The following is a 56,936-nucleotide window of genomic DNA, read 5'->3' as shown; positions in this document are numbered from 1 at the left end:
ACCAGGTGCGCTGCTTCTGCACGACCAGCGTGGTCAGCAGCAGGAAGACCACCAGGAATCCGCCGAGCACCACGGCGTCCTCGAGCAGGTGCTGGACCTCGCCGCCGGAGATCGTCACCCGCAGCCCGTCGACCAGGTAGCTCATCGGCAGGAACGGGTGCACCGCCTGGAACGGCGCCGGAGCGGTCTCCATCGGGTACAGCCCGCCGGAGGCGGTGAGCTGGATGATCAGCAGCACCAGCGACAGCAGGTCGCCGACCGCACCCAGCGCGGTGCGCAGGAAGTGGTCTATCGCCACGAACGCGAGCGCGGCCAGCGAGACCAGCCCGAGCGTCCACCACAGGTGCACCGGGTCCAGGCCCAGCCCGAAGTCGACCACCGCGTACAGCACCAGCCCGCCGAGCACGCCCAGCGCCGCGGCGGGCAGGAACCCGGCCAGCGCGATCGTCCACGCGTTGACCCGGTCCGCCATCGCCCGCTGGTTCACCGGCTTGAGCAGCAGGTACGCGAACAGGCCGAACACCCACAGCGCGATGGCGAAGAAGAACGGTGCCAGCCCGCGCCCGTAGACGTGCGCCGGGTTGATGTTCTCCACGTGGATCTCGGTCGGCGAGCCCAGCACGTCGGCGGCCTGCGCGACCTCGGTCGGGTTCGTCGGCGGGATCTTGCCCAGCGTGTCGTCGACCAGCCCCTGCAGGGACCTGGCGCCGTCGTTGAGCTGCCCGGCGCCGGTGTGCAGCACGCCGCTGCTCGCGGCCAGCGTGTTCAGCCCGTTGGTGATGCCGAGACCACCACCGGCCAGCTCCGCCGTGCCCGCGCGCAGCGTGTCGGCCGGTGCGGTGATCGCGCGGACCTGGTTCTGCAGCGGGCCGAGGTTGTTCTGCAGCGCGAGCGCTTGGCGGTTGGCGTCCTGCGCGGTGGCCAGCGCTTTCTGCGCATCGCCGTCGGCCGTGGCCGACGAGTCGGCGAGCTTGCGGGAGATGTCCAGCGCGCGCTGGTAGACGGAGTCCTGCGCGATGTCGGGGTGCTTCTCGCCGAGCTCCTCGACGGCCGCGCGGCCCTCGGCGGCCCGCTGGTTGAGGAACCCGGTGGTGGTCTTGATCGCGCTCAGGCTGTTGACCGCGACGTTGCTCGCGTTGACCAGCGCGTTCACCGCTCCGGGCAGCCGTTCGGCGGTGAAGTCGGTGATGGCCCTCAGCTGCTGGTCGAGCTGGGCGCTCGCGTCGGCGATGCTCTGCACGCCTCGGGTGATCTCGCCGGTGCCGTCGCGCACGCCGTTGAGCCCGGTGGTGAGCGCGGCGGTGCCCTGCTTGCTCAGCTCGGTGCCCTCGACCAGCTGCTTGGACGCCTCCGACGCCAGCTGCAACTTCTGCCGCGCCTGGTCCAGCTCGCCGTAGAGCGCGCGGGCGTAGGTGGCGTGCGCGGCCGCGTTGATCTGGTTCTGCAGCTCGGTCTTCACCGTGTCGGCCATGATCCCGACGATGAAGCCGTTGGCGTCGTTCTTGACGATGTGCAGCGCCGCCCGCTCCGGGTTGCGATCCGCCGCCGTGGCCAGCCGCGCGCTGAAGTCCGACGGCACCTCGATGGTGAAGTAGTAGGTGCCCTCGGCCAGCCCGCGCCGCGCGTCGGCGGCGTCCACGAAGTGCCAGTCGAAGGTGTCGGTCGCCTTGATCTGCTGGACGAACTGCTCACCGGCGTTGATGTGCTCGCCGCGGCTGTCCACCGGCAGGTCGGAGTTCACCACCGCGACCGGGACCTGGCCCAACTTGCCGTAGGGATCCCAGTTCGACCACAGGTACAGCGAGCCGTACAGCAGCGGGACCAGCACCAGCACCAGCGGCACGAGGCGGCGCAGCGGTCCGCGGAAGCGCCGCAGCTCCAGCCAGGCCAGGGTGAACGCTTTCACGGCGTGTCCTCCTCCAGCAGGTCGAGCACATCGGTGGGCCAGTCCTGCTCGCGCGCGGGGAGGTGGATCACCTCGACGTCTCCCGACGGCGCGTCGGCGGCGCTGGCCAGCACCGTCATCCCGGTCCGGGTCACCTCGTGCAGCGCCGCCCACACCCGCGCCCGCGACGGCAGCGGCAGGCCGACGTCGACGTCGTCGACCAGGATCCCGGCGGGCGAGGGCGCGATCGCCAGCGCCACCGCGAGCAGCAGCCGGTCGGCCGGGTGCAGCTCGTCGATCAGCGCGGACCGGTCGGGGGCCAGGCCGAGGAGGTCGAGCGCGGCGTCGATGGAGCGATCGGAAGCGCCGCTGATCAGGCGGCGCTCGAGGATCGCCTCCCGCACCCGGTGCTTCTCCTCCAGCTCGTAACCCGGCCGCAGCCGAGCCGGGCGGATCAGCTGCCGCACCGCCTTCGCCTGGGCGGGCAGCACGTGCCCGGAGACGTCCAGGTAGCCCGTGATCAGCGGCAACCGGCCGGACAGCGCGAGCAGCAGCGAGGTGCGCCCGGTCCCGGAAGGACCGGCGATCACGGCGAGCGCCCCGGCGGAGACCTGCAGGTCGAGGTTGGCGAACACGACGCCCTCCGGTCCCTTGGCCGCGATCCCGCGGCCGAGGATGCTCACGCCGTCGACGTCCATGCGTCCTCCTACCGGGTGCGAGGTGCTGATCCAAAGTGGCCCGTCACCAGCAACTCGGCAACTCGTGATCGAGAAGAAAGTCCACTAAGGACCAAATGCCCGACCCACCCGATCCCTCCCGACCCACCCGTGCCCCCTCCCGACCCGACCGTGCCCTCCCGACCCGACCGTGCCCTCCCGACCCGACCGAGCCCACCCGGACCCTCCCGACCCGACCGAGCCACCCGGGCCCTCCCGACCCGACCGGCCCCCGCGGCGCCTCCGCCACTCCGCCGACCACGACCCCGCAATTTCAATGGAAATCACATCGTCGATTTCAATGGAAATTGCGGTCCGACGGCGTGTCGGGACCCAACGCGCCGTCGGCGTGTCGGTGGTTGTGCAATTTCAATTGAAATTAGACGTCCAATTTCAATTGAAATTGCGTGGTCGCCGGGCGCTCAGCGGGGCAGGACGGTCTCGGATTCCCCGGTTCGGGTGTCGACGATCGCGACTTCGCTGATCGCGGCGCGGACGGCGGTCGGCGGCTGGAGCGCGCGGAAACCCGTTGCGAGCTGGTCGTCGGTGATGCCCTGGGCCAGGGTGCAGTGCGGGATCCAGGCACCCGGGAAGTAGTAGGCCGACGGGTTCTGCACCCGGCCCGCCAGCGCGTCGTGCACCGCGGAGTGCACCGCCAGCAGCTCGGCGTCCACCACCGCTCCCAGCAGCAGCTTCCGCTCCTCGCCGGGGAACGTGCCGAGCGTGTGCAGCCAGAGGTCCGGGACGGACAGCAGCTCCAGCTCGGCGCGCACCGCCTTGCGGGCGGCGGGCGGGATGCTCCCCGCCGCTGCCAAGGTCACGTGCGGTCGGTGCTTGCCCGCCGGGCTCGGCACGCCCGCGTCGTCCAGCCGCTGCCACAGGCCGCGGATCTCCGACTCGGTGCGGTCGTCGAAGAAGAACACCAGCGCGTGCGCCATCAGTGCTCTCCGGGCAGCGCGAAGCGGCCGTCGTCGGTCTGCTCGACGAGCCCGTCGACCAGCAGCGAGTCCAGGCAGCGGTCGCGCTGCCCGGCGTCGGACCACACCGCGTCCAGCTGCTCGCGCAGCACCGGGCCGGTCGAGCCACGCAGCACGTCGAGCAGCTTGCCGCGCACCTGGCGGTCGGTGCCCGCGAACTTCTGCACCTTCTTCGGCGGGCCCGCGTAGGCCGGTCGCCCGGCGTGCTGCCAGGCGCAGTCGTGCGCGATCGGGCACGACTCGCACAGCGGCGAGCGCACCGTGCACACGACCTGCCCGAGCTCCATCAGCGCGGCGGAGAGCTTCGCCGCGGAGGCGTCGTCGTCCGGCAGCAGGACGTCGACGTCGTTGAGATCCCGCTTCGTCGACGGCGGCCCGGCATCGCCCGCGCCGTGCACGGCTCGCGCCACCACGCGCCGCACGTTCGTGTCGACCACGGGAGCGCGCTTGCCGTAGGCGAAGGCGGCCACCGCGCGGGCGGTGTAGGCGCCGACGCCCGGCAGGGCGAGCAGGGTGTCCACGTCCGACGGGACGACGTCGCCGTGCTCGGCCGCGATGGTCGCGGCGGCCTCGTGCAGGCGCAGCGCGCGGCGCGGGTAGCCGAGCTTGCCCCACGCGCGCAGCACCTCGCCCTGGGACTCCGCGGCCAGGTCGGAGGGCAGCGGCCAGCGCCGCATCCACTCCTCCCAGATCGGCTGGACCCGGTTGACCGGGGTCTGCTGCAACATCGTCTCGCTGACCAGCACGCCCCAGCCCGTGACGCCGGGTGCGCGCCACGGCAGCGGGCGGGCGGTGGCGGCGAACCAGTCGATCAGCTCGACCGGGTTCAGCGGTGGGACGACGGGATTCGCGGCGGAGGTCTTCATGGCACTGCCGATCCTGCCAGGCCCCCGGATCCAGCGAAGAACCACGCCCGAACCGACACGCGCAGTAATCCTCCAGCCACCACGACCTCGAACGAACACAGCCTTGACCACCAGCGCGAACACCGCCACGACGGCGAGGAGGTGCCAATTTCGCACGAAATTGACCATCACCCGGGTGAGCGTCGATTTCGCGAGAAACTGACGCGGCTCGCTCGGCCGGGTGGTTGCGGTGCGGTGGGGGTGGATTCGCTGATTTGCACCCGATCAGGTGATCATCGGCAGCGCCGTTCGGAGTAGTCGCCGCGTTACTGTCGATCCGTGCTAGATCCGAACGGGCCGTTGCCGCCAGCCGTGTACTGGCGTCGCCGCGTGGTGGCGATCGCCGCGGTCCTGCTCGCGGTCGCACTGGTCGCCTGGGGCGCGGTGCTGCTCGTGAGCGGATCGACGCCGCAGCCGCAGGCCGCGCCGCCGGCCGCGCCGGTCGCGATCGCGGCCGACGAGCCGCCGCCGCAGTGCCCGGACGAGGCGGTCCGGGTGGTCGCGGAGGTCGCCCGACCCGAGTTCCGGGCCGGCGACAAGGTTCCGATGAGCATCGTGATCACCAACGCGGGCGACCGCCCCTGCGTGCGCGACACCAACCGCATGCTGCGCGAGCTGACCGTGACCTCGCAGGCGGGCAAGCACGTGTGGTCCAGCAACGACTGCTACGCGGAGTCGACCAACGAGCAGCCGCTGCTGCAGCCCGGCCAGTCGGTCCGCAACGACGTCGAGTGGTCCGGCCTGACGTCCACTCCGGACTGCGGCCCCGACCAGGCCAAGGCCACCGAGGGCCTGTACCGGCTGGTGGCCAGGCTCGCGTCGCTCAACAGCGCCCCGGTCGAGTTCCGCCTGACGCCCTGATCCGCTCGCAGGGCTTGTTCGTGGTCGCTTGGCGGAACCTGAGCGCTTCCCCGGGCTCTCCTGATGTACGAACGCGCGGCGGGCCGTCCTCGCCAGCCCCAGGTGGTCGATCGCGGACGGCCACGCCGACAGCGCTTTCAGGCGAACGGGTCCACGATGGACGATTCGGCCAGCCGGGACAGGCCTTCGCGGACCAGCCGGGCCTTGGCGTCGCCGAGCCCCTCCACCTCGCCCAGCTCGTCCACCGACGCCGCCAGCAGCCGCTGCAGCGACCCGAAGTGCTCCACCAGCCGCCGCCGAGCGATCGCCGGAAGCCGCGGCACCCGGGCCAGCAGGCGGTAGCCGCGCGGGCTCAGGTGCTGGTCCAGGGCTTCCGGCGAGTCCGGGTAGCCGAAGGCGGCGGCGATCGCGGTCAGGTCCAGCAGCTCGGTCGCGTCGAGCTTGTGCAGGGCCGCTTCCACCTGCTCCGACGTCGGCATCGCGCCGCTGGTGGGCAGGTACTCCTGCACGATCAGCTCGCGATCCAGGTCGGTGCCGTCGCGCTCGGCGCGGGTGCCGCGCAGCGGGCCGACCAGCTCGTCGAGCTGCAGCTCGATCAGCCTGCCGTCCACGCCGAGCTCGACCACGTCGCCCTCGATCTCGTCGGCGATCCGCCGCACCATCTCCATCCGCTGCACGACCGTCATCGCGTCGCGCAGCGTCACGTAGTCCTCGATCTCCAGCGCCGACAGCGCCTGCGCGACCTCGGCCAGCCGCGCGGTGTAGCGCTCCAGCGTGGCCAGCGCCTGGTTCGCGCGGGAGAGGATCTCCGGCGAGCCGATCAGCACGTGCCGGTGGCCCTGCGTGTAGACGCTGATGATGCTCATCGACTGGCTCACCGACACCACCGGGTAGCCGGTCTGGATCGCGGTGCGCTCCGCCGTGCGGTGCCGCGTGCCGGACTCCTCGGTGGGCGTGCTCGCGTCGGGCACCAGGTGCACGTTGGCCCGCATGATCCGCCGGGCGTCGGTGGACAGCACCACCGCGCCGTCCATCTTCGACAGCTCGCGCAGCCGGGTGGCGCTGAACTCGATGTCCAGCCGGAAGCCGCCGTCGCAGAGCGCCTCCACGGCCGGGTCGTAGCCGAGCACGATCAGCCCGCCCGTGCGGCCGCGCAGGATGCGCTCCAGGCCGTCGCGCAGGGCGGTACCGGGTGCCAGGCGGGCCAGCGTGGCGCGCAGCGCCTCGTGGCTCATCGTCACCTCACGATCTTGAGCGCGTCGCCGATGTTGGACACCACCGTGGCACGCACGCCCTTGGGCAGCGGACCCGAGTCCGGCGGCACCAGCGCCCGGTCGAAGCCCAGCCGCGCGGCCTCCGCCAGCCGCCGCCCGACCCCGTTGACCCGGCGGATCTCGCCCGCCAGGCCCACCTCGCCGATCACCACCAGGTTCGGCGGCAGCGGCTTGCTCTTGCGCGAGGAGGCGATGGCCATCGCCACCGCGAGGTCCGCGGCGGGCTCGCTGACGCGCTGGCCGCCGACCGTCGCGGCGAACACGTCGTGATCGCCGGTGGGGATCTTGCCGTGCTTGCCCAGCACGGCCAGCGTCATCGACACCCGCGCCGAGTCCAGGCCGCTGACCGACCGGCGCGGCATCGCCATCTGGGTGTGCATCAGCAGCGCCTGCACCTCGACCAGCAGCGGCCGCTTGCCCTCGACCATGACGGTCACCGCGGTGCCGTCGACGACCGATTCCTGCCGGTTGATGAACAGGCCGGAGGGGTCGGGCACTTCGGCGATGCCGTCGTCGCGCTGCTCGAAGCAGCCGACCTCGTCGGCGGGGCCGAACCGGTTCTTCACGCCGCGCAGCATCCGCAGCGCCGAGTGCCGGTCGCCCTCGAAGTGCAGCACCACGTCCACCAGGTGCTCCAGCACGCGCGGACCGGCGACCGCGCCGTCCTTCGTGACGTGCCCGACCAGCACCACCGGCAGCCCGCGCTCCTTGGCCAGCGCGACCAGCGCGGTGGTGACCGCGCGGACCTGGGTGACGCCGCCGGGGCTGCCCTCGGCGTCGGGCGACTGCACGGTCTGCACCGAGTCGACGATCAGCAGGCCGGGGCGCACCGCGTCGACGTGCCCGAGCACGGCGGAGAGGTCGCTCTCCGCGCCGAGGTAGAGCTGCGGGTGCACCGAATCCGTCCGCTCCGCCCGCAACCGAACCTGACCTGCGGATTCCTCGCCGGTGATGTACAGCGACGGACCGCGCGCGGAGCTGGTGGCCCAGCGGTGGGCGACCTCCAGCAGCAGTGTGGACTTGCCCACACCGGGCTCGCCGGCCAGCAGCACGACCGCACCGGGCACGATGCCGCCGCCGAGCACCCGGTCCAGCTCGTCGATGCCGGTGGACACCGCGCGGGCCGAGTCCAGGTCGACCTCGGCGATCGGCCGCGCCGGGGTGGCCGGGGCGCCTGCGCTGACCTTGGCCAGCGCGGGCCGGGCCGGTGCGGCCTCCTCGACGGTGCCCCACGCCTGGCAGCCCGGACAGCGCCCGACCCACTTGGCGACCTCGTGGCCGCAGTCGGCGCAGCGGTAGGCGGGACGGGCGGCTCGGGCGTTCTTGGGCGGCACCCGGCGAGGCTATCCGCCCGCGACGACACCTCGCCCCACGACGTCCGCCTCGGCCGTGTTCCCGCAGGTCAGAACCCGTGAGCGTATTGGGGTGCCATAGCGCCCCAAACCACTCACGGGTCACCACCAGCGGAAACGCAGATCGGGCCGCCCGCGCGGTGCGGACGGCCCGATCCGGGAAGCTGGGAGGTCAGTGACCGCCGCCGCCGTGCTCCTCGGGGCGCGGCGAGTGGTCGATGCCGATCGGCACCTGGACGGTGACCGGGCCGGCCTTCTCGAAGACGAAGGTCACCGGGATGGTCACGCCGGGGGTGATGTCCTGCTTGAAGCCGTTCAGCGTGATCTGCACCTGGCGGTTCCCGACGGCCTCGGCCTGCGCCTTCAGCTCGGCGGAGGCGCCGGTGGCGTGCAGGGCGGTGCGGCTGGGCAGGTCGGTGACGCCGCCGATGGTGGCCGGCGCGGTGGTGTAGCTGCTGGTGACCTCGACGAGCTTGTCGTTGACGCCCTCGTTGGCCAGCACGGCCTCCAGCGGCGCCGAGGACCCGGCCGGGTAGACCGTGCCGGTGCTCGGGAAGGTGAACATGGCGTTGCGGACGGCGATCTTCTGCACATCGCCGTTCCCGCCGTTCACGGCGGCGACCTGGGTGTCGGTCTCGGTCACCTGACCGGCACTGCACCCGGCGAGGGCAACGACGGCGCCGAGCCCGAGTGCGGCCGGGATCAACCGCAGGCGGACGGCCTTGTGGTGCTGAGGGCGGCTCACGGTTGCAGCGTCCTTCCTGATTGCCGGACAACCAGGTGGAGCTTAATGCCCCGCCCGCGCGGGGGTGCCCCAGGGTCTTGCCGAGCTACGCATGGAGCGCCCGCCGATCCGGCCGACAACGGTGTCCACAGTGGACGATTTCAGTGGGCCGAAAGGTCGCGCCTTGCACGTTCGGGTGCCCTTTGTCAACCCCAGTCCATGGCTTGACCTGCGAATACGGGCGATGGGGCTTCGAGGGCGAGTTGCCCGGCGTGGTAAAGTGGGCATAGCGAAAGGGGCAGAGGACACATGGTTTTCAAGGTCGGAGAGACCGTCGTCTACCCGCATCACGGTGCCGCACTCATCGAAGCAATCGAGACTCGTGTGATCAAGGGCGAGGAGAAGCAGTACCTCGTCCTCAAGGTCGCGCAGGGCGACCTGACCGTGCGCGTTCCCGCGGACAACGCCGAGATCGTCGGCGTCCGGGACGTGGTCGGCCAGGAGGGTCTCGATCGGGTCTTCGACGTGCTGCGGGCCCCGCACACCGAAGAGCCAACGAACTGGTCTCGACGGTACAAGGCCAACCTGGAGAAGCTCGCCTCCGGCGATGTGAACAAGGTGGCCGAAGTGGTGCGCGACCTCTGGCGACGCGAGAAGGATCGTGGCCTGTCCGCAGGCGAGAAGCGGATGCTGGCGAAAGCCCGTCAGATCCTGGTGAGCGAGTTGGCGCTGGCCGAGGGGACTGACGAGGGCAAGGCGGAAACCCTGCTGGACGAAGTCCTCGCCACTGCGGTTTGATCATCGGGAACGAGCGAGCGTGAGCGTAGTCGCGCTGGTCCCCGCGGCAGGCCGCGGGGTGCGCTTGGGGTTGGGGATGCCCAAGGCGCTGGTTCCGGTGAACGGTGAATCGTTGTTGTTGCGCGCGGTCCGCGGCCTGCTGGCCGCGGGCTGCGTGCAGCACGTCGTCGTGGCGGCCCCGCCCGACCAGGTCGAGCTGGTGGCCGCTGAGCTGGCCGAGCTCCCGGCCGCGCACGTGGTGCCCGGGGGATCGGAGCGAACTGATTCGGTGCGCTTGGCGCTCGACGTCGTCGGGCGGATCGCACCGGACGCGCGGGTCGTGCTGGTGCACGACGCCGCGCGTGCTTTCACCCCGGCCTCGGTGATCCGGGACGTCGTGCGGGCGGTCGAGCAGGGCGCGCCCGCGGTGATCCCGGTGCTGCCGGTGTCGGACACGATCAAGCGGGTGGACGAGTCCGGCGACGTCGTCGCGACCGTGGACCGCGCCGAGCTCCGGGCGGTCCAGACCCCGCAGGGCTTCGCCATCGACGTGCTGCGCGAGGCGTACGCGGCGGCCGGTGACATCGCCACCGACGACGCCGGTCTCGTGGAGCGGATCGGCGGCAAGGTGCACACCGTCGCGGGCCACCCGGACGCGCTGAAGATCACCACCGCGTTCGACCTGGCCGTCGCCGAGTCGGTGCTGGCCGCGGGCGCCCCGCAGAACACTGGAGAGCTCGCGTGACCGAACTGCTTCCCCGCGTCGGCCAGGGCGTCGACGTGCACCCGGTCGAGCCCGGCCGCGACTGCTGGGTCGCGGGCCTGCTCTGGCCGGACGTCGACGGCTGCGCCGGCCACTCCGACGGCGACGTCGCCTCGCACGCGCTGTGCGACGCACTGCTGTCGGCGGCCGGGCTGGGCGATCTCGGCGCGGTGTTCGGCACCGACGACGACCGCTGGGCGGGCGCGCACGGCGTGGACTTCCTGGCCGAGGTGCGCGAGCGCGTCGCAGCGGCCGGTTTCCGCATCGGCAACGCGACGGTGCAGGTGATCGGCAACGCGCCGCGCATCGGCAAGCGCCGCGAAGAGGCCCAGCAGGTGCTCTCCGAAGCGATCGGAGCGCCGGTGTCGGTCTCCGGCACCACTTCTGACGGCCTGGGCCTCACCGGCCGCGGCGAAGGCATCGCCGCAGTCGCCACCGCCCTGGTCTTCCCCACCGCCTGAGCCCCGTCGCTGCTCTCCGCCCCGGGTGAACGTCGATCGGCATCCGTCCGGCCGAGGGCGCAGCGAGCAAGGAGCCGCCGAGTAACGGGTTGGTAGCCCGGCGTGACGGGTTGGCGGAGTCAGGGAAAACTCAGGGGCCGCGATCTGGAATGCCGGGGTCGGTGCGCGCCATGCTCGACGCATGGTGATCGAGCGGAACCGGTGGGTGCGTCGGCTGCTCGTAGTGCAGCCGATCGTGGTGTGGCCAGTGTCGTTCGTGCTGTGGTCCGGAGGCGGTGGTCTCGGGCTGGCGCTGGCGGTGGTCCTGTTGTGGGTGAGCGCGGCGATCTCCGTCGCGGGGATCGTGGTCCCGATGCGCGGTGTCGATCGCTGCCGCGATTCCCGGAGGGCGGCGTGATCCCGGTTCCGGGGCCGGGCGCGGGGAAAATCCGGTAATTCAACGCAGGTGAGCTTGACCGCATGTCGGTGCCGGGTCGCTCCGGCACCTCTACCTTGGGCGTCGTGACTCTGCGCGCGGTGCTCTTCGACTTCTCCGGCACGCTGTTCCGCCTCGAGGAAGATCCGTCCTGGTACGCCGATCTCACCGATGCCGACGGCGCCCCGTTCGACCTGGCCGCCCAGGCCGAGATCATGCGGCGGATGACCGCTCCCACCGGGCAGATCGTCCAGCTCGATGCCGAGTACCAGCACGCCTGGGACAACCGCGACCTCGATCCCGAGCTGCACCGCAAGGTCTACGTCGAGGTGCTGCGCAGCTCCGGCGTCCAGGACGGCGAGGCCGACGGGCTCTACGAGCGCCTGATCGACCCCGACTACTGGACCGAGTACCCGGACACGGCCGAGGTGCTGCGCAGGCTGCACACCTCCGGCGTGAAGGTCGGCGTGATCAGCAACATCGCCTTCGACATCCGTCCCGCTTTCGAGCGGATCGGTGTCACCCAGTACGTGGACGAGTTCCTGCTGTCCTACCTCGAGGGCGTCATCAAGCCGGACCCGAAGATCTTCCTGCGCGCCTGCGAGCGGCTGGGCGTGGAGCCGTCGGAGGCCCTGATGGTCGGCGACAGCGAAGAGGCCGATGGCGGGGCCGCCGCGGTGGGTTGCCAGGTGGCGATCGTGGAACCGACGCCCACCGCGCAGCGCCGCGACGCCCTGCTGACCGCCGCGGGCGACTTGCTGCGCTGACCGTCACTGCGGTCTTGACGTGACCGCCCCTGTCGTGATTCGGCGCGGACCGGCCCCCGTACCATCGGGGTTGTGAGCCTGCACCTGCATGACACCGCGACCCGCACGACGCGCGAATTCCACCCGCGCTGCGCCGGAGTGGCGTCGATCTACGTCTGTGGTGCCACGGTGCAGGGCGTCCCACACGTCGGCCACGTCCGCAGCGGCCTGAACTTCGACGTGCTCCGCCGCTGGTTGCAGCACCACGGCTACGACACGCGCCTGGTCCGCAACGTGACCGACATCGAGGACAAGATCCTCACCAAGGCCGCCGAGGCGGGGCGGCCCTGGTGGGAGTGGGCCGCCACGCACGAGCGCGCTTTCGAGCGCGCCTACGACCAGCTCGGCTGCCTGCCGCCGTCGGCGCTGCCCCGCGCGACCGGGCACGTCACGCAGATGATCGACCTCATCCAGCGCCTGATCGACAAGGGCCACGCCTACGCGGCGGGCGGCGACGTCTACTTCTCGGTCGCCTCCTACGCCGACCACTACGGCAAGCTGTCCGGGCAGCGCCTCGACGAGGTGCAGCAGGGCGAGACGCTGGCCAGCGGCAAGCAGGACCCGCGCGACTTCACGCTGTGGAAGGGCGCCAAGCCGGGCGAACCGAGCTGGCCGACGCCGTGGGGCAACGGCCGGCCGGGCTGGCACCTGGAGTGCTCGGCGATGGCCACCTACTACCTGGGCAGCGAGTTCGACATCCACGGCGGCGGGCTCGACCTGGTCTTCCCGCACCACGAGAACGAGATGGCGCAGGCCAACGCGGCAGGCGACGGGTTCGCCCGGTACTGGATGCACAACGCCTGGGTGACGATGAGCGGCGAGAAGATGTCGAAGTCGCTCGGCAACGTGCTGTCCATCCCGGAGGTGCTCAAGCGGGCCCGCGCGGCCGAGCTGCGGTACTACCTGGTCACCCCGCACTACCGGTCCAACCTCGAGTTCTCCGAGGCGGGCCTGTCCGAGGCGGTGGCCACCTACCGCCGCATCGAGTCGTTCGTGCGGCGGGTGGGGCAGCGCGCCGGGGCCGTCGAGCCCGGCGAGGTGACCGCCGAGTTCGCCGCGGCGATGGACGACGACCTGTCGACGCCGCAGGCGATCGCGGCGGTGCACAACGTGGTCCGCGAGGGCAACGCGGCGCTGGACCGGGGCGACGACGAGTCGGCCCGCGGCGCGGCGGCGTCCGTGCGGGCGATGACCGGCGTGCTCGGGCTGGACCCGCTGTCCGAGCAGTGGGCCGAGGACTCGGGCGCGGACGACGCCGCGCAGCGCGCGCTCGGCGACCTGGTCGACGCCATGCTGGAGCAGCGCAAGCAGGCCCGCGCGGAGCGCGATTTCGCCACCGCCGATCTGCTGCGCGACCGGCTGCTGGCCAGCGGGATTGCCGTCGAGGACACCCCCGACGGTCCGATGTGGACATTGAAAGACGGGTAACACGTGGCTGGCAACGACAAGCGCCGCGGCGGCATGCGCAAGACCAACAAGAAGGGCATGGTCGTCGGCTCCGGCGGTCAGCGGCGCAGGGGGCTGAAGGGCAAGGGCCCGACGCCGAAGGCGGAGGACCGCGTCAGCCACCCCGCGAAGCGGCGCGCGGACGCGCGCTCGAAGGCCGAGCAGCAGCGCGCGAAGCGCCAGGCTGCGGCGGAGACGCAGCCGGAGCTGGTGGCCGGGCGCAACCCGGTGGTGGAGTGCATCCGCGCGGGTGTGCCCGCGAGCGGGCTGTACGTCGCGCAGGGCATCGACATCGACGACCGGGTCACCGAAGCGGTCCGGGAGGCGAAGGCGCGCGGCATCTCGGTCGTCGACGTCCCGCGCGTCGAGCTGGACCGGATGACCAACAACGCGATGCACCAGGGCCTCGCGCTCCAGGTGCCGCCGTTCAAGTACGCGCACCCGGAGGACGTGCTCCAGGCGGCCTACGACTCCGGTCTGCCGCCGCTGATCGTGGCCCTCGACGGCGTCACCGACCCGCGCAACCTCGGCGCGGTGATCCGCTCGGCGGCGGCCTTCGGCGCGCACGGCGTGATCGTCCCGCAGCGCCGCAGCGCCGGGATCACGGCCGTGGCCTGGCGGACGAGCGCGGGCACGGCGGCGCAGCTCCCGGTGGCCAAGGCGGTGAACCTGACCCGCACGCTGAAGGACCTCAAGAACGAGGGCCTGATGGTGATCGGGCTCGACGCGGACGCCGACGTGACCTCGGACGAGCTGGAGCTGGCGACCGGGCCGCTGGTGGTGGTCGTGGGTTCGGAGGGCCGGGGCCTGTCCCGCCTGGTCCGCGAGACCTGCGACCAGACGGTCTCGATCCCGATGGCAGCGGGCATCGAGTCCCTCAACGCCTCGGTGGCGGCCGGCGTGGTCCTCTCCGAGGTGGCGCGTCGCCGCCGCATCAGCTGAGTCGTCCTTGGTGCCGTGAGTGTTTTGTGGGGCTATAGCACCCCAAAACACTCACGGCCCAACCCACCACCAAACCTTCCCCACCACCGAGCTCGGGCCGCTACTGCTGCTGGCTGGCGATGGTGTCGAAGGTGAGGGCCGAGGCCAGGACCATGCTCAGGAGCGGGTCCTGGAGCGGGCGGTGGATCTGCAGGACGTAGTTGTCCGCCGTGGTGAAGGCGGCCTTCGCCAGGCCCTGCCAGGTCTTGGTGATCTGGCCGATCTGCTGGTCCGCGTGGTCGACGATCTTGATGTCCCACGCGCGCAGGTTCTCGGCCCGCATGCCGCCGATGCGCTGGCCGCCGATCTCGAAGTCGAAACGGGGCTTGCCCCAGACGTTCGCCAGCTTGATCTCGCCGACCGGTGACTGGTCCGGGCGCTGCACCTGGACCTTGCCCTTCCACACGGTGGCCGGGCGGGTCAGCAGCAGCACCGGGCGACCGGTGACGTCCCGGATCTCCAGCTTGACCGTCATCAGCGAGTCGAGCTTGGTCAGCACCCGCAAGGCCTTCTGCGCGCCGCTCTGGCCGGTCTGCACGACCGAGCCGAGCTGCCGTCCGTGCTGGTCGTAGATGGCGTACTGGTTCGACATCTCGATCAGCTTCGCCTGCTGGTTGATCACCAGCACCGGCTCGGTGAACAGGGTGCCCCCGCCGCCCGCGACCGGCCCGCCGACCCCGGCGCGCTGCTGCACCTGCTGCTGGATGGACGCGGCGTCGCCGGTCCCGCCCACGGAGAGCTCCAGCTCGGAGCCGTCGCCCTGCGGCGGTGCCGGTGCCCGCGCCGGCTGCACGTGCGGGGTCCACTGGTGGCCGTCCCACCAGCGGACGTAGCGCTGATCTGCCTGGTCTGGGTACCAGCCCGGCGGGGGAGCGTTCATGAGTCCCAGGCTAGGTGATCCGCGCGGCGGCCGTCCCCGGTTCGCCGGTGCGCCCGCGAACTCGTTTCGCCTGGTCAGGACAAAGCGGATCAAAGCCCGGTTTTGACCCGTTCCGTTTCGGCACGGTGACGTTCCGGGCTCGGCTAGAGTCCGATTCAGCAATCCTGAAGTGCTCCAAGGGGAGGCGAGGGCCTCCCGTACTCCGAGGCCCCGATGTCGTTCGCAAGCCCCCTGTTCCTCTGGTACTTCCTGCCCGCTGTGCTGGCGGCAGTGCTGATCGCGCCGCGCGCCGGGCGCAACGCCGTGGTCGCGGTGGCCAGCCTGCTGTTCTACGCCAGCGGCGCGGGCGGCACCACGCTGCTGCTGCTGGCGTGCATCGTGGTGAACTACTTCGCCGGTCTGCGGCTGGAACCGGTCGAGTGGGGCTTCGAGCGGAACCGGCGCCGATGGGTGCTGATCGGCGCGGTGTCGTTCAACCTGGCGATCCTGGCGGTGTGGAAGTACGCCGGGTTCGCCACCGAGCAGCTGGCGGTGCTCAGCAGCTGGTTCGGCGGCGACTTCCCGGTGCTGGAGCTGGCGCTGCCGATCGGCATCTCCTTCTACACGTTCCACCACATCTCCTACGTGGTGGACATCTACCGCGGCGAGCGGCCCGCGCTGCGCAACCCGGTCTCGTTCATCACCTACATCGCGATGTTCCCGCAGCTGGTGGCGGGTCCGATCGTGCGCTACCGGGAGATAGCCGACCAGCTGCCGCAGGAGCGCACGCACCGGCTCGACGACATCGCGGCCGGGTTCCCGCGCTTCGCGTGGGGGCTGACGAAGAAGGTCGTGATCGCCGACACGCTGGCGCCGATGGTGGACGCCTGCTTCGCGACGCCGGACGAGGACATGACGTTCGCGATCGCCTGGCTCGGCGCGATCGGCTACGCGATGCAGCTGTACTTCGACTTCTCCGGCTATTCGGACATGGCCATCGGGCTGGGCCGGATGCTGGGTTTCCGGCTGCCGGAGAACTTCGCCCGGCCGTACTCCTCGGTGACGGTCACCGAGTTCTGGCGCCGCTGGCACATGTCGCTGTCGCGCTGGTTCCGCGACTACGTCTACATCCCGCTCGGCGGCAACCGGGGCGGCCCGGCCCGCACCTACCGCAACCTGGCGATCATCTTCGTGCTGACCGGCTTCTGGCACGGTGCGGCCTGGACGTACCTGGTGTGGGGCCTGTTCCACGGCCTGCTGCTGGTCGTCGAGCGGCGGTTCGGCTGGGCCCACGCCCCGTCCGACTCCCGGGCCCGCATCGCCCGCCGTGCGCTGACGATGCTGCTGGTGGTGATCGGCTGGGTCTTCTTCCGCTCGCCTGACCTGACCAGCGCGTTCGTCATGCTGGGGCACATGCTGGTCCCGGACTTCGCGGGCCTGACCGACATCGTGGCGGCGGCGGTGACCAACCAGCGCCTGGTGTTCCTGCTGCTGGCGCTGGTGGTGGTCTTCCTCCCGGCGAACGCGGGCACCGGCCCGTTCCTGGAGTCGGTCCGGACCCGCCGGGCCAAGGCCCTCCGCATCGGCGTCCTGACCCTGGGCCTGGGCTACTCCGGCCTCCTCGTCGCCACCGGCTCCTTCAGCCCCTTCCTCTACTACCAGTTCTGAGGTGTTTGACTCTTCTTCGTGGGACGGGGCGGGGGCCGGTGTGATCTGCGGACTCGGATTGCGAGATCGTGCGAACCTCAGCGGGCGGTGGCCGTCTTCCGATCGAGCAGTTCGACCGGTCAACCCAACGGAGGGGATCCGAAGTGAGCAGCACGCTTGTCGCCGGGGCGGCGACGCACCAGGGCGGACGCAGGAACAACCAGGACGCGGTGGTCGTCGGTGACGGGCTGTTCGGGCTCGCGGACGGGGTGGGCGGGTTGTCGAGCGGGGAGGTCGCCAGCAGGCTCGCGCTGGACGCGCTGAACGCGGACTTCGCCACCGATCGCAGCTCCGCCGGGCTGCTGCACGCCTGCCAGCAGGCCAACCGGGCGGTGCTCAGACGCGCGGACCGCGAAGCGGTGACCATGGGCACCACGCTGGTCGCCGTGGCGATGACGACCGACGCCGGCGTCGTGGCCGCGCACGTGGGCGACTCGCGGCTGTACCGGCTCCGCAACGGCAACCTCGAACTGCTGACCCGCGATCACACCGTCATCGCGGAGCTGCTGCGCGCGGGGGCGGTCAGCGAGGACGCGGCCGACGAGCACCCGCACCGGAACGTGCTCACCCGGGCGATCGGCGTCGGCCCGGAGGTCGAGGTCGACCGCATCGAGCTGTCCTGCCTGCCGGGGGACCGGCTGCTGATCTGCTCGGACGGCCTGTTCAAGACGCTGTCCACCGAGGAGATCGAGGAGATCCTGAGCTCGGAGCCGAACCCGCAGGACGCCGCCGAGCAGCTCGTCGCGGCCGCCGTGGAGCAGCACTCCGACGACAACGTCAGCGCGGTCGTGGTCAACGTCGAGTAGCTCCGAGGTGGACCGAGTTGCCGTCGGGGTCGGCGACGGTGGCCACCCGCTCGCCCCACGGCATGTCCTGCGGCTCCCGGCGGACCGGTGCGCCTGCCGCGCGCAGCTCGGCCACGGCCCGGTCGACGTCGTCGGTGTAGAGCCACAGCGCGAAGTGCTCGCCGATCTCAGCCTTCGCGTCTCGTGCGAGACCGAGCTTGAGATCGCCGGAGCGGAGCGTCACGAACTCCGCGTCGCCCTCGGCGGGGAACCGGTACTCCGGCCGGAAGCCGAGCAGGTCGCGGTAGAAGCGCATCGCCCGGTCGAGATCCGGGCTGGACAGGATCGGGAACGCGTCGCGGTACATGCGCGGACGCTACCGCGATGCGCGACCGAGCGCCGGTGAGTTCAGCCGGACTCCGGGCGCGGGGGCACTTGCAGGCCGTCCATCTGCTTGACCCAGTTCTGGATGACCTCGTCGCCGTCGACCATGAGCGTCAGGCCTTTGCGCAGCTCGCGGAGAACGGGGCGCAGATTGCGCGATTCCCGCTCGACGGGCTCGATCGTCGACACCAACTCCTTCAACGCCCCCAGGCCCTCCGCGGAACCGGACGCCATCTGCCGGACCAGGTCGAAGAAGTCGTGGACGTCCTCGGCGCTGGTCGAGTTCTGCCTGAGTTCGCCGGGTATGCGCGCGAGGACCGCCTGCATGCCCAGGTCCACCGTGTGGAGCTGGGCGGCGAATTCGTTGCCCAGTCTCGCGATCTGCTCCGCCGGAGGCTTCAGCTCCTGGGCGAACTGGTTGAAGATCGCGTTCCTGGTGGCCGACCCCTGCCCTCGGGCATCACTGGCCTGGATCGCCTCTCCCGCGGTGGTGGCGAGCTCCTCGATGCGGAGGATCTCCGCCGTGATCCGGCGAACCGTTTCCGTCCACGCGGGCATGACTTCCTCGGCCTCGGCCACCACGTCGACGAATCCCGGCGCGGACGGGACCGACTCCCGGCTGGTCGCGGCGTCGCCGCCATCCACGGCCTCAGCGGCGGTCGCGGCCTCCGCGAGCCGTTGTGCCAGCTGCGCCACTGCTTTCCGGTATTCCGGGGAGGTGGTGGCCGCGAACCGGAGATCGGTCCAGTCGACCCACTGGAAGGCGCGGGTGCGCGCGATCAGCTCGTCGGTCGGCGGCTCCTCGCGGAGTTCGGCGAAGTCGATGTAGAGGATCGGCAGGATCAGCTCGGCGAGGCCGAGCGCTCGGGCCTTCTTGATGAAGAAGTCCAGCTCGCGGCGGCATTCCTGGCTCCGGAAGTAGCGCCGCGTGAGCACCGGGATGAAGAAGGCCACGTCAGCGAGGGTGCCGTCGATCTTGGAGCGCCAGTCCTCGCCCCAGGAGATCTCGTCGCGGTCCAGGAACAGGTCGATCTGCTCACCGGTGATCATCTCGTACTGCGCCACCACGTCCCGGGCGAGCTGCGCGATCCTGCCGGATTCCGCGGCGTCGTCCGCGTGGACGTAGGACAAGAACCCCTTGGCGCTCGACATGTTCCCGCTTCCCTGGTTGATTCCGCGCAGAGGTCTGGATCGTCTCAGCGGTGCCCTGGGCGCTGCGGCCCCGGATCTGCGCTTCACCCGAACAGATCAGCCGACGCGGCGGCGGGTGGTGCCGCGGATCTGCGAGTTTTCGAACGGTCGCGGTGAGTGGCCGGTTAACGTTGGGGTGTGTCGCGGCAGAAGAAGCTCCCCCCGGTCCACGAGGCGTGGTTGCCGCGGGAGCACCCGCTGCACCGGCCGCGGCACGGCAGGCGGCAGCTCGCGGCGCTGGTGTGCGCCGTCCTGTTCTTCACCGCGCCCCTGGTGAGCTGGGTCTTCGGGGCTCGGCCCGGGCAGCTGGAGAACCGGCCGCTGGCGGCCTTCCCGAGCGTCACCGAGGGGTGGGGCTTCTTCACCGGGATGAACGCCTGGGCCACCGATCACCTGCCGTTCCGGCGGCAGGCCGTGCAGTCGGTGGACGCGCTCAGCCGCGGCGTCTTCGGCGAGCCCGCTCGGCTGGACGGCGGTTCGCACACCTCGCCGGTGGGTGCCGGGCAGGTCGACGAGAAGCCGCAGATCGACGAGAACGTGTTCCCCGCGGTCATCGAGGGCAAGGGCGGCTGGCTGTTCCTGGGGCACGACGTGTCCTACCGCTGCGTGCCGAAGCGCTCGCTGGACGAGGTGATCGCCGGGCTGCGCCGCTGGCGCGCCGTGGTGGAGGCGTCCGGGCGGAAGTTCCAGCTCGTCGTCGCCCCCGACAAGTCCACTGTGTACCCGGAGAACCTGCCGGACGCCTACGCGGGCGAGGACTGCTCGACGAAGGCCCGCGAGGAGTTCTGGAAGCGCGTTCCGCGCGAGACCGGCGCGCTGGACATGCGCAACCAGCTGCGCGAGGTCGCCGCGCGCAACCAGCGGCCGATCTACCACGACATCGACACGCACTGGACGCACGAGGGCGGCATCACCATGGCCTACCAGCTCGCCGAACGCCTGGAACCGGGCGCGACGCGCGACTGGAAGGTCCGGCCGTCGCGGCAGTACCCGCACAGCGCGGACATCCCGGACCTGCTGGGCCAGGACCGCACCGTGCCGATCCAGGCGTACTCGCTGGCGCCGGACGGCAGCGACGTGGACAACACCCAGTTCGAGCCCAGCGACTTCCACGAGCCGCTGCACCTGGAATCGCCGCCGAAGCCGGGCATGGTCACCCGGCCGATGCGGATGGTGGGCGACTCGTTCACCCAGTTCGCCAGCCCGTACCTGGCGGCGACCTTCACCGACCTGACGATCGTGCACCCGGACCAGGTCGCGGTGGACCCGGAAGCGGCCGGCCGGCTCCTCGCCGAAGGCGAGATCGTGACCTTCGAGCTCTCCGAGCGCTTCGTCGCAGGAGGCCGCTACCCGATGCTCGACGCAGCCGTCGCCGACAAGGCAGGCGCAATCCTGGCAGCCCACCCCATCCGCTGACCCGCGGGCCGTGAGCGCTTTGGGGCGCCATAGCACCCCAAAGCGCTCACGGATCCGGTCAGCGGGTGAGCGGGGTGTGGTCCTGGGACGCGATGAAGCGCGGGCGCGGGATCTGCGCCGCGAACGGGCGTTCCAGGGTGTTCTCCACGCTGTTGAACACGATGAAGATGTTCGAGCGCGGGAACGGCGTGATGTTGTTTCCGGAGGCGTGCATGCAGTTCGAGTCGAACCACAGGGCCGAGCCCGCCGGACCGGTGAACTGCTCGATGCCGTGCTCGTAGGCCATCCGCGTGATGGCTTCCTCGCTGGGCACCCCGACGCGCTGCTCCTTGAGCGAGGACTTGTAGTTGTCCTCGGGCGTTTCGCCTGCGCAGGGCACGAACGTCCGGTGCGAGCCCGGCATGATCATCAGACCGCCGTTGAACGCGTAGTTGTCGGTGAGGGCGATCGAGATGCTGACCGCCCGCATCGCGGGCATGCCGTCCTCGGCGTGCCAGGTCTCGAAGTCCGAGTGCCAGTAGAAGCCGGTGCCCCGGTAGCCGGGCATGTAGTTGATCCGGCTCTGGTGCACGTACACGTCCGAGCCGAGGATCTGCCGGGCCCGGTCCAGTACCCGCGGGTCGCGGGCCAGCTCGGCGATCAGTTCGCTGGTGCGGTGCACCTCGAAGATCGAGCGGACCTCGTCCGACGACCGCTCGACGATGGTGCGCTCGTCGGCGCGCACCGCCGGATCGCTGGTGAGCCGTTCCAGCTCCTGCCAGTACGTCTGCACCTCAGCCGGGGACAGCAGACCCTCCACGACGTGGAAGCCCTTGACCTCGTGCGAGCGGAGCTCCGCCGCGCTGGCCGGGCCCGCGTCCACACCGGGCCAGACGGTGGGATCGTCCCGGTCGATCGGGGACGGTTCGGCGCCCACCCGGGTCGGGTAGCGGTCCTGGGTGCTGAGTTCAGCGACGGTCATGGGTTGCGCCTCCTTCGCGAATTCCCGCCGGAGCGGTCGGTGCCGTCGGCACCGCCGCCATTTCTCGGTTCCTCGGTTAGAAGCGGCACGCACTCGGCGCGCCCGCAATCCCCCCGAGCAGGGGGAGACCAGTTGTGCGCGTGGCGGGTAACCAGCCTTGGTTACCCGCCACGGGCGGTGGACAAGCGCACGGGGCTCAGTTGGCCGCCGCCGCCTCGTCCTCCTCGACGATCAGGGGGTACACGCCGTCCTCGTCGTGCACCTCGCGCCCGGTCACGGGCGGGTTGAACACGCAGACGGTCTTCATCTCGGTGCGCGGCCGGACCTGGTGCTTGTCGGCGTTGTTGAGCACGTAGATCGAACCCGGCTTGAGCTGGTGCACCTCGCCGGTCGCCTTGTTCTCGACCTCGCCCTCACCGGAAGTGATGAACACGGCCTCGATGTGGTTGGCGTACCAGAAGTCGTTCACCGTGCCCGCGTAGAGCGTGGTCTCGTGCACCGAGAAGCCGAGCTTGTCCTTGGCCAGGACGATCCGCTTGCTGCGCCAGTTCTCCGTCTTGATGTCGGCGTCGGTGTCCTCGATTTCCGACAGGTGCCGGACGATCACGTTTCCTCCAGGGGGTCTCAGTACTAGTTCGCGCTATCGCGCACTGCCGCAGATTCTCAGAGGTGCCCTCGCGGGAGTAGTCCCGGCACGCGGATTCGATCGTCCGGGTGCCGGGATTTCCCGGGAGCCGCAGGTCAGGCCAGCACTTCGCGGACCGACTCGCGGATGATCTGCAGGCCCTTCTCCAGCTCGTCGTCCGAGACGGTCAGCGGCGGCATGATCTTCAGGACCTCGCTGGACGGGCCGGAGGTCTCCACCAGCAGTTTGCGGTCGAACGCCGCCTTGGAGACCTTGCCCGCCACGTTGAGGTCGTCGAATCCGATGCCGCGCGCCAGGCCGCGGCCCTTCGAGATGGCCCCGCCGTGCTCGGTGGCGATCTCCTCCAGCACCGCGCCGACCCGCTCGCCCTTGGCGACGGTCGCCTTCTCCAGCGAGTCGTCGGCCCAGTACTGCTTGATGGCCTCGGTCGCGGTGACGAACGCCGGGCTGTTGCCGCGGAAGGTGCCGTTGTGCTCGCCCGGCTCCCACACGTCGTGCTCCGGCTTGATCAGCGTCAGCGCCATCGGCAGGCCGTAGCCGCCGATGGACTTCGACAGGCAGACGATGTCGGGCTGGATGCCGGCCTCTTCGAAGCTGAAGAACGGGCCGGTGCGGCCGCAGCCCATCTGCACGTCGTCGACGATCATCAGCATGCCGTGCTTCTGGCACAGGTCGTAGAGCCCGCGCAGCCACTCCGGCCGGGACGAGTTGATGCCGCCCTCGCCCTGCAGCGTCTCGACGATGACCGCGGCCGGCTCGTTGAGCCCGCTACCGCTGTCCTCGAGCATCTTCTCGAAGTACAGGAAGTCCGGGACCTGGCCGTCGAAGTAGTCGTCGTAGGGCATCGGCGTGGCGTGCACCAGCGGGATGCCCGCGCCGCCGCGCTTCATCGAGTTGCCGGTCACCGACAGCGACCCCAGCGTCATGCCGTGGAAGGCGTTGGTGAAGCTGATGATGGACTCGCGGCCGGTGATCTTGCGGACCAGCTTCAGCGCCGACTCGACCGAGTTGGTGCCGGTCGGGCCGGGGAACTGGACCTTGTAGTTCAGCCCGCGCGGTTCGAGCACGTTCTGCTGGAAGGCCTGCAGGAACTCGCCCTTGGCGACGGTGGACTGGTCCAGGGCGTGGGTGACGCCGTCCCGCTCCAGGTACTCGAGGAGCTTGCGTTTGAGCGCCGGGTTGTTGTGCCCGTAGTTGAGCGCCCCGGCACCGGCGAAGAAGTCCAGGTAGGCGGTGCCGTCCTGGTCGTACAGGTAGCTGCCGGAGGCGCGGTCGAACACCGTCGGCCAGGTGCGGCAGTAGCTGCGGACTTCGGATTCCAGGGTTGCGAAGATGTCGTTCACGGATCCTCCGTTCGTGCCGGGCGGCGCACTGCGGGCGCGCCTCGGCAGCAGGCAAGGCTTCGTGCGTCAGCGGCCGGTTGCGGCTGCGACAGCGGGGGCCGCGGTGAACGGCCCGATGCGGTACAGGTCTTCTCCCAGGTGCGCGTCCGGGAACAGGTCGGCGGTGAACAGCTCGCTGCGCTGCAGTTCCGCCGAGCGGCTGCGCGCCAGCGCGGTGAACAGCTTGATCGAAGCGGCGTTGTCCGGGGTGATCGTCGTCTCCAGGTACCGGATCCCGCGCGGCTGCACGCGGTCCACCAGGTGCCCCAGCAGCCGACTGGCCACGCCACCACCGCGCTGGGAGGCATCGACGGCGATCTGCCACACCACCAGGGTGTCGGGGGCGTCGGGCCGGATGTACCCGGTCACGAAGCCCACCACCGCTCCGTCGATGCGCGCCACCGCTGAGGTCTGCGCGAAGTCCCGGCACCACAACAGATAGGCGTAGGACGAGTTCACGTCGAGCACCGCCGAATCACGAGTGATCCGGTAGAGCTCGGGGCCGTCCGCGACGACCGGAGTATCGATCTCCAACCGCCCGGCTGAACCGCTCTCGCCAATTCGTTCGTCGATGTTATGGCTCGGTTTGTCGCCGGTCATGCTTCGCCAACTTAACAGAACATCCGTAACGCGTCAGGTTCGCGGAGCGATAACCACTCGTCTACCAGGCGAGACGCGATTTTGCACGTGAGAAGCACTACAGAAACGTTGATTTGTGATCTGACGCGGTGCTACCCGCGCGCCGCGCGTATTATTGATCAATTCTTCCGCATGCGCTCTGACCTGCAGAAATGCCGAATTCCCGCGCTGTTCGCGCGGGTGTGTCGGAGATGATTTTCGATAGCCGAAAAAACTGCTCCCGAAGATGAAATCCAAACGCGAACGGTCCGCCCGGGTGCCGGCACGCACCCGAGCGGACCGCCGACCGCGTGGGATCTACACGCCCGCCACGGACTGGATCCAGTCGCGGTATTGGGTGATGTTGGTGTAGGCCGTGGTGGTCTGCCGGTCGCTGGTGGAGGCCACGCCGACCTGCACGTTCCCGGAGAACATCGGGCCGCCGGAGTCACCGCCGGCCGGGATGCCGTCGCCGCGGCGCGCGCACACCGCGGTGCCGCCGCGGTAGTCGCTGCACGCGATGTTGGTCACCTGCACGTCGGCGACCTTCAGGCGCTGCGACTGGCACTGGATCTCGGGGAGGTTGGTGCAGGTGGCGCCCCAGCCGTAGGTCTGCACGGTCTGGCCGACCTGGACGTCGCCGACCGAGCCCAGCGGCGCGTACTCGGCCTGCACGGCGCGGTCGATGTTGACCAGGGCGAGGTCGGCGCGCGGGTGGGTCGTGACGCCGCCGGGCTTGGCGTTGGCCTTCTCGCCCTGCGTCTGGTCGAGGCTGCCGATGTTGAAGCTCAGCTGCCCACCGCCTGCGACGCAGTGCTGCGCGGTGAGGATCCACTCGGGCGCGATGATGGTGGCCGAGCAGTTCTCCCGGCCGTCGGCGAACAGCCGGGCGGCCCACGGCGCGTTCTCCGCGTACCGGCCGTCGATGATGTAGGGCTGGACGTCCGAGGACGGGGCTTGCTCGGCGGCCTGGGCCGGAGCGACGAACGCCGCGGCGGCCAGGACGGCCCCGACGACGCCGGCGAGGTTTCGGGCGAGGGACACGCTGATCTCCTTCGGTTCGCGAGGAACGCAGCTGGTTCGAACCGAAATGCACTCTTCACTCGATCGAGTGAAGATGTCCATTTGTTGGACACAACTCGCCAAATTAACGGCGAACCCGCGGAAATTGATCAAGGTGTTGACCCGGGAAAACCCGAGGAATTACCGGATTTACCGCGCGTCCGGCGATCGGGTGAGCGCGGGGCCTCCGGACACGCCGAGATCGATGCGCCTGCGCAGTCCACAGAGGACTCTTAGGCTCCGCGTGTGATCAGAGCGACCCATTCGATCCTCGCCGCGGTAGCAGCGGTGGCCGTGGCCGCCGCGGGGCCGACCGCGGCCGCCCAGCAGACCGTCGCCGAGAGCTCGCTGCTGCAGCTGGACGTCACCGCCGTTCCGCAGGCCGGCGTCGGCGGCTTCAGCGGCGAGCTCGGTGCGGTTTCCGCCGGTCCGGGCAACAGCACCGCCTCGTGGGACCAGAGCGACCCGGAGGGCGTGCGCGGCCACGTCAACGGCTGGCACGGCGGCCCGACGCCGCCCGGCACCTCGACCGTGCAGGTCACCGACAGCGCCGGATCGCGCGAGGCCAGCGCCGCCTGGAGCGGTTTCGGCATCTCCGCGACCGAAGGCGGGCCGAACCTGCTCAGCTTCGGGGCGCTGCACACCTGGGCGCGCTGCACCCAGGCGCCGCTGGCCAGCAGCGAGGAGGCGTACGCGGCGACCGACTCGAACTCGATCTACCTGTTCGACGACACGACCCGCCCGCTGCCCGCCGGGAGCTCCACGGCGGAGACCACCGGCGCGCGGATGGGGCTGTCCGGGATCGGCGACGTGACGCTGACGATCGACGTGGCGAGGATCCAGGAGACCTACGCCCACGGTGCGCACGCGGCGATCCGGATCCAGGTGCACGCGGTCATGCGCGACACCTCGGGCGAGATCGTCTTCGACGGCGGGCTGATGGACGTGACGGCAGGCGAGGTCAGCGTCGAGTGCGAGTCCGCCCCGTCGACGTCCGAGCCCCCGACCTCGGAACCTCCGACGTCCGAACCGCCGACCTCCGAGCCCCCGACGTCCTCGACGGAGACTTCGGAGCCGCCGACGTCCACGGACACCTCGGAGCCGCCGACGTCCACGACCTCGCCCTGCCCGCCGCCTCCGAGCTGCGACCAGGAGCCGTGCCCGCAACCGCCTCCGACCTGCACCGAACCGCCGGACTGTGCGGAGAATCCCGGGGCGCCGGGCTGCGGTGGACCGCCCTCCGGCGGTGGTGATCTGCCCGGTGGCGGGCAGCCCGGCGACGGCTCTGACGGCTCCTCGCCGGGCGTCGATCACCTGGCGCAGACCGGTGTGCCGACCGGCGCGCTGAGCATCGCAGGCGCTGCGTTGCTGGCCGCTGGTGCACTGCTGCTCGTGGTGCTGCGCAGGAAGGCCTGACCGCTCGATCCGGCTCCACCCGTCGCCCGACGCGCTCCGGTGTGTCGGGCGACGGTCTTCTCCCGGGCGGCCGCCGGTCGCGAATTTCCGGCAAAACTGGCATATTTCGCAGTGTTGGGGTCACGTTCGCCGGTGGCGCAGTTCCAGGTACTCCTTGACGACCAGGACGATGATCGCCACGTCGAGCGCGGCGAGCAGCGGCAGCACGATCGAGCCGGTCCGCGCCGCGCGGAGCACCTCGAAGACGACGAACAGGCCCAGCGCCGCGACCGCGACCGGGTACATCGGCAGGATCTCGCGGATCAGCGCGATCACCAGCACCAGCTTGATCGCGCCGTGCAGGAGCAGGTAGGCGATCACGAACGTCCGGTCGCCGCCTGCGAAGTGCCGCACCGCCTCCTCGAAGTGCCCGGCCAGCGCCCCCTCGGGCGGCCCGACCAGGTCGCGGGTGACGACCGCGTGCGCGAGCCGGGTGATGGTGTCCGGTGGCAGGAAGACGAGCACGATGCCGCCGATCAGCTGCACCGCGCCGTCCAGCCCCTTGATCAGGACGGCGGCCAGGAAGAGCTTGTCGGTCAACGTGGTCCGCCCGCGCACCGCCCCATCATGCGTGCGTCGATCGAGCTCGGCAGCTCACCTGCGCGTGTAGGTGTGGATCGCCGCGCCGCTGCCGAGGACGTGGGATCCGGTGAGGGCGAGGTGCGTCGGCGCCACCTCGCCGTCGAACACGCCGATGCCGGTGCCGAGGACGAACGGGTAGATCTTCAGCACCAGCTCGTCGATCTCCGGCAGCAGCGCGGCGGCGAGCTTGCCGCCGCCGGCCAGCCAGATCCCGCCGCCCGGTCGGTTCTTGAGCTCCTTCACCGCGGTGACCGGGTCACCGGCGATGACGTTGATCGCCGGGTCCGCGCTGGTGAGGCCCGACGAGACCACGTGCTGCTCCAGGTGGGAGTAAGGGCTGGTGACGCCCTGCGCCACGCCCGGCTCGTAGGTGCCGCGGCCCATCACGACCGCGTCGAAGCGGTCGCCCAGGTCGGTGACGCCCATGGCTTCGTGCAGGTGCGTCGGCAGCGTCTGCGGGTACTCCGCGACGATGTGTTCGACCAGCCCGTCCGGCAGCGGGAAGAAGGCGTCGAGCGAGCCGTCGGTCGCGGCGATGCGGCCGTCGACGCTGCATCCGATGAAGTAGGTCAGCTTTCGCATCGAGTTCTCCTGTGCGGTCGGTCGGGGCTGCTGCGGGGTGCGCGGGTCAGCGGTGACCACCGTGCTTGGGCAGCGGGCGCCGGACCGGGAACGAGCGGGGGGCGTGCGGCCGCGGGCCGTGCCGCTTGCCGCCGTGCGGCGCCGGGAAGCCGGACTGGGCGTTGAAGGGCTTTCGCATGTGACAACCACTCTCGTTTCGAAGCACTGCGCTTGAAGTACTTCAAACGTAGTACTCCGATTGTAGTGGTGTCAACGGTGAATTCGAGCGGGGCCGCCTGGCGGTCAGAGACGCTTGGTCATGAAGACGCTGTTGGGGTCCGGGCGGTAGTCGGCGAAGGGCTCGCACCGCGTGAAGCCGTGCTTGGCGTAGAGGCGGCGGGCGGGTTCGAAGAAGTCGAACGACCCGGTTTCCAGGCTCACCCGGGAGAATCCGCGCTGCCGCGCGATGGCGGTGATGTGCTCCAGCAGGCGGGATGCCAGGCCGCGGTTCTGGTGCGTCGGGGCGACTCGCATCGACTTGAGCTCCGCGTGCTCGGCGTCCAGCGCCTTGAGTGCTCCGCAGGCGACCACGGCCTCGCCGTCGCGCAACGACCAGAAGGTGATCTCGGGGCGGCGCAGCGCGTCGAGGTCGAGCGTGTGGGTGCTCTCCGGTGGGGAGATCGCTCGCAGCTCCGCGACGTGGGCGGTGAGGAATTCGGCGATCTCCGGCCCGGTCAGGTCGTCGACGATGATCTGCACGCGCTGCTCCGTTCGGCTCGGTCCCGGCTGATCGTCCGGGGGTCGGGTTTCGGTGGAGAAACGGCGGTGTGACGGTCGCGTTTCCGCTGGTCGGGCTCCGTGAGCGTTTTGGGGTGTCATAGCGCCCCAAAACGCTCACGGCAGTCCACCTGCGAAAACCTGGCCTAAATTGGTAAATACCACTTCGTCGGGAGTCTTGTTTCCGACCTTCCTGCTTGGCATAAAGGATTCCACTGGAATTCATCGAATGAATTCGATTCAGGACCAATTCCGGAACTGGTCCGGTCGAGAGGGGAGCGGCACATGGCCGGTCGGATGAAACGCCTGCTCGGAGCCGGTCTGGTGGTGGCCTTCACCGCCGTCCTGCCGGTGTTCCCGGCCGCGGCGGACACGTCGGGCCCCGCGCCCGAGGCGGCGGCCAGCTGCCCGGTGAAGTCGAAACCGGAAGGCAAGGTGCTGCACGGCTACTGGGAAAACTGGGACGGTGCGGCCAACGGCGTGCACCCGCCGTTCGGCTGGACGCCGATCACCAACCCGGAGATCCGCCAGCACGGCTACAACGTGATCAACGCGGCCTTCCCGGTCATCCGCTCCGACGGCACGGTGCTGTGGGAGGACGGCATGGACAGCACCGTCAAGGTGGCCACGCCGGAGGAGATGTGCCAGGCGAAGGCGGACGGCCTCACCATCCTGATGTCGATCGGCGGCGCGACCGCGGGCATCGACCTGTCCTCCAGCGCGGTCGCCGACCGGTTCGTCGAAACCGTGGTGCCGATCCTCAAGAAGTACAACTTCGACGGCATCGACATCGACATCGAGACCGGCCTGACCGGCAGCGGGAACATCAACCAGCTGTCACCGTCGCAGGCCAACCTGATCCGCATCATCGACGGCGTGCTGGCCCAGATGCCGGCCAACTTCGGCCTCACGATGGCCCCGGAGACGGCCTACGTGACCGGCGGCAGCGTGACCTACGGCTCGATCTGGGGCGCCTACCTGCCGATCGTGAAGAAGTACGCCGACAACGGCCGCCTCTGGTGGCTGAACATGCAGTACTACAACGGCAGCATGTACGGCTGCTCCGGCGACTCGTACCAGGCGGGCACCGTCGAGGGCTTCACGAAGCAGACGGACTGCCTGAACAACGGCCTGGTCGTCCAGGGCACGACGATCAAGGTGCCCTACGACAAGCAGGTCCCGGGCCTGCCCGCCCAGCCGGGCGCGGGCGGCGGCTACATGTCCCCGAACCTGGTGGCCCAGGCCTGGAACAACTACAACGGCAACCTGAAGGGCCTGATGACCTGGTCCCTCAACTGGGACGGCTCGAAGAACTGGACCTTCGGCAACAACGTCAAGTCCCTCCAGGGCCGCTGACCGGCGAAAACCGCTGCCCCGCCCGGATTCCCGAGCGGGGCGCTTCGCTGCGCGGGGTCATTCGCGGGGGATTGCCGCGTAGCGGTGGGCGAGCTTTCGGCAGGCGTTGATGAGTTCGGGCGGGTGCAGGTCGGTCAGGTGGGCGTCGAAGGTGGCCAGGATTCCGGCGATTCCGGCCCAGGACCAGGCACCGAGGGTGAGGCGGCAGTGATCGGCGTCGAGGTGCTCGACGACGGAGCCGCCGGGAGCCCAGCGGGCCACGACGTGGGCGGGCAGGCGCAGCCGCGCGCTTCCGGTGCAGGGCCAGGCGGCGAGGACGTCGCCGCGGTCGTGGCTGCTCATGACGAAGTGGGCGAGGTCGCCGCCGGGCACGTCGCGGTGGCCGAAGCGCGAGGTCGTGTGGCGCGGGTGCAGCCGGTCCACGCGGTGCACGCGCCACTGCCTGCGGTCGAGGTCGTAGGCGACGAGGTACCACCGGGCCGCCCACACCACGAGGTGGTGCGGTTCGAGGCCGGCGGTCGTGAAGTCGTCGTCCTCGGGGGCGGGCCGCGTTCCGTCGGGACGCAGGAGTTCGGCGACCAGCACGCGGCGGTGCCGCACGGCGCTGCCGACGGCGCTCAGCGCGGCGGGGTCGATCGGTGGTGCGGGGAACTCCCAGTAGTTCTGCAGCTGGGTCAGGCGCAGGGATTCCATTGCGGCGCGCAGTGTTTCGGGCATGGCCTGCTGCACGGCGGCCAGTGCCCGGGCGGTGTCGTCCTGCAGGCCGAACACGGTGCTGGGCGCGGTTTGCAGCGCCACGGCGACCGCCAGCGCCTGGTCGTGGTCGAACAGCAGCGGCAAGGTGTGCCCGGTGCCGAGCCGGTAGCCGCCGTCCGGGCCGCGAACCGTCGTGATCGGGTAGCCGAGCTCCCGCAGGGTGTCCAGGTCGCGGCGGACCGTGCGCTCGCTGACCTCCAGCCGGGCCGCGAGGTCGCGGCGTGACCACTGGCGGCGCGATCCCAGCAGGGACAGCAGCCGCAACGCTCGGTGCGAGGTGCTCGCCATCGATCCATCGTGACACCGGTACTGGCCGTTCGGCGTCCACTACCGGTGTCACCGTCGAGGACAAGTGATCACTCGGCAGTGGAGGTTGGATGAGCATGCGCGTCGCCGTGGTCGGGGGCGGGATCGGCGGGCTCGCGCTGGGCGCCGGGCTGCGCCGCAGCGGGTACGAGGTGGCGGTGTACGACCGCGACACCGACGTCGCCGCGACCGGCGGCTACCACATCACGCTCGACCAGCGTGCGCAGTCGGCGCTGGCGCGGTTGGTGTCGCCGGAGATCGTGCGGCGGCTGCTGGCATCGGGATCCGCGCTGCGGCTGCGGGAGCGGGACGCGTTCTGGGACCGGCGCGGCCGCCTGCTCGGGCACGGCCCGGATCTGTCCGGCAGCGCGAGCATCGACGTCGACCGCATCACGCTGCGCACGCTGCTGGCCGAAGCCGTCGGCGAGGACCTGCACCTCGGGCGGGCCGTGTCGGGTGTGGACCAGCAGGGTCAGCCGCGGGTGACGTTCGCGGACGGCACGTCGGTCACCGCGGACCTGGTGGTCGGGGCCGACGGCGCGCACTCGCTCGTCGCCCGCCACCTGGCCTCCGGACCGACCAACCGCCCGGCGGGCATCATCGGGTTCTCCGGGCGAACCCGGCGCGCCGACCTCGACCCCGTCGAGCAGCAGCGCCTCGGCCTCCGCTCGTCGACGGCGGTCGGCCCGCGCGGTGCCGCGCTCTACATCGGATTCCTGGACCCGGTCGGCAATGCCGCTCTCGACGCCCCCGAGCTGCGGATGTCGGTCACCACCGGCCCGACCTACATCTGGGGCGCGATGTTCCCGGAATCCGCCGGGACGGATTCCCTGCGCGAGCTGAGCGGCACCCGGTTGCAGAACGCGCTGCTGGACGGCTTCCGCGTCAGAGGATGGGCCGAGCACACGCTGGAGGTCATCGCCCGTGCCGATCCGGCCGGCGTGGCGGCGTTCCGCTTCAACGCCGCCTCGACCAGGGCCGGCGACCTCGCGCCGTGGGAGGCGGGCCGCATCACGGCCCTCGGCGACGCCGTCCACGCCACCCCGCCCACGGCGGGCATGGGCGCCGGTGCGGCGATCCGCGACGCGGCCGACCTGCTCGACCACCTCGGCACGGCCACCGACGACACCACGCTCACCGGCGCGATCGCCCGCTTCGAAACCGGAATGCGCCGGCGCGGTGCCGAAGTGCTCACCATGGCGATGAGAACGGTGCGCCTGATCCTGGCCACCGACACCGCCCTCGGCGCCGCGGCCACGACGGTGGCCGCCCCGGTCCTCGCCGCAGCCACCCGCCTCCGCCGCTAGGTGGCATTTTCGCGCGAGATCGGCGTTCGCCGGGCGTGGAAGATGCCGACTCCGCGCGGAATCGCGGACGACTGATCGCCGAAACGGCGGCGCCCCGCTCGACGTGATCGGGCGGGGCGTTGTGTGCTGGAGCTGACAGGCCGTGCGGGATTCGTCAAAAGACCTGGTCAGGTACCTTTGGAGCCGCTGAGGGGACTCGAACCCCTGACCGTCCGCTTACAAGGCGGGCGCTCTACCAACTGAGCTACAGCGGCGCGCACGTCGTGTGGTGCGGGGACATCGTAAGCATCCGCTCGCTCGGGTGGGGAAGCGGCTTGGCCACATCTGGCGGACCATCGCTTCGGTCGCTGGTGACGGGCGCGGCCGGACAGTGATGGACGCCACGGAATTCAGGTGCAACGGTCAGGTCATGACAGGCGATGCCCGAGGGGAAGATCAGCCACGGCGATCCGCCCGCAAGGCTGGGCGGCAGGAGGGAAGAGCAGCATTGGGAATCACGCAGCGCGCCCGGGGTGTGCTGCGGCGGCGCGACCCGGAGGCCACCATCCCGCCCGGGGTTCGCAACGTCGTCTACGGGCCGGCGCTTCCCGACGAGTCCACCGTCCACCTCGTGCTCGACCTCGGCCTGCGCATCGGTGAGGTGCAGATGGCCAGCGGCGCCGGCGCCTCCGACGTGACCGCGACGATCATCGCCGTCGTCAACGCCTACGGTCTGCCGCACTGCGAGGTCGACGTGATCTACACGTCGATCACCGTTTCCTGCTACCGGGGGACCGAGGTCCCGCCGATCACCTCGCTGCGGGTGGTGCGCAACCGCTCCATCGACTACACCCGGCTCGCCGACGTCGAGGACCTGCTGCGCAAGATCATCGCCCAGGAGCTCTCCGCCGCCGAGGCCTACGCCGAGCTCGACAAGATCACCACCGCGCCGCACCCGTTCCCGCGCTGGGTGGCCACCGTGTCCTGGGCGGGCATGGCGGCTTCGCTGGCGGTGCTGCTCGGCGGCGGTGGCGGCGGCGTCATGCTGCCGGTGACCGCTGCTCTCGCGACCGCGCTGATCGACCGGATCGGGCGGTTGCTGAACAAGCGCGCCCTGCCGTTCTTCTTCCAGCAGGCCGTCGGCGGTGCCGTCGCCACCAGCGTCGCGGTGACCTTCTACGCCCTCGGCTGGCTGGACAACCCGCAGCTGGCGGTGGCCGCGAGCATCATCGTGCTGCTGTCCGGGATGACCGTGGTCGGTTCGATGCAGGACGCGATCACCGGCTACAACGTGACCGCCGCGGGCCGGATGGCCGAGCTCGCGCTGATGTCGGCCGGGCTGATCGCCGGCGTGGTGCTGTCGCTCTACGTCGGCGTGCGCATCGGCGGCGACACGATGGCCGGGCTCGACGCCACGGCCCTCGGGCGCGCTCAAGTGCTCGCCCCGGCGCTGTCGCTGTCGCTGCAGGTCCTCGCAGGTGCGTCGACCTCGGCGTGCTTCGCGCTGGCCAGCTACGCGCCGCCGCGGCCGCTGCTGGTCGCCGGGATCGGCGGTGCCGTCGCAGCGGGCATGCACGCGGTGCTGACGCTGGCCGACGTGCACACCGTGCTGGCCGGGGCGATCGCGACCACCGTGGTCGGTTTCATCGGCGGCATCATCGCGCGCCGGCTGCGGATCCCGTCGCTGGTGATCGCGGTTTCCGGCGTCGCGCCGCTGCTGCCCGGTCTGGCGACCTACCGCGGCCTGTACGAGCTGTCCGTGCTCGGCAGCCCGAGCGGGGCGACCACGCTGATGCTCGCCGCGGCCATCGGTCTCGCGCTCGGTGCCGGCGTCGTGCTCGGCGAGTACCTGGCGCAGCCGGTGCGCACCAGGCTCGGCAGGCTGGAGCGCCGGTTCTCCGGGCCCCGGCTGTCCGGGCCGCTGCGTCCGACCAGGCGTCGGCTGGACTAGGGCTGTGCGCGTTTTTGGTTGTGCTGGCAACCGAAAACGCGCACGAGAGGATGCACCGTTGCCCGGAAGGGGGCAAGGCGCGCGGCGCGGGTTGGCCCGCTCGCAGCACGCCGGGTCTGGCTGGATTAGCTAGCCTCGCGACAGGTAGTTGACACGGCGGGAGGAATACCGGTGAGCAAGGGCAGCACGCCCGACCGAGCGGACTTCGTCGTGGTCGCCAACCGGCTACCGGTCGATCTGGAGCGCCTCGACGACGGCACCGAGCGTTGGAAGCACAGTCCGGGCGGGTTGGTCACCGCGCTCGAACCGTTCCTGCGCGCTCGGCGCGGGGCGTGGGTCGGCTGGCCCGGGGTGGCCGACATCGAGGTCGAACCGTTCTCCGACGACGGCCTGCAGCTGCACCCGGTGCCGCTGTCGGCCGCCGAGTTCGCCGAGTACTACGAGGGTTTCTCGAACGCCACGCTGTGGCCGCTCTACCACGACGTGGTGGTGCCGCCGGTGTTCGACCGCTCCTGGTGGCACGCCTACCAGCGGGTCAACCAGCGGTTCGCGGAGGCCGCCGCGAAGGTGAGCGCCGAGGGCGCGACGGTGTGGGTGCAGGACTACCAGCTGCAGCTGGTGCCCGCGATGCTGCGGGAGCTGCGCCCCGACCTGCGCATCGGGTTCTTCCTGCACATCCCGTTCCCGCCCGTCGAGCTGTTCATGCAGCTGCCGTGGCGGACCGAGATAGTGCGCGGCCTGCTGGGCGCCGACCTGGTCGGCTTCCACCGGCCCGGCGGGGCGCAGAACTTCCTGTGGCTGGCCCGCAGGCTGGCCGGTTTCGAACCCAGCCGCGGCCAGGTCGGCGTGCGCTCGCGCCCGGGCGTGGTGCAGGTCGGCGACCGGACGGTGCGGGTGGGCGCGTTCCCGATCTCCATCGCCTCCGCCGAGCTCGACCGGCTGGCGCGCACCAAGGAGATCCAGCAGCGCGTCAAGGCGCTGCGCGCGGAGCTCGGCAACCCGCGCAAGATCATGCTCGGCGTCGACCGCCTCGACTACACCAAGGGCATCGACGTGCGGCTGCACGCGATGCACGAGCTGCTGGCCGAGGGCCAGATCAAGGCCGAGGACGTGACGATGATCCAGATCGCCACGCCGAGCCGGGAGCGCGTCGAGCACTACAAGCAGATGCGCGAGGACATCGAGCGCGAGGTCGGGCGGATCAACGGCGAGTTCGGCCGCGTCGGCCACCCCGCGGTGCACTACCTGCACACCTCGGTGGACCGCAAGGACCTGGTCGCCTTCTACTGCGCCGCCGACGTCATGGTCGTGACGCCGGTGCGCGACGGCATGAACCTGGTCTGCAAGGAGTACGTGGCCTGCCGGTACGACCTGGGCGGAGCGCTGGTGCTCAGCGAGTTCGCCGGGGCCGCCGCCGAGCTCACCAGCGCGTTCCTGGTCAACCCGCACAACCTCGATGGTGTCAAGGACGCGCTGCTGGCCGCCCTCGACATCGACGAGGCCGAAGGACGCCGTAGGATGCGCGCACTGCGCAGGCAAGTGCTCACGCACGATGTCGACCGCTGGGCGCGGTCGTTCCTCGAAGCTCTGGGCACGCCTGCTGCGGAATAGCTGCGAGTAACTGGTCCGCAACACGGACAGCCAGGCGTCAGCGATACTGGTTGGAACCGGCCGGTCACCATCGACGACCGCAACCGGATCGATCAACCTCAGACCTGGAGTTGTTTCAGAATGGTTTGCGTGGCGGTGCCGGTGGCGGAACCTCAGACGCCGCCTGGCTGCGGGATCCCGTTCTTGTGCGTGACCGACGCGCGGCAAGCGGGCCGTCCTCGCCAGACGACGACTGGGAACCCGCAGCGGTGCGGGCCGAGTCCTGCACCGCATGCGGCTCACGCCGCATTCTGAAAGAACTTCTTTGACCACGCCCCCCTGATGAGGAGTATGGCGTTGACCGCCGAAGCCCTGCCTGCGGAGCTGCGCCGCGAGATCGTGCAGCTCGCGCGGACACCCCGACTTCTGGTCGCCTGCGACTACGACGGCACCCTGGCACCCATCGTGGCCGACCCCACCCAGGCGAAACCGCTGCCGGAGTCGGTGCACGCCCTGCGTTCGCTGGCCGCCCTGCCCGCCACCACCACCGCCGTGATCTCCGGCCGGGCGCTGCGCGACCTGGCCACCCTGTCCCGCCTGCCCGCCGAGGTCTACCTGGTCGGCAGCCACGGTTCGGAGTTCGACGTCGGGTTCGTGCACGAGCTCGAACCCGAGGCCACCCAGCTGCGCACCGAGCTGCAGATCGGCCTGCAGGACATCGTGCGCGGCAAGGACGGCGTGACGCTGGAGGCCAAGCCGGCCAGCGTCGCGGTGCACGTCCGCCGCGCCGAACCCGACGTCGCCGGCGAAGTGCTGGAGACCGTCCGCACCGGTCCCGCCCAGTGGGACGGCGTGCAGGTGACCGAGGGCAAGGAGGTCATCGAGCTCGCCGTGGTGCAGACCGACAAGGGCAACGCGCTGGACACCCTGCGCCACCAGGTCGGTGCCACCGCCGCGGTGTTCCTCGGCGACGACGTCACCGACGAGAAGGCCTTCGCCCGCCTGCACGGCCCCGACCTGGGCATCAAGATCGGCGACGGGGAGACCCTGGCCGGCTACCGGATCGGCGACGCCGCCGACGTCGCCACCGTGCTGGCGTTCCTGATGGAGGAGCGCCGGACCTGGCTCTACGGCGAGCAGGCCCCGCCGATCGAGCGGCTGACGATGCTGTCCAACGAGCGCACCGTCGGCCTGCTGACCCCGGACGCGCGGCTGACCTGGATGTGCCACCCCGGCCCGGACTCGGCGGCGGTGTTCGCCGACCTGCTCGGCGGCCCCGGCGCCGGCCACTTCAGCATCCGCCCGCACGGCGGCGGCAACGGCACCCAGCGCAGCCCGCTGCCGCTGGGCCAGCGCTACGTGCCGAACACGATGACCGTGGAGACCCGCTGGTCGCGGCTGCTGGTCACCGACTACCTGGCGCACGGCACCGACAGCCACCGCACCGACCTGATCCGGGTGATCAGCGGCAGCACCACGGCGGAAGTGGAGTTCGCGCCGCGCCCCGAGTTCGGCCAGGTGCCGGTGCGGCTGACCGCCGAGGCCGGCGGCCTGCGGGTGCAGGGCACCGCCGAGCCGATGGTGCTGTACTCGCCGGGCGTGCAGTGGGAGATCAGCTCCGACGGCATGCACGAGTCGGCGCACGCGGTGCTGGAGCTGTCCGAGGGCGAGCCGGTCGTGCTGGAGCTGCGCTGCGGCTCCGACGACCTGTCCCCGGCGCGGCCGGAGCCCGAGCGGCGCGACGAGGCCGACCGGTACTGGTCGGACTGGATGAAGACGCTGTCGCTGCCCGAGGTGGAGCACGACCTGGTCGCCCGCTCGGCGCTGACCCTGCGCGGCCTGTGCAACACCGACACCGGCGGCATCATGGCCGCCGCCACCACCTCGCTGCCCGAGGAGATCGGCGGCGTCCGCAACTGGGACTACCGGTACTGCTGGCTGCGCGACGGCGCCATGACCGCGCAGGCGCTGGTGACGCTCGGCTCCACCGACGAGGCCGAGGCGTTCCTGGACTGGCTGCACCGGGTCCTCGAAACGCTGCCCGGCCCGGAGCGGCTGCACCCGCTGTACACGCTGGCGGGCACCAGCCTCGGCCCGGAGGCCGTGATCGACAGCCTGCCCGGCTACGCCGGCTCCCGGCCGGTCCGCGTCGGCAACCTCGCCGACCAGCAGGTGCAGCTGGACGTCTTCGGCCCGGTGGTGGAGCTGATCGCGCACCTGGCGCAGGCCACCGGCCGCGTCCGCGACGTCGACTGGCAGCTGGTCACGGCGATGGCCTCGGCCGTCTCGCAGCGCTGGTTCGAGCCGGACCACGGTATTTGGGAAGAGCGCGACGTGCCGCGCCACCACGTGTACTCGAAGGTCATGTGCTGGGTGACGCTGGACCGCGCGGTCAAGATCGCCGAGGCCTACGGCCGCGAGGCCGACCCGTCCTGGGCGCCGCTGCGCGACCAGATCGCGCAGGACGTGGTGAAGAACGGCTGGCACCCGGACGTGCAGGCCTTCACCACCGCCTACGAGGGCTCGGACCTGGACGCCGCGTCGCTGCACGTCGGCCTGTCCGGGCTGATCGACCCGTCGGACGAGCGGTTCCAGGCGACCGTCACCGCGATCGAGGCGGAGCTGCGCAGCGGCTCCACCGTGTACCGCTACCGCCGCGACGACGGGCTGCCCGGTGACGAGGGCGGCTTCCACCTCTGCGCGGCGTGGCTGATCGAGTCGTACCTGCTGATCGGCCGCCGCACCGAGGCGGAGGAGCTGTTCCAGCAGATCGTGGACACGGCGGGTCCGACGGGCCTGCTGTCGGAGGAGTACGACCCGATCGCGGAGCGCTCGCTGGGCAACCACCCGCAGGCCTACTCCCACCTGGGCCTGATCCGCTGCGCCCAACTCCTCTCAGCCTGACGGCCTCGTCCTGACGGCCTCGTCCTGACGGGCTCGGTCTGACCCGTCGGCCTGACGGGCTCGTCCTGACGGGCTCGTCCTGACGGGCTCGGTCTGACCCGTCGGGCTGACGGGCTCGTCCTGACGGGCTCGGCCTGTCCCACTCGTCCTGACGGGCTAGGCCTGACCCGCTCGGCGCGAGGGGCGCCCCCAGGGGGCCGCCCCTCGCGCCGCGCTCTGCGCAATTTCAATGGAAATCAGGCCCGCGATTTCAATGGAAGTTGCGCGCCTCGTCGGCGTGTCGTCGCCCGACACGCCGACTGCGCGTCGGGATCCACGCGATTTCAATGGAAATCAGACGTCCGATTTCCATTGAAGTTGCGCAGGTCGCGTGACCGGCGTCCGGGGACGCTGGTCACGATTTGGGTGGATCGTGTCATCCAGTCGGCGGCTCGCTAATACGCTCTGTGCCGGACACTCGCGCTAGGGAAGGGCTGACGGGTGAACGGTCTGGTCACGGCGTTGATCATCGTCGTCATCGTGCTGATCATCGTCGCGGTGGTCGCTGTGGTCATGGGGATGCGCGCCAAGCGCGCGGCTTCGGAACCGCAGCCGCAGCCGCCCGCTGATCCGTTCCACACCGGCGATCAGGACTCGCTGCGCGGCGACCCGCGCGCGCTCAAGGCGGGTGACATCGTCGAGGTGCGCGGACGGTCGTTCACCGTGCGCGGCACGCTGCGCCTGTCCGAGGGCGGCTGGACCTGGTCCGAGCACCTGCTCGACGACGCCAAGGGCACCCAGGTGTGGCTGGCCGTCGAGGAGGACCCGGACCTGATCCTCTCGCTGTGGACGCCGGTGGACGACGCCGGTGAGCCGGGCCCGAAGACCATCGCCTTCGGCGGCCGCACCTACCACTCCGAGGAGTCCGGCAGCGCGGACTTCCGCAGCGAGGCCACCACCGGGCTGGCCGAGAGCGGCACCGTGCGCTACCACGACTACGAGTCGTCGGACGGCGCGCTGCTCGGCTTCGAGTCCTACGGCGGCGCGGACTGGGAAGCCAGCACCGGCGAGGCGCTCAGCCGCTACGACGTGCTCATCTACCCCACCGCGAGCTGACCCGTGAAACCGAAGTTCTGGTTCGTCATCGCTGGCGCCGCGGCCGTGCTCGCGCTGATCGTCGGCCTGGTCACTGCGTTCTCCACCGGCAGCGGCCCGCGCGGCTACGTCGCGAACAACTACACCCGCGCGGCGCATCTGGACCTCAGCGGAGATTCGGACAACCGCGCCTACACCAGCCCGCTGCCGCCGAGCACGGTCGCGTTCCAGATCACCTCGAAGTGGAAGCCGCAGTCGCAGTACAACGACGCCTCGGGCATCTACCTGCGCTACTCGCGCGACGCGGTGGTGATCAAACCGCAGGCGCAGGGCTCGGTGATCCACGTGATGGACGTCGACCACGCCTACCGCCGCTACCACACCCACGTCGGCGGCGTCTGGGGCTGGACCAGCGCGCACGGTGAGAGCTTCCGCGGCAGAGGGCCGGGAGCGGGCAAATGACGAACACCGTGAGACCTCAGCGCCGGGTCGGCGTCGCCGTGGTCGTGGTGGTCTTCTTCGCGGCGGTGGGCATCGTCGGCACGCTCGTCGGCGCGTTCGGCGGCGACGCGGCGCAGACGGAGTTCACCTCCGACGACACCTCCCTCTACACCGAGGGCGCGACCTACCGCAGCGCGCTGACCCAGGGATTCAGCACCGCCGATGCCCAGCAGCTCTCGGAGGCGCTGGCCGAGGCCGAGAAGCTGCACGGGATCTGCTTCGGCTGGAAGCTCGTCGACGGCTCGACCGGACGCGTCGAGCAGTCCTCCGGGCACAACGACCAGGGCTCCAGCCGGGGCGTGCTCGTCCCGGCCGACACCTGCCCGCGCTGGGCCGAGGTGGAGGTGGTCGTCGCGGCGGGTGCCAGCGACGACGAACCGGACGTCGCCGACGTGACGGTGCGGGCCTCGTCGGACCTGGAACCGCTGCCGCAGCTGGCGGACTTCGTGAACCTGGGCGTCACCGCGGACTCGCTGGTCGCGGAGCCGGTGTCGGTCACCGGTCAGGCGGCGCTGGGACTCCCGCTGCTGCTGGTGGAGAGCGGTGCGCTGCCCGCCCCGCAGGTGCCGGACCAGGAACCGGGTGGTGCACCGGCGAAACCGCTGCCGCCGGGTGACGGTTCCGGTTCGAGCTGGGTGGCCTGGGCGTGGCTCGGCGGGCTGGGCGTCGTCGCGGTGGTGGCGCTGATCCTCGGCTTCGCCGCCCGGGCCAAGCAGAAGTCCACATCGGACGGTGGTTCGCCGCCGCGGGGGCCGCGGCTCGAGCCGCCGCCGTCGGGACCACCGCCCGGTTCGCAGCCGGGAGTGCCGCCGTTCCCGCCGCCGCAGCACGGGCCGCGGCAACCGGGACCACCGCAATCCGGACCGCCTGGCCCGCCGCCGCCCGGTCAGGGACGGCCGCACCCGCCCTGGCCGCAACAACCCGGCCGCTGACCCCGTTCACGACACGAGAAGGACTTCACCTTGCTCCAGCAACTGCTCCACGGCTTGCTCGCCGCGGTCGCCTACGGGGTGATCGGCGTGGCGATGATGGCGCTCGGCTACGTGCTCGTCGACCTGGCCACCCCGGGCAGGCTGCGCGACCTGATCTGGGTGCAGCGCAACCCCAACGCGGCGCTGCTGCTGGTCTCCGGGCTGCTCGGCGTCGGGGTCATCCTGACCACGGCGATCGCGGCCAGCTCCGACGACCTGGTCGCCGGGCTGATCGGCACCCTCGCCTACGGCATCCTCGGGCTGATCCTGATGAGCCTGTCGTTCCTGCTGATCGACCTGATCACGCCCGGCAAGCTCGGCGAGGAGCTGGCCACCCCGAACCTGCACCCGGCGACCTGGGTGTCGGCAGGTGCGCACCTGGTGATCGCGGTGATCATCGCCGCGGCGATCTGGTGACCGCGACCGACACCGAACCGGACACCGCCCCCAGCACACCGCGCAGCCGGCTCGCCCGGACCGCCGTGCTGGTGGCGGTGTTCGTCTGTGCGGCCTGCGGTCTGGTCTACGAGCTCGCGCTGGTCGCGCTGGGCAGCTACCTGATCGGCGACACCGTCGGTCAGGCGTCGATCGTGCTGTCGCTGATGGTCTTCGCGATGGGTGTCGGCGCGCTGGCCGCCAAGCCCCTGCAGCGCTGGGCGGCCGAGGCGTTCGCCGCCATCGAGCTGCTGCTGGCCCTGCTCGGCGGGCTCAGCGTGCTGCTGCTCTACGCGGCCTTCGCGTGGCTGAGCCTGTACACCCCGGCGCTGATCGCGACCGCGCTGGTGCTGGGCGTGCTCATCGGTGCGGAGATCCCGCTGCTGATGGTGCTGCTGCAGCGGATCCGGCGGCAGGACGCCGGATCGGCGGTCGCGGACCTCTTCGCCGCCGACTACGTCGGTGGGCTGGTCGGCGGCCTGGCCTTCCCGTTCCTCCTGCTGCCGCTGTTCGGGCAGGTGCAGGGCGCGCTGGTGGTCGGCCTGGTGAACGCGGCGGCCGGTATCGGGCTGGTGCTGACGGTGTTCCGCCGCGAGCTGTCCAAGCGCGCCGTGCTGGTGCTGACCGGCATCTCGGTGCTGGTCGGCGGGCTGCTGGTGAGCGCCTACGTGTTCGCCGACGACTTCGAGATCACCGCGCGGCAGGCGCTGTACGCCGATCCCGTGGTGCACGCCGAGCGCACGCCCTACCAGGAGGTCGTGCTCACCGAGTCGGTGTCGCTCAAGGGCACTCCCGACACCCGCATGTACCTCAACGGCGATCTGCAGTTCAGCTCGGCGGACGAGTACCGGTACCACGAGGCGATGGTGCACCCGGCCATGGCGGGCCCCCGAGGGCGCGTCCTGGTGCTGGGCGGCGGGGACGGCCTGGTGCTGCGGGAAGTGCTGCGCTACCCGGACGTCCGCGAGGCCACGCTGGTGGAGCTGGACCCGGCCGTGCTGGAGCTCGCCCGCACCGATCCGCGGGTGTCCGCTTTGAACGGACACGCCTTCGACGACCCGCGGGTGCGCACGATCGCCTCGGACGCCTTCACCTGGCTGCGCGAGAACCGCGACCGCTACGACGTGGTGCTGGTCGACATGCCCGACGCGGATTCCACGGCCACCGCGAAGCTGTACTCGACGGAGTTCTACGGCCTGGTCCGCCACGCGATGACCGACGACGCGCGCGCGGTGGTGCAGGCGGGCTCGCCGTTCTTCGCGCCGAAGGCGTTCTGGTGCATCGAGGCGTCCATGCGCGCGGCGAACCTGAGCACCGCGCCGTACGCGGTCACGGTCCCGAGCTTCGGCGAGTGGGGCTTCCACATCGCCTCGGCGGCTCGTGGAGATGCAATTTCAATTGAAATCGAACGTCCGATTTCAATTGAAATTGCGGATTCCGAGGGAGTGCGCGGCCCGTTGGCCTCGCCGGGAGCTCCGGAACTGCGGCTGCCCGCCGACGTCCCGCCGCTGCGCTCCCTGGACGAACCGACCCTGCGGGCTGCGGCGACGTTCCCGCCGGACCGCACGCGCATCCCCGGCATGGAGCCCTCGACCCTCATGCACCCGACGATCCTCCAGCACGCCCAGGGCGAGTGGGAGAACTACTGATCCCCGGGCCGGGCACGGGCTCCGGCCGGGTGCGGTGACGCAATTTCAATGGAAATCGGACGTCTGATTTCCATTGAAATTGCGCCGGTTTCGGCGTGTCGGGGGACGACACGCCGAAGGGGTAGGGCGGTCAGGTGACACGCGGATCACGGGCCGAACCAGCGCTCCTCGGCGGAGCGGGGCGGAGCCGAGGTGGATCCGGTGATCAGCTGGGTCTCCAGCTGGATGTGGCGCGGTCGGCCCGGCTCGGCGGCCTCCAGCAGCAGGCGGCCCGCCGCCCGGCCCTTCTCCAGCCACGGCTGGCGGACCGTGGTCAGGCCCGCGCGCTCCGCGTCCGGGATGCCGTCGAAACCGGTGATCGTCAGGTCCTCCGGCACCCGCAGGCCCCGGTTGCGGGCCTCGCTGAGCGCGCCCAGCGCCAGGATGTCCGAGGTGCACACGATCGCGGTGATGTCCGGGTCGATCTCCAGCAGCTGGGCCGCCGCCGACGCACCGGAGGCCGTGGTGTGGTCGAAGCGCTCCACCACCGGGATCGTCGTCCAGTCCACGCCTGCCTCGCTGAAGACCTCGGCCAGCGCGGTCAGCCGCAGCTTCTGCACGTGGAAGCTGGCGTTCGCCTGCCGCTGCACGGAGGCGGGGCCGTCGTTGCGGCCGCGCGCCAAGCGCATGCACAGCACGCCGATGCGGCGGTGGCCGAGCCCGATCAGGTGATCGGCGACGCTCTTGATGGCCTTGCGGTCGTCCGGGCCGACCCAGTCCACGTTGTCCAGCCGGGGCTGGTCGCAGACCACCACCGGCACCGGGCGCTCGAGCACGGCGGCCAGGTGCGGGTCGTCCTCGGGGACGGAGTAGACGACGAAGCCGTCCACCCCGGCGCGGTGCACCGCGGCGACGTCCTCGCGCTCCGGGCTCGCCGGGATGAGGGTCAGGCCCTGACCGGCGTCCTCGCAGGCCAGCGCCAGCCCTTCGAGGAAGCCCACGGCGCCTGGATCGCGGAACGCGTAGGAGAGGTTCTCGGTGAGCAGCAGGCCGACGGCACCCGCCTTCCGGGTGCGCAGCGACCGCGCCACCGGGTCCGGACCGGGGTAGCCGAGCCGGCGAGCCGTCTCCAGAACCCGCTTGCGCAGCTCGGGGGAGAGCTGGTCAGGACGGTTGTACGCATTCGAAACCGTGGTCCTGGAGACCCCGAGTTCTGCAGCGAGCGAGGCGAGCGTCGCAGGCCGCCGGGCATTCGTTGACCGCGCCATGGAGGAACCGTAACGGTTCAGTACCCCTCGGTGAAGTGAGCATGATGCATATCCCACTCATGTTCGAGTGGTGATCACGGAGCGACTCTGCGTGATTACGTAGCGAGTTGGTTCATTCGAGGGGATGACCTTTGGTGTCGTAGCGGTTACCGTTTCGGGACCGGTTCAGTGAAAGGTGCGTCACACATGGCTGAGGTTGCATACGTCAACGCGTCGCGGGTGTACCAGGGGAATCCGCCGGTTCGCGCTGTTGACCAGCTGGAACTGGACATTGCGGACGGGGAGTTCCTGGTGCTGGTCGGCCCGTCGGGGTCGGGCAAGTCGACGGCGCTGCGGATGCTCGCCGGCCTGGAGGACGTCGACGAGGGCGGCATCACGATCGGTGGAAACGATGTCACCCACACGCCGCCCAAGAACCGGGACATCGCGATGGTGTTCCAGTCCTACGCGCTCTACCCGCACATGACCGTGGCCGAGAACATGGGCTTCGCGCTCAAGCTCCGCAAGACGCCCAAGGACGTCATCAAGGACAAGGTCACCGAAGCCGCCCGGATGCTGGACCTGGAGAAGTACCTGGACCGCAAGCCCAAGGCGCTCTCCGGTGGTCAGCGGCAGCGGGTGGCGATGGGGCGCGCGATCGTCCGCGAGCCCAGCGTGTTCCTGATGGACGAGCCGCTGTCGAACCTCGACGCGAAGCTGCGTGTGGAGACCCGCGCCAACATCGCCGCGCTGCAGAAGCGGCTGGGCACCACGACCATCTACGTCACCCACGACCAGGTCGAGGCGATGACGATGGGGCACCGGGTCGCGGTGCTCAAGGACGGCCTGCTGCAGCAGTGCGCCAGCCCGCGCGAGCTGTACGAGAACCCGGCGAACGCGTTCGTGGCCGGCTTCATCGGCTCGCCGGCGATGAACCTCAAGACGGTGCCGCTGACCAGCGAGGGAGCGGTGCTCGATGGCACCACGATCCCGCTGTCGCGCGACGTGCTGGCCGCCGCCGACGGCCTCAAGGAGGTCACCTTCGGCGTGCGCCCGGAGGCGCTGTCGCTGGTCTCCAGCGAGGACGACGGGATGGACATGACCGTGGAGCTCGTCGAGGAGCTCGGTGCGGACGCGCTGATCCACGGCGCCATCGACATCAACGGCTCGCAGGAGCGCTTCGTGGTCCGCGCCGACGGCCGCACGCCGCCGGCTCTGGGGCAGCACGTCAAGGTGGCCCTGCGCGACAGCACCGAGGTGCACCTGTTCCACCCGGAGACCGGCCTCCGCCTGACCGCCTGATCCGCCGGAAGGCCTTCCCGGCTGTTCGGCGGTGGGTGCTGCCGTGAGCGCTTTGGGGTGCCATGACACCCCGAAGCGCTCACGGGCCACCCGCCCGGCCGGTGCCTGCTCCTGCGCGTTCCGACGCCCCCGCTCCCGGCGGGGGCGTCTTCGCGTTTCGTGGGGAATAACCCACTCGGTGGAGTGTTGTGAATCGACGTGCTTAGACTGTAGATGACAACGGTTTCCGTTACCGTTCGCAGTAAGCCGTCCGCCTGCTGCGCACAAGATCACCTAGGAGTGCGCTAGATGACCTCCCGCCGTCGCTCTGCGTCCACCGCCCTGGCCGGGCTGGCCGCCGCCGCTGTCGCCCTGACCGCCTGCGGAACCGGGGAGCAGGCCGCACCCGGCGCGGGCGACAAGATCAAGGTCGTCGCCTCCACCAGCGTCTGGGGCAGCGTCGCGCAGGCCGTCGGCGGCGACGCCGTCGAGGTCGAGTCGATCGTCAGCGATCCCAACTCCGACCCGCACTCCTACGAGAGCACGCCGCGGGACGCCGCCAAGGTCACCGACGCCGACCTGGTCGTCTACAACGGCGGCGGCTACGACTCCTTCATCGAGCAGATCCTCGGCGGCTCCCAGAAACCGACCGTGGTGGCGGTTCAGGACGAGGCCGAGCAGCCCGCTCCCGAGGAGCACGGCGAGCACGCCCACGGCGAGCAGCCCGCTCCCGAGGGACACGGCGAGCACGCCCACGGCGAGCAGCCCGCTCCCGAGGGACACGGCGAGCACGCCCACGATGAGCAGCCCGCTCCCGAGGAGCAGGGGCACGCCCACGACGAGCACGGGCACGAAGGCCACGACCACTCCGCGAACGAGCACGTCTGGTACGACCTGCACGTGGTGCACGAGGTCGCCGACCAGGTCGCCACCGAGCTCGGCAAGCTCCAGCCCGCGAAGGCCGACCAGTTCCGCCAGGCCGCCGGGCAGTTCGAGACCGAGGTCGGCGCGCTGGAGGGCAAGGTCGGCGAGATCGCCGCGGCCAACCGGGGCAAGCCGGTGATCGTCACCGAGCCGGTCGCGCACTACCTGGTCGAAGCCGCCGGGCTGCAGGACGTGACCCCGCAGTCCTTCGTCAAGGCCATCGAGGCCGAGAGCGACCCGTCGGCGGCGGCCGTCGCCGAGATCCAGAACGCGATCAACGCCAAGCAGGCGATGGCGGTCATCTACAACCCGCAGACCGAATCGCCGGTCACCCGCAACGTGCGCACCGCCGCGGAGCAGAATCGGATCCCGGTCGTCGAGATGACCGAAACCCTGCCGGAGGGCAAGACCTACGTGCAGTGGATGGACGCCCAGATCGCTGCGTTGCAGAACGCCCTGACCCAGAATCGCTGAGACCTTGTCCGACGTGGTCGTTCTGCGCGGCGGTGCGGGTGGCGGAAGCTCAGCGCCCGCCCGGACTCCGGGATCCCGGGCCGGTGCACGTCCAATGCGCGGCGCTCGGGCTGTCCTCGGGCCGAGCGGCTGCGCCGCTTCGAACGGAAAGACCGAACTGGGAACGAAGACGGGTTCTGAGACATGACCGCCAAACCCGAGACCGAGCCGGTCCTCGCGCCGCCCGCCGCACCCGCGGTGCGGCTGCGCGATGCCGCGCTCTCCTACGGCAGCCGCACCCTGTGGTCGGGGCTGGACCTGGAAGTCGCCCCCGGCGAGTTCCTGGCCGTGCTCGGGCCGAACGGTTCCGGCAAGACCAGCCTGCTCAAGGTGCTGCTCGGCCTGCAGCCGCTGAGCGCGGGCACCGTGGAGATCGCGGGCGGTCCGGCCCGGCGCGGCAGCAACCGGATCGGCTACATCCCGCAGCAGCGGGCGCTGGAGGCCACCGTCACCGTGCGCGGCACCGATCTGGTCGGTTTCGGGCTCGACGGCCACCACTGGGGCGTGGGGTTCCGCAACCGCCGCGAGCGCAAGCGGCGGGTCGAGGCCGCGGTGCGGGCGGTGGAGGCGACCGAGTACGCCCGGATGCCGCTGGGCCTGCTCTCCGGTGGTGAGCAGCAGCGGCTGCGGGTGGCGCAGGCGCTGGTCAGCGACCCGTCCGTGCTGCTGTGCGACGAGCCGCTGCTGTCGCTGGACATCGCGCACCAGCGCAAGGTGAGCAGGCTGATCGCGAACCAGGCCCGGCAGGCCGGGGCAGCGGTCCTGTTCGTCACGCACGAGATCAACCCGGTGCTGCCGCTGGTCGACCGGGTGCTCTACCTGGTCGACGGCCGGTTCCGGGTCGGTCCGCCGGACGAGGTGATGAACTCGGCCACCCTGTCCGAGCTGTACCGGACCGATGTCGAGGTCGCCCGCGTCGGCGGCCGGCTGGTGGTCGCGGGCGTCGACGACCACGACCACCACGTGCAAGAGGCGGAAGAGGCGTGAACGCGATCACCGAGGCGCTGGGCGACCTCTTCGACTTCACCGCGATGGTCGACCTGCTCGGCTATCCGTTCGTCCAGCAGGCGCTGCTGGCCGCCGCGGCGCTCGGCCTGGTGTCCGGGTGCCTGGCGCCGCTCGTGGTGGCGCGCAAGATGTCCTTCGCCGTGCACGGCACGGCCGAGCTCGCCTTCACCGGCGCCGCTGCGGCGCTGCTGTTCGGCGTCAGCGTGGGAACGGGGGCGCTGGCCGGTGCCGTGGTCGCCGCGCTGCTTCTCGGGCTGCTGGGACAGCGCGGCACCGAGCGCGACTCGGTGATCGGCGCGATCCTGTCGTTCGGCCTGGGCGTCGGCGTGCTGCTGCTGTGGTTGAACCCGGAGCGCACCGCGAACAAGTTCAGCCTGCTGGTCGGCCAGATCGTCGGGGTCGACTCCGCCGACGTCCTGCTGCTCACCGCCTGCGCGGTGGCCGTGCTGCTGGTGTTCGCCTTCGTGTACCGGCCGCTGCTGTTCGCCAGCGTCGATCCCGACGTGGCGGCGGCGCGCGGAGTGCCCGCGCGGGTGCTGACGCCGCTGTTCGCAGTGCTGGTCGGAGTGGCGACCGCGCTCGGCGTGCAAACCGTGGGCGCGCTGCTGGTGCTGGCGCTGATGGTGACGCCGGGCGCGGCGGCGGCGCGAGTGACGGCGAGCCCGCTCAGGGCGACCGTGCTGGCGGTGGTGTTCGCGGAGGTCGCGGTGCTGGGCGGCATCGTGCTGTCGCTGGCTCCGGGCGCCCCGGTGAGCGCCTTCGTCACGATCATCTCGTTCGTGATCTACCTGGCCTGCCGGGTGATCGGCAAGCGCCGCCTCAGCCGCCTGACCAGGACTCCCGCCACCGTCTGATCCGGCCCGAGTGGTGCCGGGCGCGCCGGTGGCACAACCTGGCGCTCGTGGCCCGGCGCGGAGTGCTGATCGACCTGGCCGCCGCGGTGGGCGCCGTGGCGGCGTGCACCGGCGTCTACTACGCGCTGCCGATCGGGGTGTTCGGCCTCGTCGGCACCATCGGCGAGGTCGTGGTCTTCGGCGTCGGCCTGCTCGCCGTCTCCGTGCTGATCATGGTCCAGGTGCGCCGGTTCCGGTCCGGCGGCGGCCACCACCGGAGTTCGATGGCGGGCGTGGTGACCGCGCTCTACCTGGCGGTGCTGTTCTTCGCCGCCGTCTACTACGGGCTCGCCCAGCACCAGCCGGACGCGATCGCCGAGCTGCGCACCAAGACCGACGCGCTGTACTTCTCCCTGTCGGTCACCAGCACCGTCGGCTTCGGCGACGTGCACGCGGTCTCGCAGTTCGCGCGAGCGGTGGCGGCGGTCCAGATGGCCTTCAACATCGGCTTCCTCGGCGCGGCGGTATCGGTCCTGCGCACCAAGGCGACCCGCCCGAAATCGCCCTGACCACCACCTTCACCCGGAGGGTGGCCAACTTCGCGCGACGGTCAGGCGATGCCGAGGTAGCGGCGTTCGTTGAACTGGTCGCCGGAGCAGGAGGCGCCCAGGTCGTGGCCGATCCGCTCGATCACGTCCGCCAGCTCCAGGCGGCCCAGCCAGGGGCGGGGGAGGACCGCCGTGCCGTGGCGGGCGCCGAGGATGCTGCCGGTCACCGCCGCGGTGGAGTCGCTGTGCCCGGAGTGGTTCACCGCCAGGCGCAGGGCGTCGGTGAACTGCTCCGGCTTGGGCATGGCCAGCGCGCAGTAGACGCCGATGGCCAGCGCTTCCGGGCCGATCCAGCCCTGCCCCAGGCGTTCGATGTGGCTGACGTTGGCACCGAGGCGGGCCAGCGTGGCCGCTTCGGCCAGCGCGTTCGCGGTCTCGGCGTCCTCGCGCAGGACCCGCCCGGCGGCCTGGTCCACGGCCGCGGGCAGCTTGCGGTCCTGGACCGCGACCAGGTGCACGATCAGCGCCATCGCGCCGGCCGACGCCCAGCCGCCGACGCCGCCGTGGGTGAGCGCGGCGCACTGGCAGGCCAGCTGGTAGGCCATCTCGGCGGTCGGGGCGAAGCCGAGCGGCGCGCTGCGGTCGACCCCGCCGCAGCCCTTCGAGCTGTTGCGCGGCCGGTCCGGGGTGCCGAGCTCGGGTTCCTGGAGCGCTCGGAGGCTGGTCAGGCCGGGAGCCCGGCCGGCGTACAGCTCGGGCTCGGCGAGCAGGCCGGTGGCGCCGGGTTGCGGCTTGTCCTCCTGCTGAGTGATCAACCACCGTCGGTAAGCGGCCGCCGTCGACTCGACCGGGCGCCACTGACCGCCGTTGTTACCGGTGGTCCAGGCGTGCAGGTAACCCTCGCCGGTGAACAGGGCCATTTGGGTGGCGTCGCCGAGCAGCGCCTGCGGCGGCGGTTCGGCCACTCCTGCCTGGCCGAACTCGGCCCGGATGTCGTCCAGCTGCGCGTATTCGACCGGGCTGCCGAGGGCGTCGCCCAGAGCCCCGCCGAGCAGGCAGGCGACCGCGCGATCGACCACTGTGGATGGTTTGCGCACGGGTCGGGCTCTCCTTCCACAGTGTCCTCGTACGGGTGATCGACGGGTCCCGACTTTACTTGGCGTGTTCGCCGCCCGGGAGACGTTCACCGGCAACCGGCGGGTCGTCGCGCACTGCATCCGGGACGAACCGCGCATTCCTCCATTGGAGTGAGTGCGGCTCGGCAATCCGGCTGTGCGCGACGCTCGCTCGTTACGGTGTGTCGGCCCTGCGGCGGGGTTCGCCGGGGGTGGTGGACTCGGTGTGGACCTTGGTCGAGACTGTCTGAAGGCTCAACAAAACATGAGCGAGAATCGGATTAGGGGATGATGGCGCCGCACGACAGACCGAGCGGAGCACCGATCGCGGGATTCGAGTTCCGCGTTCTCGGTCCGCTGGAAGTGCTCGTGGACGGCGCCCTGCGCCCGATGGGCAGCAGCCAGGTCCGGGCCCTGCTCACCTGCCTGCTGCTCGAACCGAACCAGATCGTGTCCATGGACCGGCTGATCGACACCATCTGGGAGCACGATCCGCCGGCCAGCGCCCGCACCATCATCCAGGGCTACGTCTCCCGCCTGCGCAAGCTCTTCGGCGAGGGCGATCCGGGCGGCACCGAGATCGTCACCCGTCCGCCCGGCTACCTGCTGCGCGTCGACGCCGAGCGGATCGACGCGCACCGCGCCCGCGCCCTGATCAACCGCGCGCACGGCCTCGAACCGGCCGAGCGGTCGCGGGTGCTGGCCGAGGCGCTGACCCTCTGGCGCGGCCCGGTGCTGGCCGACATCTCCAGCAGCCGCCTCTACGGGATGGTGGCGCCGAACCTCGACGAGCTGCGGCTGCTCGCGCTGGAGGAGCGCATCGACGCCGACCTGGACCTGGGCCGCCACCACCAGCTGCTGCTGGAGCTGTCCACGCTCGTCGACCGGCACCCGCTGCGCGAGCGGCTGACCGGGCAGCTGATGCTCGCCAGCTACCGCGCCGGGCACCGCGCCGAAGCGCAGGCCCGGTACCACGAGCTGCGCCGCAGGCTCTCCGACGAGCTGGGTCTCGACCCCGGCCCCGACCTGCGGGAGCTCTACGAGCAGGTGCTCCGCGACGACCCGGCGCTGCGCAGCTCGCCGCGGCGGCCGGAACCGGCGCTCGGCATCAAGCGCCCGATCCCGGCGGAACTGCCGCCCGCCCCGGCGGGCTTCGTCGGCCGCCGCCGCGAACTCGGTGAGCTGGACCGGCTGCTCGCCGAGCGCGAGCAGGGCTCCAGCCGGCTCGCGGTGCTCACCGGGATCGCCGGCGTCGGCAAGAGCGCGCTCGCGCTGACCTGGGCGCACCGCGTCGAGCACGAGTTCCCCGACGGCCAGCTCTACGCCTCGCTGCGCGGCTACCACTCCGAGCGCGAGCCGCTGAGCCCCGGCGAGGCGCTGACCAGCATGTTGAAGGCGCTCGGCGTGGCCGCCGACGCGATCCCGGTGGAGCTGGACGACCGCGCCGCGCTGTACCGGTCGCTGCTGGCCAAGCGGCGGGTGCTGGTGCTGCTGGACAACGCGCGCGACTCCGAGCAGGTCCGCCCGCTGCTGCCCGGCAGCGCCGAATCGCTGGTGCTGGTGACCAGCAGGCGGCGGCTGGACGGGCTGGTGGTGCGCAGCGGCGCGAAGGTGTTGCCGCTGGAGACGCTGCCCACCGAGTCCGCGATCGAGCTGCTGGATCGCGCGGGCGTGCCCGGCAAGTCGGCGTCCGAGCCCGTCGCCGCGGCCGAGCTCGCCGCCCTGTGCGGCGGCCTGCCGCTGGCGCTGCGGATCGCCGCCGCGCGGCTGGCCGCGAACCCGGCGCGCGGGGTGTCGGACCTGGTCCACGAGCTCACCGACGAGCGGAACCGGCTGCACGCGCTGGACATCGACGACGACGCCGACACCAGCGTGCGCCGCGCCTTCGACATCTCCTACCGGAGCCTGCACCCGGTGCACGCCGAGACCTTCCGGCTGCTCGGCCTGGTGCCCGGCCACACCTTCACCGCCGATGCGGTGGCGGCGCTGTGCGACACCGATCCGGCCAGCGCGCTGCGCAGGCTGCGAGCGCTGGCGCTGGCGCACCTGGTCGTCGAACCGGAACCGGACCGCTTCGGCATGCACGACCTGCTGCGGGTGTACGCGCGGGACCTGCTGGCCGAGTCCGACGACTGCGGCGCGCTGCCCAGGTTGCTGAACCACTACCTGGTCACCGCCGACCACGCGCGCCGGTTCCTGCGCCCGACCCGCGACGAGCTGAACTTCACCGACGGCACCCGGCCGCCGGAGATCCACGACCGCGCCCAGGCGCTGGACTGGTTCGACGCCGAGTGGCCGAACCTGGTCGCCGCGGTCCGCGCCGCCAACGCTCGCGGCATGCACGAACTGGCCTGGCAGCTGGCCCGGCTCCAGTTCAACTACCTGATGGTGCGCTGCCCGTGGGAGGACTGGATCCGGGTCTACACCGACGGCCTCGACTCGGCGCGCGCGGTGGACGACCCGACCGGCAAGGTGCTGATGTCGGCCGGGCTGGGCGTCGCGCACTCGCGGTCCGGGCGGCTGGACGAGGCGTTGGGGCACTACGACGAGTCCTACCGGGTCGCGGTGGCCAACGACGACGCGTCGCGGCGGGCGATGACGCAGATCAACATGGCCAGCGTGCTGTTCCGGCTGCAGCGCTACGACGAGGCCAAGGCGCACTGCCAGGACGCGCTGCGGGTCTACCGCTCGCTCGGCGACAGCTACTTCGAGGCGGGGGCGCTGAACAACCTCGCCATGGTCGAGCAGGTCAACGGCGAGCGGGAGGAGGCGCTGGCGCACCTGCGCGAGGCCGAAGCGCTGTACCGGGCCGCCGACGACCTGGACACGCTGGCGATGGTGCTGAACAACTGCGGCGAGGTCTGCATCGAGCTCGGCAGGCTCGACGAGGGCGAGAGCTACCACCACGAGGCGCTGGACGTGGCGCTGAAGTGCGGTTCGGCGATGCGGCAGGCCTCGGCCTACCTGGGGCTGGGCGACGCCGCCCGCTGCCGCGGCGACCTGGTGGTGACCAGGACCAGGTGGGAGACCGCGCTGGCGATATTCGAGGCGGAGGGGTCGCCGCGGGCGGCCGAAGTCAGGGAGCGGCTGGACGCGTTGGCCTAGTCCGCTTGAACATTCGGCCGCGACCTGCTGCGATGTCGGTGGCCGCAAGCGCGCCCCGGGACCGGTGGATCAGCGTTTAGCGAGCGTTTAGCGGGTGTGTAGGCCCCGCTGGGAATTTGTCTCCAGTGCGGATCCAGCCGTGCGGGATTCGCACTAAGGGCGGCTCTGGGGGGAGTCCAAGGGGGGATTGTCGCCCGGCCGCCCCGATCGTTCCTGCGTGGTCGATCGGGGCGGCCGCTAGGGGGGCGGAAAGCATTCGGGGCGCCTCCCGGATGGACGATGGGGGTGAGTGCGGGCTTTCGGCCGACGGGGTGAGGAGCCGAAGGTCCGCACTTCGTCCTTTCCGGACTTCTTCCAGCTCGTCTTGCGCAGCGGTGCGGGTAGCGGAACCTCAGCGTCCGCCTGGACTCCGGGATGTCTCCGATACACGGCGCACGGGCTGTCCTCACCAGGCGAACGCTGAGATCCCGCGGCGGTGCGAGCTGCGAGGGCGGGTCATGCGCATGCGGCAGCTCCCGAGACGCGACCGGTGGGACGTCGCGGCTGCGGTCACCGGCCAGGATTCGCAGCGCTCACTTCGCGGCGGTCAGCTTCTCCAGCTGCGGGCGCTTGGGCTCGCGGCCGTCTCCGCTGGACACCCCGCGCAGCCGGCGGCTGATCCACGGCGCCAGGTGCTCCCGGGCCCACCGGATGTCCTGGGCCCGCTGGTCGCGCCACGAGGTGTCCGGCGCGGTCGGCCACTCCTCGCGCCAGTCCTCGTCGGTCGGCACGCCCAGCGCTTCGCAGGCTCGCAGCGCGACCCGGCGGTGCCCTTCGGCCGACAGGTGGAGCCGGTCCTCGCTCCAGGCCCGCGAGTCCTGCAGCACGCGCATCGACCACAGGTCCAGCACGTAGCAGCCGTGCCGGTCGGCGATGGCGCGCAGGTGCGAGTTGTAGGTGCCGACCTTGCCGCGGACGTGCCGCAGGACGGGCGTCGCGGCGGTGTCGAAACCGGTGCCGATCAGCACGTCGATGCCCGCGGCGCGCAGCTCGGCGACCGCCTTCTCGAAGATCTGCGCCACGGCGTCCGGGTCGCTGCCGGGGCGGATGATGTTGTTGCCGCCCGCGGTGAAGGCGACCAGCGACGGTCGCAGGGCGATCGCCTTGGGCACCTGGTCGTCGGCGATCTCGCGGACGAGCTTGCCGCGCACGGCCAGGTTGGCGTAGCGCAGGTCCGGGTTGCCCGCGGCGAGGTGTTCGGCGAGCCGGTCGGCCCAGCCCCGGAACGCCCCGTCCGGTCCGGCATCCGCCAGTCCTTCGGTGAAGCTGTCCCCCAGCGCGACGAAGCTGTCCCAGCGTGCCGAGTCGCTGCGCTGCGATGCCATGCGATGTCCTTCCCTGGTGATTCCTCCCGCCGACGCGGTCCGGGAACAACATTGGCGCTCGAATCCCTACCTACGCCACCGTCGGTTCGACCTTCGTGATTAACGGCACTGATTAGTCTAGTTTTTCTGGGCGTTTTGCGTGCTTCGTTTTCCGGCAACTCGAAGAGGCCGGACCGACCGCCCCGCGGCCCGGTCCGCACCGGATCCCGGACAACGGCTTTCCCTTGTCGTGCGGCGCTTTTGGCTGCTCGCGGCGGCAACCGGGTGGCTGTTCCTGGAAACACCAGTACGGGTGAACCTCAGCTGCTACTGTCCTTCGGCGGTAACAGAAGCAACGAGGGGGCCCGCGATGTCGGCATCTACGCAGGTGAAAGCACGTGCGCTCGGGGAAGCGCACCGTCGCACGCCTGCGCGCGCCATCGCGGCGGGTTGAACGGGGAACGACGGAATGCTCCACCACGTCGATTCCAGTGCGCCCGTCATCCGGACCGCTCCGGATGCCGTGCGGCGCTTCGACCGTCCCAAGCACCTGGGGGAATCGTGACGTCACCGCAGAATCCGGCGTCCGCGCCGGGGCCAGCGGGCTTCGACGCGCAACAGGCCGGCCCCGGCAGGCCCCGTCCGGAACCGCCGGTGCGCGGTTCGCTGGGCGAAGCGCCGCCGAGCGCGCAGGGCGGCGCTCGGCCCGCGCCGCGCCCGATGCGCTTCGATCTGCGTGCCGAGTTCGCGGCCCTGACCGGCGAACCGCACCCGTTCGCGTTCTGGCAGCGAGCCGAGCAGCTGCCGGAACGCTTCGAGCAGGAGCAGCGCAGGCAACTGCAAGCCGCCCGCCCGGCGCCGGACCGGCCCAAGCCGCCGGCCGCCGCTGCGTCGACGCTGTCCGGCGACCTCGGTGGTTCGCCGGAACCGGAGTTCTCCGGCTCCCTGGACGGTGACCTGCCCGAACCCGCACCGCGTTCCAGCGGCATGAGCGGCTCCCTGGCGGCCGAAGGCCAGCTCGCGGGCTCGCTGCTCCCGGAACCGCCGCTCGGCCCGCCGAGCGGATCGATCCCCCAGGCGGGGCCGCTGGACGGCCCGCGCCCCGAGCCCGGCCTGCCGGACGCTCCGCCGCCGCGCCGCGAAGGTCCGCCGAGCGGACCGTTCCCCGCCCCGGCCCGCCCGGACGACCTGGGCCTGATCGACGGCCCGCCGCCGCGCCGCGAGGGCGTTCCCGACGGGCCGCCTCCGGTAGGACCGCCGAGCGGTCCGTTCGGCCCGGTGCCGGGTTTGATCGAACCGATGCCGCAGGCCGCACCGGATGCACCGCCGAGCGGTGCGTTCGGTCAGCCGGGCCCGATGCCCGGCCCGAACGAGCTGCCGCCGATCGGACACGACGGCCCTCCGCGGCGACACGACAACCAGCGGCCGCGCCCCGACGGTCCGCCGCCGGTTGGTCCGCCGAGTGGTCCTTTTGGTCAGCCGGGTTTGGATGGTCCGCCGCCTGTGCCGGGTGAGTTGGCGCCGCAGCACGA

At 71.0% G+C, this 56,936-nt stretch carries 51 protein-coding genes, 1 tRNA gene and 1 pseudogene (1 of these 53 running past the window's edge); 29 read left to right on the top strand and 24 right to left on the bottom strand.

Annotated elements, in window-relative coordinates:
• The 4 genes from C4T78_RS33835 to C4T78_RS33820 all read right to left on the bottom strand — a co-directional run.
• Positions 1-1,906, bottom strand: partial view of a YhgE/Pip domain-containing protein gene (locus C4T78_RS33835; RefSeq protein WP_093357732.1) — the 5' portion only. 35 nt of this gene lie to the left of the window's left edge; the window shows 1,906 of its 1,941 coding nt (coding positions 1-1,906); its start codon is at positions 1,904-1,906; the stop codon falls past the left edge of the window.
• On the bottom strand, positions 1,903-2,583 hold the full coding sequence (locus C4T78_RS33830; protein WP_093357733.1) for an ATP-binding cassette domain-containing protein: 681 nt from the start codon (positions 2,581-2,583) through the stop codon (positions 1,903-1,905). Before C4T78_RS33830 ends, C4T78_RS33835 begins: the two co-directional genes overlap by 4 nt.
• A 440-nt stretch (positions 2,584-3,023) precedes the next feature.
• Positions 3,024-3,539 carry a 2'-5' RNA ligase family protein gene (locus tag C4T78_RS33825; RefSeq protein WP_093357735.1) on the bottom strand — a complete coding sequence of 172 codons (516 nt, stop codon included), beginning with the start codon at positions 3,537-3,539 and terminating at the stop codon, positions 3,024-3,026.
• Positions 3,539-4,444, bottom strand: coding sequence for an iron-sulfur binding domain-containing protein (locus C4T78_RS33820; protein ID WP_093357736.1), 906 nt, complete (start codon positions 4,442-4,444; stop codon positions 3,539-3,541). Before C4T78_RS33820 ends, C4T78_RS33825 begins: the two co-directional genes overlap by 1 nt.
• 318 nt (positions 4,445-4,762) lie before the next feature.
• Between C4T78_RS33820 and C4T78_RS33815 the strand changes: the two genes are divergently transcribed.
• Positions 4,763-5,344, top strand: a complete 582-nt coding sequence (locus C4T78_RS33815; protein WP_093357738.1) for a hypothetical protein — start codon at positions 4,763-4,765, stop codon at positions 5,342-5,344.
• 137 nt (positions 5,345-5,481) lie between these two features.
• Here C4T78_RS33815 and disA read toward each other — a convergent pair whose 3' ends face one another.
• The 3 genes from disA to C4T78_RS33800 form a co-directional block, all read right to left on the bottom strand.
• Positions 5,482-6,579, bottom strand: a complete 1,098-nt coding sequence (gene disA, locus C4T78_RS33810) for a DNA integrity scanning diadenylate cyclase DisA (RefSeq protein ID WP_093357739.1) — start codon at positions 6,577-6,579, stop codon at positions 5,482-5,484.
• A gap of 2 nt (positions 6,580-6,581) precedes the next feature.
• Entirely contained in the window at positions 6,582-7,952 is a 1,371-nt protein-coding gene (gene radA, locus C4T78_RS33805) for a DNA repair protein RadA (RefSeq protein ID WP_093357740.1), read from the bottom strand.
• A 190-nt stretch (positions 7,953-8,142) separates the two neighbouring features.
• Complete coding sequence (locus C4T78_RS33800; protein WP_235863834.1) at positions 8,143-8,715, bottom strand: copper chaperone PCu(A)C domain-containing protein; 573 nt, start codon at positions 8,713-8,715, stop codon at positions 8,143-8,145.
• A 288-nt stretch (positions 8,716-9,003) separates the two neighbouring features.
• On the opposite strand from C4T78_RS33800, the gene C4T78_RS33795 reads away from it, so the two are divergent.
• The 7 genes from C4T78_RS33795 to rlmB all read left to right on the top strand — a co-directional run bounded on the left by C4T78_RS33795 (position 9,004) and on the right by rlmB (position 14,304).
• Positions 9,004-9,492 (top strand): CarD family transcriptional regulator, encoded by a 489-nt coding sequence (locus tag C4T78_RS33795; protein ID WP_009947449.1) that lies wholly within the window; start codon positions 9,004-9,006, stop codon positions 9,490-9,492.
• Between the two features lie 19 nt (positions 9,493-9,511).
• Complete coding sequence (gene ispD / locus C4T78_RS33790) at positions 9,512-10,216, top strand: 2-C-methyl-D-erythritol 4-phosphate cytidylyltransferase (protein WP_093156522.1); 705 nt, start codon at positions 9,512-9,514, stop codon at positions 10,214-10,216.
• A complete protein-coding gene (gene ispF / locus C4T78_RS33785) occupies positions 10,213-10,695 on the top strand; it encodes a 2-C-methyl-D-erythritol 2,4-cyclodiphosphate synthase (RefSeq protein WP_177242038.1) in 483 nt (160 codons plus the stop codon). Before ispD ends, ispF begins: the two co-directional genes overlap by 4 nt.
• A gap of 181 nt (positions 10,696-10,876) precedes the next feature.
• Positions 10,877-11,092 (top strand): hypothetical protein, encoded by a 216-nt coding sequence (locus C4T78_RS33780; RefSeq protein ID WP_093357742.1) that lies wholly within the window; start codon positions 10,877-10,879, stop codon positions 11,090-11,092.
• Positions 11,093-11,196: 104 nt separating this feature from the next.
• Entirely contained in the window at positions 11,197-11,877 is a 681-nt protein-coding gene (locus tag C4T78_RS33775; RefSeq protein WP_093357841.1) for an HAD family hydrolase, read from the top strand.
• Positions 11,878-11,949: 72 nt separating this feature from the next.
• Entirely contained in the window at positions 11,950-13,344 is a 1,395-nt protein-coding gene (gene cysS, locus C4T78_RS33770) for a cysteine--tRNA ligase (protein ID WP_093357743.1), read from the top strand.
• Positions 13,345-13,347: 3 nt separating this feature from the next.
• Positions 13,348-14,304 (top strand): 23S rRNA (guanosine(2251)-2'-O)-methyltransferase RlmB, encoded by a 957-nt coding sequence (rlmB, locus tag C4T78_RS33765; protein ID WP_093357744.1) that lies wholly within the window; start codon positions 13,348-13,350, stop codon positions 14,302-14,304.
• A 100-nt stretch (positions 14,305-14,404) separates the two neighbouring features.
• On the opposite strand, the gene C4T78_RS33760 is transcribed toward rlmB, so the two are convergent.
• Complete coding sequence (locus C4T78_RS33760; RefSeq protein ID WP_093357746.1) at positions 14,405-15,223, bottom strand: LURP-one-related family protein; 819 nt, start codon at positions 15,221-15,223, stop codon at positions 14,405-14,407.
• A 213-nt stretch (positions 15,224-15,436) separates the two neighbouring features.
• Here C4T78_RS33760 and C4T78_RS33755 point away from each other — a divergent pair, with 213 nt between their 5' ends.
• Entirely contained in the window at positions 15,437-16,870 is a 1,434-nt protein-coding gene (locus C4T78_RS33755; protein ID WP_093357747.1) for an MBOAT family O-acyltransferase, read from the top strand.
• Positions 16,871-17,013: 143 nt separating this feature from the next.
• Complete coding sequence (locus C4T78_RS33750) at positions 17,014-17,715, top strand: PP2C family protein-serine/threonine phosphatase (RefSeq protein ID WP_177247792.1); 702 nt, start codon at positions 17,014-17,016, stop codon at positions 17,713-17,715.
• Here the strand turns inward: C4T78_RS33750 and C4T78_RS33745 are convergent.
• Together C4T78_RS33745 and C4T78_RS33740 are read right to left on the bottom strand one after the other, a co-directional pair.
• Positions 17,702-18,061 (bottom strand): VOC family protein, encoded by a 360-nt coding sequence (locus C4T78_RS33745; RefSeq protein ID WP_093357750.1) that lies wholly within the window; start codon positions 18,059-18,061, stop codon positions 17,702-17,704. The genes C4T78_RS33750 and C4T78_RS33745 overlap by 14 nt on opposite strands.
• Positions 18,062-18,102: 41 nt before the next feature.
• Entirely contained in the window at positions 18,103-19,230 is a 1,128-nt protein-coding gene (locus tag C4T78_RS33740; protein WP_093357751.1) for a toll/interleukin-1 receptor domain-containing protein, read from the bottom strand.
• A gap of 177 nt (positions 19,231-19,407) precedes the next feature.
• Here C4T78_RS33740 and C4T78_RS33735 point away from each other — a divergent pair, with 177 nt between their 5' ends.
• A complete protein-coding gene (locus tag C4T78_RS33735; protein ID WP_093357752.1) occupies positions 19,408-20,685 on the top strand; it encodes an alginate O-acetyltransferase AlgX-related protein in 1,278 nt (425 codons plus the stop codon).
• Positions 20,686-20,743: 58 nt separating this feature from the next.
• Here the strand turns inward: C4T78_RS33735 and thpD are convergent, their stop codons facing one another.
• The 5 genes from thpD to C4T78_RS33710 all read right to left on the bottom strand — a co-directional run bounded on the left by thpD (position 20,744) and on the right by C4T78_RS33710 (position 25,336).
• The gene (thpD, locus tag C4T78_RS33730; RefSeq protein ID WP_093156540.1) at positions 20,744-21,646 is read right to left on the bottom strand and encodes an ectoine hydroxylase; all 903 of its coding nucleotides are present in this window, start codon (positions 21,644-21,646) and stop codon (positions 20,744-20,746) included.
• Positions 21,647-21,842: 196 nt separating this feature from the next.
• The gene (locus C4T78_RS33725) at positions 21,843-22,253 is read right to left on the bottom strand and encodes an ectoine synthase (protein ID WP_093357754.1); all 411 of its coding nucleotides are present in this window, start codon (positions 22,251-22,253) and stop codon (positions 21,843-21,845) included.
• A 134-nt stretch (positions 22,254-22,387) separates the two neighbouring features.
• Complete coding sequence (ectB, locus tag C4T78_RS33720) at positions 22,388-23,635, bottom strand: diaminobutyrate--2-oxoglutarate transaminase (RefSeq protein WP_093357755.1); 1,248 nt, start codon at positions 23,633-23,635, stop codon at positions 22,388-22,390.
• 66 nt (positions 23,636-23,701) lie between these two features.
• Positions 23,702-24,208: a diaminobutyrate acetyltransferase gene (ectA, locus tag C4T78_RS33715; RefSeq protein ID WP_235863835.1), complete on the bottom strand. Its 507-nt coding sequence runs from the start codon at positions 24,206-24,208 to the stop codon at positions 23,702-23,704.
• A 402-nt stretch (positions 24,209-24,610) separates the two neighbouring features.
• Entirely contained in the window at positions 24,611-25,336 is a 726-nt protein-coding gene (locus C4T78_RS33710; RefSeq protein WP_093357757.1) for a S1 family peptidase, read from the bottom strand.
• A 264-nt stretch (positions 25,337-25,600) separates the two neighbouring features.
• On the opposite strand from C4T78_RS33710, the gene C4T78_RS33705 reads away from it, so the two are divergent.
• A complete protein-coding gene (locus C4T78_RS33705; protein WP_143186031.1) occupies positions 25,601-26,770 on the top strand; it encodes an LPXTG cell wall anchor domain-containing protein in 1,170 nt (389 codons plus the stop codon).
• A gap of 120 nt (positions 26,771-26,890) precedes the next feature.
• On the opposite strand, the gene C4T78_RS33700 is transcribed toward C4T78_RS33705, so the two are convergent.
• The 4 genes from C4T78_RS33700 to C4T78_RS33690 all read right to left on the bottom strand — a co-directional run bounded on the left by C4T78_RS33700 (position 26,891) and on the right by C4T78_RS33690 (position 28,711).
• A complete protein-coding gene (locus C4T78_RS33700; protein ID WP_093357760.1) occupies positions 26,891-27,367 on the bottom strand; it encodes a DUF2127 domain-containing protein in 477 nt (158 codons plus the stop codon).
• Positions 27,368-27,403: 36 nt separating this feature from the next.
• Positions 27,404-27,973 (bottom strand): dihydrofolate reductase family protein, encoded by a 570-nt coding sequence (locus C4T78_RS33695; protein ID WP_093357761.1) that lies wholly within the window; start codon positions 27,971-27,973, stop codon positions 27,404-27,406.
• Between the two features lie 46 nt (positions 27,974-28,019).
• On the bottom strand, positions 28,020-28,151 hold the full coding sequence (locus tag C4T78_RS37215; protein ID WP_258958398.1) for a hypothetical protein: 132 nt from the start codon (positions 28,149-28,151) through the stop codon (positions 28,020-28,022).
• A 104-nt stretch (positions 28,152-28,255) separates the two neighbouring features.
• Positions 28,256-28,711 (bottom strand): GNAT family N-acetyltransferase, encoded by a 456-nt coding sequence (locus C4T78_RS33690; protein WP_093357763.1) that lies wholly within the window; start codon positions 28,709-28,711, stop codon positions 28,256-28,258.
• A 303-nt stretch (positions 28,712-29,014) separates the two neighbouring features.
• On the opposite strand from C4T78_RS33690, the gene C4T78_RS33685 reads away from it, so the two are divergent.
• The gene (locus C4T78_RS33685; RefSeq protein ID WP_093357764.1) at positions 29,015-30,085 is read left to right on the top strand and encodes a chitinase; all 1,071 of its coding nucleotides are present in this window, start codon (positions 29,015-29,017) and stop codon (positions 30,083-30,085) included.
• 57 nt (positions 30,086-30,142) lie between these two features.
• On the opposite strand, the gene C4T78_RS33680 is transcribed toward C4T78_RS33685, so the two are convergent.
• Complete coding sequence (locus C4T78_RS33680) at positions 30,143-31,129, bottom strand: helix-turn-helix transcriptional regulator (protein WP_093357765.1); 987 nt, start codon at positions 31,127-31,129, stop codon at positions 30,143-30,145.
• An 89-nt stretch (positions 31,130-31,218) separates the two neighbouring features.
• Between C4T78_RS33680 and C4T78_RS33675 the strand changes: the two genes are divergently transcribed.
• Entirely contained in the window at positions 31,219-32,454 is a 1,236-nt protein-coding gene (locus tag C4T78_RS33675; protein ID WP_218161733.1) for an FAD-dependent oxidoreductase, read from the top strand.
• Positions 32,455-32,632: 178 nt separating this feature from the next.
• Here C4T78_RS33675 and C4T78_RS33670 read toward each other — a convergent pair.
• A tRNA-Thr gene (locus C4T78_RS33670) sits at positions 32,633-32,708 on the bottom strand.
• A 233-nt stretch (positions 32,709-32,941) separates the two neighbouring features.
• Here C4T78_RS33670 and C4T78_RS33665 point away from each other — a divergent pair.
• From C4T78_RS33665 to C4T78_RS33630, 8 genes are all read left to right on the top strand, one after another.
• On the top strand, positions 32,942-34,384 hold the full coding sequence (locus C4T78_RS33665; RefSeq protein WP_093357766.1) for a threonine/serine exporter family protein: 1,443 nt from the start codon (positions 32,942-32,944) through the stop codon (positions 34,382-34,384).
• A gap of 171 nt (positions 34,385-34,555) precedes the next feature.
• Positions 34,556-35,995, top strand: coding sequence for an alpha,alpha-trehalose-phosphate synthase (UDP-forming) (locus tag C4T78_RS33660; RefSeq protein ID WP_093156561.1), 1,440 nt, complete (start codon positions 34,556-34,558; stop codon positions 35,993-35,995).
• A gap of 330 nt (positions 35,996-36,325) precedes the next feature.
• On the top strand, positions 36,326-38,878 hold the full coding sequence (gene otsB, locus C4T78_RS33655; RefSeq protein ID WP_235863836.1) for a trehalose-phosphatase: 2,553 nt from the start codon (positions 36,326-36,328) through the stop codon (positions 38,876-38,878).
• A gap of 480 nt (positions 38,879-39,358) precedes the next feature.
• A complete protein-coding gene (locus C4T78_RS33650) occupies positions 39,359-39,973 on the top strand; it encodes a DUF4178 domain-containing protein (RefSeq protein ID WP_093357769.1) in 615 nt (204 codons plus the stop codon).
• A 3-nt stretch (positions 39,974-39,976) separates the two neighbouring features.
• Positions 39,977-40,414 carry a DUF4247 domain-containing protein gene (locus tag C4T78_RS33645; RefSeq protein ID WP_093357770.1) on the top strand — a complete coding sequence of 146 codons (438 nt, stop codon included), beginning with the start codon at positions 39,977-39,979 and terminating at the stop codon, positions 40,412-40,414.
• Entirely contained in the window at positions 40,411-41,385 is a 975-nt protein-coding gene (locus tag C4T78_RS33640; RefSeq protein ID WP_093357771.1) for a hypothetical protein, read from the top strand. The genes C4T78_RS33645 and C4T78_RS33640 overlap by 4 nt, the downstream gene beginning before the upstream one ends.
• Before the next feature lie 30 nt (positions 41,386-41,415).
• Positions 41,416-41,841: a DUF350 domain-containing protein gene (locus C4T78_RS33635; RefSeq protein ID WP_093156567.1), complete on the top strand. Its 426-nt coding sequence runs from the start codon at positions 41,416-41,418 to the stop codon at positions 41,839-41,841.
• Entirely contained in the window at positions 41,838-43,508 is a 1,671-nt protein-coding gene (locus tag C4T78_RS33630) for a polyamine aminopropyltransferase (protein ID WP_177247795.1), read from the top strand. Before C4T78_RS33635 ends, C4T78_RS33630 begins: the two co-directional genes overlap by 4 nt.
• A 146-nt stretch (positions 43,509-43,654) precedes the next feature.
• On the opposite strand, the gene C4T78_RS33625 is transcribed toward C4T78_RS33630, so the two are convergent.
• A complete protein-coding gene (locus C4T78_RS33625) occupies positions 43,655-44,755 on the bottom strand; it encodes a LacI family DNA-binding transcriptional regulator (protein WP_093357773.1) in 1,101 nt (366 codons plus the stop codon).
• A 186-nt stretch (positions 44,756-44,941) separates the two neighbouring features.
• On the opposite strand from C4T78_RS33625, the gene C4T78_RS33620 reads away from it, so the two are divergent.
• The 5 genes from C4T78_RS33620 to C4T78_RS33600 all read left to right on the top strand — a co-directional run bounded on the left by C4T78_RS33620 (position 44,942) and on the right by C4T78_RS33600 (position 49,862).
• A complete protein-coding gene (locus tag C4T78_RS33620; protein ID WP_093357774.1) occupies positions 44,942-46,036 on the top strand; it encodes an ABC transporter ATP-binding protein in 1,095 nt (364 codons plus the stop codon).
• A gap of 288 nt (positions 46,037-46,324) precedes the next feature.
• Positions 46,325-47,413 (top strand): metal ABC transporter solute-binding protein, Zn/Mn family, encoded by a 1,089-nt coding sequence (locus C4T78_RS33615; RefSeq protein ID WP_093357776.1) that lies wholly within the window; start codon positions 46,325-46,327, stop codon positions 47,411-47,413.
• 183 nt (positions 47,414-47,596) lie between these two features.
• Positions 47,597-48,439: a metal ABC transporter ATP-binding protein gene (locus C4T78_RS33610; RefSeq protein WP_093357777.1), complete on the top strand. Its 843-nt coding sequence runs from the start codon at positions 47,597-47,599 to the stop codon at positions 48,437-48,439.
• 17 nt (positions 48,440-48,456) lie between these two features.
• The gene (locus C4T78_RS33605; protein WP_374703922.1) at positions 48,457-49,314 is read left to right on the top strand and encodes a metal ABC transporter permease; all 858 of its coding nucleotides are present in this window, start codon (positions 48,457-48,459) and stop codon (positions 49,312-49,314) included.
• Positions 49,315-49,361: 47 nt separating this feature from the next.
• Positions 49,362-49,862 carry a potassium channel family protein gene (locus C4T78_RS33600; protein ID WP_103908191.1) on the top strand — a complete coding sequence of 167 codons (501 nt, stop codon included), beginning with the start codon at positions 49,362-49,364 and terminating at the stop codon, positions 49,860-49,862.
• 41 nt (positions 49,863-49,903) lie between these two features.
• Here the strand turns inward: C4T78_RS33600 and C4T78_RS33595 are convergent, their stop codons facing one another.
• Complete coding sequence (locus tag C4T78_RS33595) at positions 49,904-50,938, bottom strand: ADP-ribosylglycohydrolase family protein (protein WP_093357781.1); 1,035 nt, start codon at positions 50,936-50,938, stop codon at positions 49,904-49,906.
• A 306-nt stretch (positions 50,939-51,244) separates the two neighbouring features.
• Between C4T78_RS33595 and C4T78_RS33590 the strand changes: the two genes are divergently transcribed.
• Positions 51,245-54,061, top strand: coding sequence for an AfsR/SARP family transcriptional regulator (locus C4T78_RS33590; RefSeq protein WP_235863837.1), 2,817 nt, complete (start codon positions 51,245-51,247; stop codon positions 54,059-54,061).
• Positions 54,062-54,633: 572 nt separating this feature from the next.
• On the opposite strand, the gene C4T78_RS33585 is transcribed toward C4T78_RS33590, so the two are convergent.
• Positions 54,634-55,425: an SGNH/GDSL hydrolase family protein gene (locus tag C4T78_RS33585; RefSeq protein ID WP_093357782.1), complete on the bottom strand. Its 792-nt coding sequence runs from the start codon at positions 55,423-55,425 to the stop codon at positions 54,634-54,636.
• Between the two features lie 540 nt (positions 55,426-55,965).
• On the opposite strand from C4T78_RS33585, the pseudogene C4T78_RS33580 reads away from it, so the two are divergent.
• A pseudogene (locus tag C4T78_RS33580) lies at positions 55,966-56,936 on the top strand (hypothetical protein); the annotation flags it as partial.

Source organism: Saccharopolyspora kobensis, from assembly GCF_900108315.1.
Classification (GTDB): domain Bacteria; phylum Actinomycetota; class Actinomycetes; order Mycobacteriales; family Pseudonocardiaceae; genus Saccharopolyspora; species Saccharopolyspora kobensis.
Note: the sequence above shows the minus strand (reverse complement) of the source record. Positions and strands in the feature narration are given on the sequence as shown.

Excerpts from the sequence above, each read along its gene's own strand:
- C4T78_RS33795 (WP_009947449.1), top strand. The coding sequence starts at position 9,004 with ATGGTTTTCAAGGTCGGAGAGACCGTCGTCTACCCGCATCACGGTGCC.
- C4T78_RS33640 (WP_093357771.1), top strand. The coding sequence starts at position 40,411 with ATGACGAACACCGTGAGACCTCAGCGCCGGGTCGGCGTCGCCGTGGTC.
- C4T78_RS33675 (WP_218161733.1), top strand. The coding sequence starts at position 31,219 with ATGAGCATGCGCGTCGCCGTGGTCGGGGGCGGGATCGGCGGGCTCGCG.
- C4T78_RS33745 (WP_093357750.1), bottom strand. The coding sequence starts at position 18,061 with ATGTACCGCGACGCGTTCCCGATCCTGTCCAGCCCGGATCTCGACCGG.
- C4T78_RS33685 (WP_093357764.1), top strand. The coding sequence starts at position 29,015 with ATGGCCGGTCGGATGAAACGCCTGCTCGGAGCCGGTCTGGTGGTGGCC.
- C4T78_RS33590 (WP_235863837.1), top strand. The coding sequence starts at position 51,245 with ATGATGGCGCCGCACGACAGACCGAGCGGAGCACCGATCGCGGGATTC.
- C4T78_RS33680 (WP_093357765.1), bottom strand. The coding sequence starts at position 31,129 with ATGGCGAGCACCTCGCACCGAGCGTTGCGGCTGCTGTCCCTGCTGGGA.
- C4T78_RS33825 (WP_093357735.1), bottom strand. The coding sequence starts at position 3,539 with ATGGCGCACGCGCTGGTGTTCTTCTTCGACGACCGCACCGAGTCGGAG.
- C4T78_RS33740 (WP_093357751.1), bottom strand. The coding sequence starts at position 19,230 with ATGTCGAGCGCCAAGGGGTTCTTGTCCTACGTCCACGCGGACGACGCC.
- C4T78_RS37215 (WP_258958398.1), bottom strand. The coding sequence starts at position 28,151 with ATGCGAAAGCCCTTCAACGCCCAGTCCGGCTTCCCGGCGCCGCACGGC.
- C4T78_RS33755 (WP_093357747.1), top strand. The coding sequence starts at position 15,437 with ATGTCGTTCGCAAGCCCCCTGTTCCTCTGGTACTTCCTGCCCGCTGTG.
- disA (WP_093357739.1), bottom strand. The coding sequence starts at position 6,579 with ATGAGCCACGAGGCGCTGCGCGCCACGCTGGCCCGCCTGGCACCCGGT.
- C4T78_RS33760 (WP_093357746.1), bottom strand. The coding sequence starts at position 15,223 with ATGAACGCTCCCCCGCCGGGCTGGTACCCAGACCAGGCAGATCAGCGC.
- otsB (WP_235863836.1), top strand. The coding sequence starts at position 36,326 with ATGGCGTTGACCGCCGAAGCCCTGCCTGCGGAGCTGCGCCGCGAGATC.
- C4T78_RS33585 (WP_093357782.1), bottom strand. The coding sequence starts at position 55,425 with ATGGCATCGCAGCGCAGCGACTCGGCACGCTGGGACAGCTTCGTCGCG.
- C4T78_RS33625 (WP_093357773.1), bottom strand. The coding sequence starts at position 44,755 with ATGGCGCGGTCAACGAATGCCCGGCGGCCTGCGACGCTCGCCTCGCTC.
- C4T78_RS33610 (WP_093357777.1), top strand. The coding sequence starts at position 47,597 with ATGACCGCCAAACCCGAGACCGAGCCGGTCCTCGCGCCGCCCGCCGCA.
- C4T78_RS33820 (WP_093357736.1), bottom strand. The coding sequence starts at position 4,444 with ATGAAGACCTCCGCCGCGAATCCCGTCGTCCCACCGCTGAACCCGGTC.
- C4T78_RS33620 (WP_093357774.1), top strand. The coding sequence starts at position 44,942 with ATGGCTGAGGTTGCATACGTCAACGCGTCGCGGGTGTACCAGGGGAAT.
- thpD (WP_093156540.1), bottom strand. The coding sequence starts at position 21,646 with ATGACCGTCGCTGAACTCAGCACCCAGGACCGCTACCCGACCCGGGTG.
- C4T78_RS33780 (WP_093357742.1), top strand. The coding sequence starts at position 10,877 with ATGGTGATCGAGCGGAACCGGTGGGTGCGTCGGCTGCTCGTAGTGCAG.
- C4T78_RS33615 (WP_093357776.1), top strand. The coding sequence starts at position 46,325 with ATGACCTCCCGCCGTCGCTCTGCGTCCACCGCCCTGGCCGGGCTGGCC.
- C4T78_RS33695 (WP_093357761.1), bottom strand. The coding sequence starts at position 27,973 with ATGCGAAAGCTGACCTACTTCATCGGATGCAGCGTCGACGGCCGCATC.
- C4T78_RS33830 (WP_093357733.1), bottom strand. The coding sequence starts at position 2,583 with ATGGACGTCGACGGCGTGAGCATCCTCGGCCGCGGGATCGCGGCCAAG.